The organism is Anoxybacillus sp. MB8 (genome assembly GCF_011006755.1).
In the GTDB taxonomy this organism is placed as follows: domain Bacteria; phylum Bacillota; class Bacilli; order Bacillales; family Anoxybacillaceae; genus Anoxybacillus; species Anoxybacillus gonensis.
Window position 1 is genome coordinate 1 of sequence record NZ_RXXX01000011.1, and the last position, 53,475, is coordinate 53,475.

Annotated in this window: 80 protein-coding genes, 1 tRNA gene and 2 pseudogenes (1 of these 83 only partly in view); 12 read left to right on the forward strand and 71 right to left on the reverse strand. The window is 40.5% G+C overall.

Features of this window, described 5'->3' with window-relative positions:
• Positions 1 to 69: 69 nt before the first annotated feature.
• The 4 genes and pseudogenes from EKC99_RS05775 to EKC99_RS05790 form a co-directional block, all read right to left on the reverse strand.
• The gene (locus tag EKC99_RS05775; protein ID WP_163150927.1) at positions 70 to 387 is read right to left on the reverse strand and encodes a rhodanese-like domain-containing protein; all 318 of its coding nucleotides are present in this window, start codon (positions 385 to 387) and stop codon (positions 70 to 72) included.
• 144 nt (positions 388 to 531) lie between these two features.
• Positions 532 to 687, reverse strand: a pseudogene (locus tag EKC99_RS05780) (sporulation protein YhbH); the annotation flags it as partial.
• A gap of 24 nt (positions 688 to 711) precedes the next feature.
• Positions 712 to 885, reverse strand: coding sequence for a hypothetical protein (locus EKC99_RS05785; RefSeq protein ID WP_163150929.1), 174 nt, complete (start codon positions 883 to 885; stop codon positions 712 to 714).
• A 10-nt stretch (positions 886 to 895) separates the two neighbouring features.
• Positions 896 to 1,198: a hypothetical protein gene (locus EKC99_RS05790; RefSeq protein ID WP_240468812.1), complete on the reverse strand. Its 303-nt coding sequence runs from the start codon at positions 1,196 to 1,198 to the stop codon at positions 896 to 898.
• A gap of 304 nt (positions 1,199 to 1,502) precedes the next feature.
• Between EKC99_RS05790 and EKC99_RS05795 the strand changes: the two genes are divergently transcribed.
• Positions 1,503 to 1,727 carry a helix-turn-helix domain-containing protein gene (locus tag EKC99_RS05795; protein WP_009362062.1) on the forward strand — a complete coding sequence of 75 codons (225 nt, stop codon included), beginning with the start codon at positions 1,503 to 1,505 and terminating at the stop codon, positions 1,725 to 1,727.
• Between the two features lie 238 nt (positions 1,728 to 1,965).
• The gene (locus EKC99_RS05800) at positions 1,966 to 2,667 is read left to right on the forward strand and encodes an NYN domain-containing protein (RefSeq protein ID WP_163150931.1); all 702 of its coding nucleotides are present in this window, start codon (positions 1,966 to 1,968) and stop codon (positions 2,665 to 2,667) included.
• A 230-nt stretch (positions 2,668 to 2,897) separates the two neighbouring features.
• Here EKC99_RS05800 and EKC99_RS05805 read toward each other — a convergent pair.
• The 4 genes and pseudogenes from EKC99_RS05805 to xerA form a co-directional block, all read right to left on the reverse strand.
• Positions 2,898 to 3,311: pseudogene (locus EKC99_RS05805) on the reverse strand (M15 family metallopeptidase); the annotation flags it as partial.
• On the reverse strand, positions 3,311 to 3,514 hold the full coding sequence (locus tag EKC99_RS05810) for a phage holin family protein (protein WP_163150933.1): 204 nt from the start codon (positions 3,512 to 3,514) through the stop codon (positions 3,311 to 3,313). The gene EKC99_RS05810 and the pseudogene EKC99_RS05805, both read right to left, overlap by 1 nt.
• Entirely contained in the window at positions 3,511 to 3,729 is a 219-nt protein-coding gene (locus EKC99_RS05815) for a hemolysin XhlA family protein (protein ID WP_033018147.1), read from the reverse strand. The genes EKC99_RS05810 and EKC99_RS05815 overlap by 4 nt, the downstream gene beginning before the upstream one ends.
• Before the next feature lie 47 nt (positions 3,730 to 3,776).
• Complete coding sequence (xerA, locus tag EKC99_RS05820; protein WP_163150935.1) at positions 3,777 to 4,775, reverse strand: site-specific tyrosine recombinase/integron integrase; 999 nt, start codon at positions 4,773 to 4,775, stop codon at positions 3,777 to 3,779.
• Between the two features lie 108 nt (positions 4,776 to 4,883).
• Between xerA and EKC99_RS05825 the strand changes: the two genes are divergently transcribed.
• Positions 4,884 to 5,045, forward strand: coding sequence for a ribbon-helix-helix domain-containing protein (locus EKC99_RS05825; RefSeq protein WP_163150937.1), 162 nt, complete (start codon positions 4,884 to 4,886; stop codon positions 5,043 to 5,045).
• Positions 5,046 to 5,180: 135 nt separating this feature from the next.
• On the opposite strand, the gene EKC99_RS05830 is transcribed toward EKC99_RS05825, so the two are convergent.
• From EKC99_RS05830 to EKC99_RS06085, 52 genes are all read right to left on the reverse strand, one after another.
• Positions 5,181 to 5,714 carry a hypothetical protein gene (locus tag EKC99_RS05830; RefSeq protein WP_075039455.1) on the reverse strand — a complete coding sequence of 178 codons (534 nt, stop codon included), beginning with the start codon at positions 5,712 to 5,714 and terminating at the stop codon, positions 5,181 to 5,183.
• A 144-nt stretch (positions 5,715 to 5,858) separates the two neighbouring features.
• Complete coding sequence (locus EKC99_RS05835) at positions 5,859 to 5,996, reverse strand: hypothetical protein (protein WP_163150939.1); 138 nt, start codon at positions 5,994 to 5,996, stop codon at positions 5,859 to 5,861.
• Position 5,997: 1 nt separating this feature from the next.
• Entirely contained in the window at positions 5,998 to 6,282 is a 285-nt protein-coding gene (locus EKC99_RS05840; RefSeq protein WP_042895946.1) for a hypothetical protein, read from the reverse strand.
• Between the two features lie 15 nt (positions 6,283 to 6,297).
• Positions 6,298 to 6,906 carry a hypothetical protein gene (locus EKC99_RS05845; protein ID WP_042888310.1) on the reverse strand — a complete coding sequence of 203 codons (609 nt, stop codon included), beginning with the start codon at positions 6,904 to 6,906 and terminating at the stop codon, positions 6,298 to 6,300.
• Positions 6,906 to 7,634: a hypothetical protein gene (locus EKC99_RS15840; RefSeq protein WP_205597794.1), complete on the reverse strand. Its 729-nt coding sequence runs from the start codon at positions 7,632 to 7,634 to the stop codon at positions 6,906 to 6,908. Before EKC99_RS15840 ends, EKC99_RS05845 begins: the two co-directional genes overlap by 1 nt.
• An 18-nt stretch (positions 7,635 to 7,652) precedes the next feature.
• Entirely contained in the window at positions 7,653 to 8,036 is a 384-nt protein-coding gene (locus EKC99_RS05855; protein WP_163150941.1) for a hypothetical protein, read from the reverse strand.
• 85 nt (positions 8,037 to 8,121) lie between these two features.
• Positions 8,122 to 9,174, reverse strand: coding sequence for a phage tail protein I (locus EKC99_RS05860; RefSeq protein WP_163150943.1), 1,053 nt, complete (start codon positions 9,172 to 9,174; stop codon positions 8,122 to 8,124).
• Positions 9,167 to 10,285: a baseplate assembly protein gene (locus tag EKC99_RS05865; protein WP_163150945.1), complete on the reverse strand. Its 1,119-nt coding sequence runs from the start codon at positions 10,283 to 10,285 to the stop codon at positions 9,167 to 9,169. Before EKC99_RS05865 ends, EKC99_RS05860 begins: the two co-directional genes overlap by 8 nt.
• A complete protein-coding gene (locus EKC99_RS05870) occupies positions 10,272 to 10,577 on the reverse strand; it encodes a GPW/gp25 family protein (protein ID WP_163150947.1) in 306 nt (101 codons plus the stop codon). Before EKC99_RS05870 ends, EKC99_RS05865 begins: the two co-directional genes overlap by 14 nt.
• A gap of 2 nt (positions 10,578 to 10,579) precedes the next feature.
• Positions 10,580 to 10,984 carry a phage tail protein gene (locus tag EKC99_RS05875; protein ID WP_163150949.1) on the reverse strand — a complete coding sequence of 135 codons (405 nt, stop codon included), beginning with the start codon at positions 10,982 to 10,984 and terminating at the stop codon, positions 10,580 to 10,582.
• Positions 10,985 to 10,999: 15 nt separating this feature from the next.
• Positions 11,000 to 11,473: a phage baseplate assembly protein V gene (locus tag EKC99_RS05880; RefSeq protein ID WP_205597795.1), complete on the reverse strand. Its 474-nt coding sequence runs from the start codon at positions 11,471 to 11,473 to the stop codon at positions 11,000 to 11,002.
• A gap of 1 nt (position 11,474) precedes the next feature.
• Entirely contained in the window at positions 11,475 to 12,488 is a 1,014-nt protein-coding gene (locus tag EKC99_RS05885; RefSeq protein ID WP_163150951.1) for a phage late control D family protein, read from the reverse strand.
• Positions 12,485 to 12,706 carry a tail protein X gene (locus EKC99_RS05890; protein WP_042895604.1) on the reverse strand — a complete coding sequence of 74 codons (222 nt, stop codon included), beginning with the start codon at positions 12,704 to 12,706 and terminating at the stop codon, positions 12,485 to 12,487. Before EKC99_RS05890 ends, EKC99_RS05885 begins: the two co-directional genes overlap by 4 nt.
• Positions 12,696 to 15,200, reverse strand: coding sequence for a phage tail tape measure protein (locus tag EKC99_RS05895; RefSeq protein WP_163150953.1), 2,505 nt, complete (start codon positions 15,198 to 15,200; stop codon positions 12,696 to 12,698). The genes EKC99_RS05890 and EKC99_RS05895 overlap by 11 nt, the downstream gene beginning before the upstream one ends.
• Positions 15,201 to 15,311: 111 nt before the next feature.
• Positions 15,312 to 15,617, reverse strand: a complete 306-nt coding sequence (locus EKC99_RS05900; RefSeq protein ID WP_163150955.1) for a phage tail assembly protein — start codon at positions 15,615 to 15,617, stop codon at positions 15,312 to 15,314.
• A gap of 8 nt (positions 15,618 to 15,625) precedes the next feature.
• A complete protein-coding gene (locus tag EKC99_RS05905; protein WP_163150957.1) occupies positions 15,626 to 16,153 on the reverse strand; it encodes a phage major tail tube protein in 528 nt (175 codons plus the stop codon).
• Positions 16,154 to 16,166: 13 nt separating this feature from the next.
• Positions 16,167 to 17,597 (reverse strand): phage tail sheath family protein, encoded by a 1,431-nt coding sequence (locus EKC99_RS05910; protein WP_163150959.1) that lies wholly within the window; start codon positions 17,595 to 17,597, stop codon positions 16,167 to 16,169.
• The gene (locus EKC99_RS05915; RefSeq protein ID WP_163150961.1) at positions 17,597 to 17,881 is read right to left on the reverse strand and encodes a hypothetical protein; all 285 of its coding nucleotides are present in this window, start codon (positions 17,879 to 17,881) and stop codon (positions 17,597 to 17,599) included. Before EKC99_RS05915 ends, EKC99_RS05910 begins: the two co-directional genes overlap by 1 nt.
• Positions 17,871 to 18,362, reverse strand: a complete 492-nt coding sequence (locus EKC99_RS05920; protein ID WP_163150963.1) for a hypothetical protein — start codon at positions 18,360 to 18,362, stop codon at positions 17,871 to 17,873. Before EKC99_RS05920 ends, EKC99_RS05915 begins: the two co-directional genes overlap by 11 nt.
• Entirely contained in the window at positions 18,363 to 18,950 is a 588-nt protein-coding gene (locus tag EKC99_RS05925; protein ID WP_163150965.1) for a phage tail protein, read from the reverse strand.
• Positions 18,951 to 18,958: 8 nt separating this feature from the next.
• Positions 18,959 to 19,177, reverse strand: a complete 219-nt coding sequence (locus tag EKC99_RS05930) for a hypothetical protein (RefSeq protein ID WP_240468813.1) — start codon at positions 19,175 to 19,177, stop codon at positions 18,959 to 18,961.
• Between the two features lie 88 nt (positions 19,178 to 19,265).
• Entirely contained in the window at positions 19,266 to 19,757 is a 492-nt protein-coding gene (locus EKC99_RS05935) for a hypothetical protein (RefSeq protein WP_163150969.1), read from the reverse strand.
• A gap of 13 nt (positions 19,758 to 19,770) precedes the next feature.
• A complete protein-coding gene (locus EKC99_RS05940) occupies positions 19,771 to 20,787 on the reverse strand; it encodes a major capsid protein (protein ID WP_163150971.1) in 1,017 nt (338 codons plus the stop codon).
• Between the two features lie 14 nt (positions 20,788 to 20,801).
• Positions 20,802 to 21,161, reverse strand: a complete 360-nt coding sequence (locus tag EKC99_RS05945) for a head decoration protein (RefSeq protein ID WP_163150973.1) — start codon at positions 21,159 to 21,161, stop codon at positions 20,802 to 20,804.
• Positions 21,161 to 22,222: a head maturation protease, ClpP-related gene (locus tag EKC99_RS05950; RefSeq protein ID WP_163150975.1), complete on the reverse strand. Its 1,062-nt coding sequence runs from the start codon at positions 22,220 to 22,222 to the stop codon at positions 21,161 to 21,163. Before EKC99_RS05950 ends, EKC99_RS05945 begins: the two co-directional genes overlap by 1 nt.
• Complete coding sequence (locus EKC99_RS05955) at positions 22,167 to 23,639, reverse strand: phage portal protein (protein WP_483296095.1); 1,473 nt, start codon at positions 23,637 to 23,639, stop codon at positions 22,167 to 22,169. Before EKC99_RS05955 ends, EKC99_RS05950 begins: the two co-directional genes overlap by 56 nt.
• Before the next feature lie 83 nt (positions 23,640 to 23,722).
• Positions 23,723 to 23,953, reverse strand: a complete 231-nt coding sequence (locus tag EKC99_RS05960; protein WP_042895578.1) for a DUF6148 family protein — start codon at positions 23,951 to 23,953, stop codon at positions 23,723 to 23,725.
• Positions 23,954 to 23,967: 14 nt separating this feature from the next.
• A complete protein-coding gene (locus EKC99_RS05965) occupies positions 23,968 to 25,797 on the reverse strand; it encodes a phage terminase large subunit family protein (RefSeq protein WP_163150977.1) in 1,830 nt (609 codons plus the stop codon).
• On the reverse strand, positions 25,772 to 26,398 hold the full coding sequence (locus EKC99_RS05970) for a hypothetical protein (protein WP_205597797.1): 627 nt from the start codon (positions 26,396 to 26,398) through the stop codon (positions 25,772 to 25,774). The genes EKC99_RS05965 and EKC99_RS05970 overlap by 26 nt, the downstream gene beginning before the upstream one ends.
• Before the next feature lie 348 nt (positions 26,399 to 26,746).
• Positions 26,747 to 27,154: a type II toxin-antitoxin system death-on-curing family toxin gene (locus tag EKC99_RS05975; protein ID WP_163150979.1), complete on the reverse strand. Its 408-nt coding sequence runs from the start codon at positions 27,152 to 27,154 to the stop codon at positions 26,747 to 26,749.
• Positions 27,154 to 27,306, reverse strand: a complete 153-nt coding sequence (locus tag EKC99_RS05980; protein ID WP_163150981.1) for a hypothetical protein — start codon at positions 27,304 to 27,306, stop codon at positions 27,154 to 27,156. Before EKC99_RS05980 ends, EKC99_RS05975 begins: the two co-directional genes overlap by 1 nt.
• 92 nt (positions 27,307 to 27,398) lie before the next feature.
• Entirely contained in the window at positions 27,399 to 27,695 is a 297-nt protein-coding gene (locus EKC99_RS05985) for a hypothetical protein (protein ID WP_163150983.1), read from the reverse strand.
• A 150-nt stretch (positions 27,696 to 27,845) separates the two neighbouring features.
• Positions 27,846 to 28,388 (reverse strand): site-specific integrase, encoded by a 543-nt coding sequence (locus EKC99_RS05990; protein ID WP_163150985.1) that lies wholly within the window; start codon positions 28,386 to 28,388, stop codon positions 27,846 to 27,848.
• Positions 28,385 to 28,828, reverse strand: a complete 444-nt coding sequence (locus EKC99_RS05995) for an ArpU family phage packaging/lysis transcriptional regulator (protein ID WP_021095444.1) — start codon at positions 28,826 to 28,828, stop codon at positions 28,385 to 28,387. The genes EKC99_RS05990 and EKC99_RS05995 overlap by 4 nt, the downstream gene beginning before the upstream one ends.
• A 23-nt stretch (positions 28,829 to 28,851) precedes the next feature.
• A complete protein-coding gene (locus EKC99_RS06000; RefSeq protein WP_064214180.1) occupies positions 28,852 to 29,046 on the reverse strand; it encodes a hypothetical protein in 195 nt (64 codons plus the stop codon).
• A 131-nt stretch (positions 29,047 to 29,177) separates the two neighbouring features.
• Positions 29,178 to 29,909 (reverse strand): BRO family protein, encoded by a 732-nt coding sequence (locus EKC99_RS06005; protein WP_064220529.1) that lies wholly within the window; start codon positions 29,907 to 29,909, stop codon positions 29,178 to 29,180.
• A gap of 132 nt (positions 29,910 to 30,041) precedes the next feature.
• Entirely contained in the window at positions 30,042 to 30,482 is a 441-nt protein-coding gene (locus tag EKC99_RS06010; RefSeq protein ID WP_163150987.1) for a hypothetical protein, read from the reverse strand.
• Positions 30,483 to 30,524: 42 nt separating this feature from the next.
• Entirely contained in the window at positions 30,525 to 30,752 is a 228-nt protein-coding gene (locus tag EKC99_RS06015) for a hypothetical protein (RefSeq protein WP_064214183.1), read from the reverse strand.
• Positions 30,753 to 30,973: 221 nt separating this feature from the next.
• A complete protein-coding gene (locus EKC99_RS06020) occupies positions 30,974 to 31,183 on the reverse strand; it encodes an XtrA/YqaO family protein (RefSeq protein WP_009362105.1) in 210 nt (69 codons plus the stop codon).
• A gap of 196 nt (positions 31,184 to 31,379) precedes the next feature.
• Positions 31,380 to 31,640: a hypothetical protein gene (locus tag EKC99_RS06025; protein WP_163150989.1), complete on the reverse strand. Its 261-nt coding sequence runs from the start codon at positions 31,638 to 31,640 to the stop codon at positions 31,380 to 31,382.
• A gap of 1 nt (position 31,641) precedes the next feature.
• Complete coding sequence (locus EKC99_RS06030; protein ID WP_043968047.1) at positions 31,642 to 32,124, reverse strand: dUTP diphosphatase; 483 nt, start codon at positions 32,122 to 32,124, stop codon at positions 31,642 to 31,644.
• Positions 32,124 to 32,288, reverse strand: coding sequence for a hypothetical protein (locus tag EKC99_RS06035; protein WP_163150991.1), 165 nt, complete (start codon positions 32,286 to 32,288; stop codon positions 32,124 to 32,126). The genes EKC99_RS06030 and EKC99_RS06035 overlap by 1 nt, the downstream gene beginning before the upstream one ends.
• A gap of 93 nt (positions 32,289 to 32,381) precedes the next feature.
• Positions 32,382 to 32,543, reverse strand: coding sequence for a Fur-regulated basic protein FbpA (locus EKC99_RS06040; protein WP_081957666.1), 162 nt, complete (start codon positions 32,541 to 32,543; stop codon positions 32,382 to 32,384).
• Positions 32,544 to 32,548: 5 nt separating this feature from the next.
• The gene (locus EKC99_RS06045) at positions 32,549 to 32,749 is read right to left on the reverse strand and encodes a hypothetical protein (protein WP_163150993.1); all 201 of its coding nucleotides are present in this window, start codon (positions 32,747 to 32,749) and stop codon (positions 32,549 to 32,551) included.
• Between the two features lie 9 nt (positions 32,750 to 32,758).
• Positions 32,759 to 33,730 (reverse strand): DnaD domain-containing protein, encoded by a 972-nt coding sequence (locus EKC99_RS06050; RefSeq protein WP_163150995.1) that lies wholly within the window; start codon positions 33,728 to 33,730, stop codon positions 32,759 to 32,761.
• Between the two features lie 51 nt (positions 33,731 to 33,781).
• Positions 33,782 to 33,985, reverse strand: a complete 204-nt coding sequence (locus EKC99_RS06055) for a hypothetical protein (protein ID WP_075039661.1) — start codon at positions 33,983 to 33,985, stop codon at positions 33,782 to 33,784.
• A gap of 10 nt (positions 33,986 to 33,995) precedes the next feature.
• Positions 33,996 to 34,325 (reverse strand): hypothetical protein, encoded by a 330-nt coding sequence (locus EKC99_RS06060; protein WP_075039662.1) that lies wholly within the window; start codon positions 34,323 to 34,325, stop codon positions 33,996 to 33,998.
• A gap of 4 nt (positions 34,326 to 34,329) precedes the next feature.
• Positions 34,330 to 34,584 carry a hypothetical protein gene (locus EKC99_RS06065; RefSeq protein ID WP_163150997.1) on the reverse strand — a complete coding sequence of 85 codons (255 nt, stop codon included), beginning with the start codon at positions 34,582 to 34,584 and terminating at the stop codon, positions 34,330 to 34,332.
• 272 nt (positions 34,585 to 34,856) lie between these two features.
• Positions 34,857 to 35,024: a hypothetical protein gene (locus EKC99_RS06070; protein WP_163150999.1), complete on the reverse strand. Its 168-nt coding sequence runs from the start codon at positions 35,022 to 35,024 to the stop codon at positions 34,857 to 34,859.
• A gap of 13 nt (positions 35,025 to 35,037) precedes the next feature.
• Entirely contained in the window at positions 35,038 to 35,262 is a 225-nt protein-coding gene (locus EKC99_RS06075) for a DUF3450 domain-containing protein (RefSeq protein WP_163151001.1), read from the reverse strand.
• A gap of 13 nt (positions 35,263 to 35,275) precedes the next feature.
• Positions 35,276 to 35,797, reverse strand: coding sequence for a helix-turn-helix domain-containing protein (locus EKC99_RS06080; RefSeq protein WP_163151003.1), 522 nt, complete (start codon positions 35,795 to 35,797; stop codon positions 35,276 to 35,278).
• A 54-nt stretch (positions 35,798 to 35,851) separates the two neighbouring features.
• Complete coding sequence (locus tag EKC99_RS06085; RefSeq protein ID WP_163151005.1) at positions 35,852 to 36,028, reverse strand: hypothetical protein; 177 nt, start codon at positions 36,026 to 36,028, stop codon at positions 35,852 to 35,854.
• Between the two features lie 131 nt (positions 36,029 to 36,159).
• Here EKC99_RS06085 and EKC99_RS06090 point away from each other — a divergent pair, with 131 nt between their 5' ends.
• Complete coding sequence (locus tag EKC99_RS06090) at positions 36,160 to 36,510, forward strand: hypothetical protein (RefSeq protein WP_163151007.1); 351 nt, start codon at positions 36,160 to 36,162, stop codon at positions 36,508 to 36,510.
• Here the strand turns inward: EKC99_RS06090 and EKC99_RS06095 are convergent.
• Together EKC99_RS06095 and EKC99_RS06100 are read right to left on the reverse strand one after the other, a co-directional pair.
• Positions 36,482 to 36,646: a hypothetical protein gene (locus EKC99_RS06095; RefSeq protein WP_155732450.1), complete on the reverse strand. Its 165-nt coding sequence runs from the start codon at positions 36,644 to 36,646 to the stop codon at positions 36,482 to 36,484. The genes EKC99_RS06090 and EKC99_RS06095 overlap by 29 nt on opposite strands.
• Positions 36,647 to 36,702: 56 nt before the next feature.
• Positions 36,703 to 36,933 (reverse strand): helix-turn-helix domain-containing protein, encoded by a 231-nt coding sequence (locus tag EKC99_RS06100; protein WP_136260392.1) that lies wholly within the window; start codon positions 36,931 to 36,933, stop codon positions 36,703 to 36,705.
• 160 nt (positions 36,934 to 37,093) lie between these two features.
• Between EKC99_RS06100 and EKC99_RS06105 the strand changes: the two genes are divergently transcribed.
• The 5 genes from EKC99_RS06105 to EKC99_RS06125 all read left to right on the forward strand — a co-directional run bounded on the left by EKC99_RS06105 (position 37,094) and on the right by EKC99_RS06125 (position 42,683).
• Entirely contained in the window at positions 37,094 to 37,516 is a 423-nt protein-coding gene (locus EKC99_RS06105; protein ID WP_163151009.1) for a helix-turn-helix domain-containing protein, read from the forward strand.
• A 41-nt stretch (positions 37,517 to 37,557) separates the two neighbouring features.
• Positions 37,558 to 38,478 carry a BRCT domain-containing protein gene (locus EKC99_RS06110; protein ID WP_163151011.1) on the forward strand — a complete coding sequence of 307 codons (921 nt, stop codon included), beginning with the start codon at positions 37,558 to 37,560 and terminating at the stop codon, positions 38,476 to 38,478.
• 517 nt (positions 38,479 to 38,995) lie between these two features.
• Positions 38,996 to 40,336 carry a hypothetical protein gene (locus EKC99_RS06115; RefSeq protein WP_163151014.1) on the forward strand — a complete coding sequence of 447 codons (1,341 nt, stop codon included), beginning with the start codon at positions 38,996 to 38,998 and terminating at the stop codon, positions 40,334 to 40,336.
• A gap of 252 nt (positions 40,337 to 40,588) precedes the next feature.
• Complete coding sequence (locus EKC99_RS06120) at positions 40,589 to 41,068, forward strand: ImmA/IrrE family metallo-endopeptidase (protein ID WP_136260389.1); 480 nt, start codon at positions 40,589 to 40,591, stop codon at positions 41,066 to 41,068.
• A 61-nt stretch (positions 41,069 to 41,129) separates the two neighbouring features.
• Positions 41,130 to 42,683, forward strand: coding sequence for a recombinase family protein (locus EKC99_RS06125; RefSeq protein ID WP_163151016.1), 1,554 nt, complete (start codon positions 41,130 to 41,132; stop codon positions 42,681 to 42,683).
• On the opposite strand, the gene yhbH is transcribed toward EKC99_RS06125, so the two are convergent.
• The 5 genes from yhbH to queG form a co-directional block, all read right to left on the reverse strand.
• Positions 42,680 to 43,849, reverse strand: a complete 1,170-nt coding sequence (gene yhbH / locus EKC99_RS06130) for a sporulation protein YhbH (RefSeq protein ID WP_163151018.1) — start codon at positions 43,847 to 43,849, stop codon at positions 42,680 to 42,682. The genes EKC99_RS06125 and yhbH overlap by 4 nt on opposite strands.
• Before the next feature lie 220 nt (positions 43,850 to 44,069).
• Positions 44,070 to 45,965, reverse strand: coding sequence for a PrkA family serine protein kinase (locus EKC99_RS06135; protein ID WP_075039668.1), 1,896 nt, complete (start codon positions 45,963 to 45,965; stop codon positions 44,070 to 44,072).
• Between the two features lie 281 nt (positions 45,966 to 46,246).
• Positions 46,247 to 46,720, reverse strand: coding sequence for a tRNA (uridine(34)/cytosine(34)/5-carboxymethylaminomethyluridine(34)-2'-O)-methyltransferase TrmL (trmL, locus tag EKC99_RS06140; protein WP_009373579.1), 474 nt, complete (start codon positions 46,718 to 46,720; stop codon positions 46,247 to 46,249).
• Between the two features lie 11 nt (positions 46,721 to 46,731).
• Positions 46,732 to 47,589 (reverse strand): amidase domain-containing protein, encoded by an 858-nt coding sequence (locus EKC99_RS06145; RefSeq protein WP_075039669.1) that lies wholly within the window; start codon positions 47,587 to 47,589, stop codon positions 46,732 to 46,734.
• 57 nt (positions 47,590 to 47,646) lie between these two features.
• A complete protein-coding gene (gene queG, locus EKC99_RS06150) occupies positions 47,647 to 48,783 on the reverse strand; it encodes a tRNA epoxyqueuosine(34) reductase QueG (protein ID WP_021095673.1) in 1,137 nt (378 codons plus the stop codon).
• 61 nt (positions 48,784 to 48,844) lie between these two features.
• Between queG and EKC99_RS06155 the strand changes: the two genes are divergently transcribed.
• The gene (locus tag EKC99_RS06155; RefSeq protein ID WP_205597798.1) at positions 48,845 to 49,507 is read left to right on the forward strand and encodes a B3/B4 domain-containing protein; all 663 of its coding nucleotides are present in this window, start codon (positions 48,845 to 48,847) and stop codon (positions 49,505 to 49,507) included.
• A gap of 80 nt (positions 49,508 to 49,587) precedes the next feature.
• Here EKC99_RS06155 and EKC99_RS06160 read toward each other — a convergent pair.
• Positions 49,588 to 49,661 (reverse strand) — tRNA-Gly (locus tag EKC99_RS06160).
• A gap of 431 nt (positions 49,662 to 50,092) precedes the next feature.
• Between EKC99_RS06160 and EKC99_RS06165 the strand changes: the two genes are divergently transcribed.
• Positions 50,093 to 50,509, forward strand: a complete 417-nt coding sequence (locus tag EKC99_RS06165; RefSeq protein WP_163151020.1) for an SRPBCC family protein — start codon at positions 50,093 to 50,095, stop codon at positions 50,507 to 50,509.
• Between the two features lie 3 nt (positions 50,510 to 50,512).
• A complete protein-coding gene (locus tag EKC99_RS06170; protein ID WP_035047942.1) occupies positions 50,513 to 50,833 on the forward strand; it encodes an ArsR/SmtB family transcription factor in 321 nt (106 codons plus the stop codon).
• Positions 50,834 to 50,870: 37 nt separating this feature from the next.
• On the opposite strand, the gene EKC99_RS06175 is transcribed toward EKC99_RS06170, so the two are convergent.
• The 3 genes from EKC99_RS06175 to EKC99_RS06185 all read right to left on the reverse strand — a co-directional run.
• Complete coding sequence (locus EKC99_RS06175) at positions 50,871 to 51,932, reverse strand: LacI family DNA-binding transcriptional regulator (RefSeq protein WP_163151022.1); 1,062 nt, start codon at positions 51,930 to 51,932, stop codon at positions 50,871 to 50,873.
• 68 nt (positions 51,933 to 52,000) lie between these two features.
• Positions 52,001 to 52,840: a carbohydrate ABC transporter permease gene (locus EKC99_RS06180; protein ID WP_039938763.1), complete on the reverse strand. Its 840-nt coding sequence runs from the start codon at positions 52,838 to 52,840 to the stop codon at positions 52,001 to 52,003.
• A 14-nt stretch (positions 52,841 to 52,854) separates the two neighbouring features.
• Positions 52,855 to 53,475 carry the 3' portion of a carbohydrate ABC transporter permease gene (locus EKC99_RS06185; protein ID WP_163151024.1) on the reverse strand. 306 nt of this gene lie beyond the right edge of the window, so only the last 621 of its 927 coding nucleotides appear in the window; its start codon lies off the right edge, out of view; the stop codon is at positions 52,855 to 52,857.

The following is a 53,475-nucleotide window of genomic DNA, read 5'->3' on the forward strand; positions in this document are numbered from 1 at the left end:
TTGGTCAAGGGCGAATCCAATTCCACTATCCTCTTTATTTTCCTTCAACAGGTAGACCATGATGACTTTTCATAGATTTTTTGACGCTACCCGTTCAATCTCACCTGTCCACTCAAGCATACCGCCTGTCATATTCACGACGTCATATCCGTAACTTTCTAACAACTGACAAGCCATACCGCTTCGGTTTCCTGAGCGACAAACGAGAATATGCTCTTCATTTTTATTAATTTCATTCATTCGCTCAAGCAACTGACCGAGCGGAATGTGACGTGCACCTGGAATTTTCCCTTGTGCTACTTCTTCATATTCGCGCACATCAATAATGCTCAGTGCACGCCCCTCTTTTAATTGTTGTTCGACTTCTTGCGGGGATATATGCTTCATTTTCTTCACCTCTCTATACTCATAAGGGTATATTTGATTGTAAAAAAATAAGTAATTACTATTACCTCTATGAGTATATTACAAAACCCCCACCCGTTTGTCAACTATTTTTTCGCAAAAAAAAACCTTGTATGATACAAGGATTTAAACAAACGTTTTCTGTTCTTCTTTGCGGAAAAAGTTTCTCATCGCCTGCAACACATCCGATTTTTGTTTTAAAATGTAATAGCGAAATTTTTCATCTTTAATATGTTTGTACGCTGACATGAGCGTAGAATGACGATTGTACTGATACAACTGTACACCCTATACACATTGGCTATGCTATCTATAATCCATCATATGCTCCAAAGCTTCCTCAAAAAACTCACAAGCTGTTATTATCCCTTCAACAAAAGCCTGTTCAGTAATATTTTCTGCTTTCATTTTAGCATATTCATTACGCTGGTCAGCGATAAAAGCATGAAGAATAAGCAATTTAACGATTAGGTTTTCCATAGCCCCCTCCTTAAATCGCTTTTGCGATTTCCACCAGAAGTTCCATAAGTAATGGCATCATTTGAACTAAAATGTAACCGATGGCTGAATTTTGAATCATCGTATATCCTTTTTCCTTGCTACCAATCATAATCATTAATGCCCCGCCAGACATGATGACTAACGCAATCGGATATGATAACCCTTTTACAAGTTCAACAAGTGGCATAAATGCCGCTGTTATCTTGTCATAGACAACGCCACTAACAGTTGCTGCACTAGCAAAATCCATACCGGTCAATGTTAAAAAGATAGAACCACCTCCCACTGCCAATCCTTAAATATCCGATAGGATAGTCGCTCGCGCCGAGAACATTAGTAAATAACGCTATCCGTTGATACAACGCATTTTTTCATGTCGTTCTCCGTATCTACAATCGGCAGCAAGCACGAATAACAAAAACGACTATAGCTACGACGAGTGAATGCGACAACAAATACGTCGTTTATATCGTTCTTAATCGCGTCTGATACATCGTATTTTCATATGTTTGTCCATTATTCCATATTTTTTCCCCAGGTTTAAATTCGGGATTTTTGGACAAGACTGTTATAAAAACGACTGGGAGGGAATATTGATGTTTTGGTTAGGGAAACCGAGAAGTAAATTTGGGAGATGGGTAGATAAAGTAGGACTAACACAAGAGGAGATAGCACGAAAGGCGAATGTGGGAAGGACAACAGTTTCGAATATGTGTAAAGATCCGAATTATCGACCTAGAATTTCTACATGGGTAAAAGTCGAAAAAGCTCTAAAAGCTCTAGGTCATCAAGTAAAACGCGATGATTTTTTTAGTAATTAAGAAAGTCTGTACTATAGAAAATGGTGATTGCATAAAAATATCTACTTGTCAATATATAATTGAAATCAAAAAATTATTTTTTTAGGTATTGTAATTCAAATATACATATTGTATATTTGAATTACAAATAATACATATGTGTCTTATATACTCAATAACCATTCTATTTTTATACTTCACGCCTTCTCCTAATATCTATATACTTGGAGAAGGTTTTTATATTGATGGGGGGAACTTAATGAAAAAAGTTGCTATCTTATTAGATGGTGCATTCGTTCAAAAGAGATTGAAAAACACGCTCAAGCTTCAACATAACCCTGAAGCAGAAGTAATTTACGATTTTTCTCTTAATCTAATTGACAAAAATCAAGAGGAGATCTTTAGAATTTTCTTTTATCACGGCGAACCTTTTCGTAGAACTGTGGAGAAACCCATATCTAGAGATAAATTCGATTTCAATTCAAGCCCACTAGTAGATTATTCAGAAAGGCTCTTTAGAGAACTGGGTCAGAAAAATTATATAGCGATAAGAAAAGGCGAGACAGTCTTCAGAGGTTGGAAACTAAAAGATGCTACTATCGAAAGACTAAAATCAGAACCTAAGGATAATTTTTCACCTCTTCGGGATGATGATTTTTCACCGGAACTAGATCAAAAGGGTGTAGATATCCGAATTGGATTAGATGTTGCTTGGTTAGCAAGTAAACATATAGTTGACCGTATTATTTTAGTAACTGGCGATTCTGACTTTGTGCCAACGATGAAGTTTGCAAGAAAAGAGGGAATACAGGTCGTTCTAGTTCGTGTAGGTGGAGGAAATATCAAGGATTCTTTACTCGAACATTCGGATTTAGTAAGAGGTGTTTATTTTAAAGACGGTAAATGGGAATTATCAGATTATTTTACTGCAGAAAGAGAAAATGTACATAGTTTCCATTAAAACTAAAAATCCCTGCCGATAGAGCAGGGATTAACTTATTTTATAACCAGAATTGAACCAATCCGAATCAAGCTTGGATTCGCGATATTGTTCAATTTCTGTAGCGCATCTACTGTTGTATTGTACTTCTTAGCGATCTCAGAAAGCGTGTCGCCTTTTTGGACGGTGTATGTTTGAGTTGTTTTCGTCTGTGTTTTCGGAATGGCCGAAATGTTAGTGTCTAACTTCTTATCCGTTCCATATCCCTTGTATTCGAATTGCAAATGGGGCTTATCTATGAATTTTTCATCAGTTGTCTTTCCGTCGTTGTCCCAATCTCCGCCCCAAGTGAAGCCCAACTGCTTGGCTTTGGCAATAGCCTGTTGAATTGCTGTTTTATCATAGCCATTCCAATCTGTTTTCCCGCCCACGACTGGGACGAAATCTAATGCTTGTCCAACCAAGTGGTAAGAGCGCATCGTCTGTGACTTCCCACTGGCAACGTAATATCGTTGTTTTTCTTTTGTGCGAAGCGTTTCATAGATAAGAATGTCAATGCTATTCGCAACGCACCAATTGTACCATTCCATTGCTGCTCTTTTTGTGTTAGGAGCCAGTTTTTCAAGGTTGGCCAAATTTCGTTCATGATAAGTCGGTTTGAACATTATTGATCCTCTCCTTTATCTTGATACCATTTTCCCTCTTTCGGGTTAGACACAATCCCTAGCAACACCAAAATCCCCAATATCGTCTGCACATACGCATTGAATTTTTCTGGTGTGATATTCACCCCAGCGTCTTGTAACACCATAAGAAGTAATGATGCCACAGACAGCCATAGACCGTAATTTTTAAAGCGTTTCATCATTGAACACCTCCCTTCAACGCCGCAAAAACAATGGCCACGATGCCGCCGACCACCGAAACAATAATTGCGTTTGTGATCGTACGTCGTAGCCACTTAGTATCATCTTTAATTGCTCGAATATCTTCACGCATATCTTTGATGTTTGATTCTGCGACCGCCAAGCGTGTTTTTACATCCACCATGTCTGCCTCCAGTTTTTGAATGCGTTCTTCCATCGACTCACGACCTTTCCTGCAAAAAATAAAAAGACCAGGGCGCTGGTCTATTGGACTAAATATTTCTTATGTTGTTCTCGTTTTTTCTCATCAGTCAATTGTGCATACACTTGTGTAGTGGCCGGATCTTCGTGACCAAGTAAAGCTTGAACGGCAGCTAATTCAGCCCCATTGTTCAGCGTTAATGTCGCAAATGTGTGTCGTAACGTGTGTGGACTCACTTTCTTCCCTAACCCAGCATTTTCTGCGATGAGTGCAATTTCCCTTTGAATGCCGCGTTTTGAAAGACGACGATAGGGTTTTCTTTCTGTAATAAACAGCGCTGGTTCATTGTCAGTTCTAGCCATGAGGTACTTCCGTAAATGATACATCGCTTTAAAGCTGAAATACACTTCGCGCTCTTTATTTCCTTTCCCGATTACTCTACAACTGAGCGTCTGATAGTTTATATCCGATCGGTTCAGCGCTTGTACTTCTGATAAACGACAACCTGTTGCATATAACACTTCTAAAAAAGCTCGCTGTCGTGTTGTTTTGCAAGCCTCGCGGAGCATTTCTAATTCCTCAATCGTCAACGCTTTCGGGAGCCTTTTTTCTTGTTTAGGCGGTTTTAGCTTTTTAGTCGGATCACGTTGAATGATTTCTTCAGATGCCAGCCATCCAAAGAAACTTTTCAATACAGACAATTTTTTAGCGATTGAACTAAGTTTCAGGTGACTAAAACGACCTAAAAATACCCGAATATCAGCAGCAGTAATCTCATCTGTTTTCTTTTTGACATGCTCCGCAAAAATTTTTAGATCTAATTCATAACTTTCAAGCGTAATCGGACTTAGCCCTTCTAAGCGCTTCGATGACAAAAATAGCTGGATTTTTTCATGTAAATCAGGATGCACTTCTTGTAGTTCAATTTTGGTTACATGATATTTGGAGAAGATGACCGACAATTCATTCTTAATTTCATGAGCGTTGATTGTAGGTATCAATTCGTGCAACATCGCCACAACTTCAGACATCATTTGTTCACCAGCTGTATTCGCCATCATATCATCCCCTATCTTTTAAAGTTATATAACTTATATATCTATATTACAAACAAACGTTCTTGTTGTCAATATAAGTTATATAACTTATACTTGAAACGAGGTGATATCATGGCAATTGATAAAAATAAAAATACTCAAATTTTAGTGACTTTCCCTAACGAGCTAGTTGAACAAATTGAAAAGTACTGGCATGAAAACCAGTTAAAAAACCGAAATGAAGCGATCAGAGAACTTGTTAAAATCGGATTAGAAAAGTCCTCCAAAAAGTGATGGAGGACTTTTTTTAATGGGATTTTAATCGGACATTTTATTGCGCATTATCGTCCTAATGTTCATTTGTACCTCTAAAGCACTTAGATTATAAGTTATGTTCATAAATTTTCTCTTTGTGTTCGGCAATTGTGATTAAAATAATAGAAAAACAAACACAACCCAAATAAAACACAACAAAATCCAAGGTCTAAAAAGAGCACGACATATATAATTTATATGTGCCTTACATCTATAGCGATTAAATTCTCCTATCCCATTCTTTTTGCAATAATCTCTAGCGTATTCGTTTGCATCCAATTCTTTTTTACTTACCAGATATATCATTTTATCCAGACACTCTTTGAATTTGTTACGACAAGGTTCTGACCAACAAAATTTGTCTTTTGCTTTTTTATACTGCCATACATGACGCATTTCATGCGCTAACGTCCCAATGTAATTTTTGCTTTTAATTAGAATCAAATCCTCATCCACCGACCATGGATATATTCCTCTAGTGTTTTTCGATTTTAAATACATATCTTCTAAACATTTCGCGTGAGATGGATTTTTCTCTCTAATACTTTCGATATAATCTCTTGCTCCATCCTCTCCACACACAATCTGTAGATTGGAGTCAATTCCTAACTCTTTTTTTATATTTTCAACATGTTCCTCAAAAGTCATTTAGTTCTCCCTTTCCTTTGTTTTTGAATCTAAGTAATAATTATTCAAAAACACACAAATTCCTCTTTATTTCGACAAAAAAATTTTGGGATTGAATATGGTCGGAAGGGCATAGCATCTTCCTTACTACAAAACCATTTATTTTTAATTTACAATCAAATCCTCTCTACCTTTAGAAATTAAATAAGCATCAATCCCTTCTTTTAAATCAGGACGACGCTGGATGACAAATTCGTATGTGTACGCTCCGTCGATGATTCTTTGCGCGAGATAAGCCGCCATATCACATTCCTCCTAACAGTAAATCGTCTAGCGCTTGCTGAATAATTTGTTGACGTTGTTTTAATTCCGTGTTTTCTTGTTTTAACTTTTCGAATTCACTTAATTGTATAGCTGCCGCGTCGGGCAAATATTTTTCTAGTGACCAATTTCCATTCTCGAATTTACGGAATAAAAAATCAGGATTCGCTTCATCAATCGGAATGAGGTTTGTGCTTGTCATGACATCTTTAACCGTTTTTACACCAATACATATATTTTCGTGATTCAATTCAGCATAATGATACATAATAAAATCCCTCCATTAATTAAATTCTAGGACTTGCCATCTATAGTACTGTGTATAGTTTTGAGCATTAGATACAAGGATTTGTAATGTCGTGTTATTTAGCAAATAAATACCGTTCATAGCTGACCAATAGGTGCCCGCGTTATTCCCATATTCTTCAGTTGATTTATATGTTAAAGCGACTATACACTTTGAAGGGTTTACCGAACTAATGTAAACATTCTGATAATGATAAGCTCCAGCATCTAAAGTAGCTGACGGAACAATTGATACAACTCCCTCTTGTTTTGACTTCACATTAGTGAACTCTATAACCATCCATGAGACCGCCACCTCATAAAAACTATAACTAACATTGTAGTCATAAGGGCGAGAGTGTCTATCTAATCGTAAATTAGTCGCACTTGTTAAATAGGCTTGAAATGCGTTGTATTTTTGTCCGTAACTGGTATCACTTACACACCAAGCAAACACCAAACATTTATTAGGGTCTACATTACTAATTGTTACATCTAAAGTGTATTTATCATAAGATACAATAGAAAGACCTCTTTGAATAGACTTAATCCCACCACCAATTCCAGCATATTTTCCTCCGTGTGTACGTATATCAATAATAGGCATTAATTTTTCACCTCGCCGATTAACTCACCATTCGTATCATAGGTTAACGCGTAAGTATCGGTTCGTAATACGGTTGTTCCGTCTGTTCCGTAATAAGTAATTGTCCGAGTTGTATATTGTGGGCTTGTTCCACCGCTCAATACAGATCGCGCGTACAGCGTTCCATTTGATCGTTTGTATTCAACAGTGGTAAAAATTCCATTACTGTCCTTTCCACTTTTGTAAACATTGAAGTTTGCTAGATTCCTCTGCATGGCTTCTGGCGCGGTATCCGTATATGCTTTTGCGTTTGCTTCTGCGCTATTCCAAGCCGCTCTTTCTGCGGCTGTTACGTGCTTCACATTATCAGCCGAATGCGCAGCAATCGCTGCATCTATTTTTGCTTGTGCCCCTGATGGTGTTTCTGCTCCAATGTCACTTGCTCTTGTTCCATGCGGATTACGCTCGTTAATATGGGCGTTTAGAATATCCTCCGTAACAATCCGCCCCATAGAACTTGGTAACTCAATGTTCGCAAGTGGAATTTTAGGTCCGTCACCATCAATTCCGCTATGCGTATGTCCATTTACCGATAAAAGCCCTTCAATGAAAGCTTTTAAATATGCGTCGTTATTAATGAGTCTTTCGAAAAGTGGGTTAAATGTATCCGCATGTGCAGGATCCGTTGTTACAAGTTTTCTGAGCACTTCACTAAAATTTTTTGTTTCATAAATTTGATGATTGGCCACGTACTCCACGCTCCCTGGTTAAAATTGTTCATCCCAGTCAATTTCTAGTGTTGTTTCTTCATCCATGGGTTTTGGCTTGAAAGTTTTCCAGGCAACTAAGTCCCCCTCTGCATCATATAATCCACAACATGATATTTCATTTTCCCCACTTTCTGAAAAAAGCAAATCTACGAAAACTCTCAATGTTGTCGGAATTGGAAACTCAAATCCTTTTATCTCTTTCCTCATTATTTCTCCTGGTATTACATTTACGTCAGCTGTTGGCATGATTGGCATACGTGTATCCGGATCATGACCTCCATTTCCCCACCCGACATGAGTGATTGGAGGCAACGGGGCAATACCTGCATGAGCCTTAGCAAATTTTTCTCTAGCTTTTATTGTTGTTACTGTGTTCGCCATTTTTCTCACCTGCTTTCTCTATTTCAATCACTTTTCCGTTTTTAATTAATCGAATGTTCGATTTTACAGATATTTTATTTATCAACTAAACAGCTACCTCCTCTACAACTGCATTTTGTTTTTTAACACGAAACAGGCCTTTGTTGTTAAGTAAAGTCTGATTGAGTGAAATGTTCCCATTCAAATTTTGTCCACCATTTAACGTATATACGCCAGACACGTTTCGACTCATGCTCGTCACTTGCACTCGTTGTGTTACATCGTTACTCGCTACAATTCGCTGACGCTGTTTCGTTTTCGCTTCTTGCTTCACTGTTATTCGCGCTGTTTGTAAATCATGCTGTAAGAGCAATTCGCCATTTAACATGTACACTCCGTCAAGAACAGGGACTATGCTAACTTCGTGCACGCCAAAATCATGTGCAACTTTCATTATTAACCTAGCAGTAGTTAAACATTGAGGTTCATCTGTTTGGATGTAGCTATTTAAGAAAGCCTCTCCGTCTAACTTATAATTGCCATCAAGATAGACATTTTCTAGTCCGATATCCGTGCCTAATCCAGCTAAAACCCATGGATTCAATTTTGTATATATTCGAATCCGTTCATCTACTTTATTGCTAGTTGACCTCTTTGTAGATACTTTTGTTTGAAAAAGTATCTTTTCTAGTTGCGATCTTTTATTTTTTGTCGCATCAAGCAATCTTTTTAAACGCGGTTTATCAAAAGATAAAAAATCATCATCTAAGTCAAGTTGTATTAAAAACTTGTAAGGATCACCTCCGTATTCAAACCACTCAATCGTTTTTGCTCTTGGAAATATAACCGATATAACTTGCTCAACAGCCCAGGGTGTTCCTTTTTTTCTATGCCACGCAACAGACTGACGCACGAGATTCATCTTCTGCGTAAACGGAATATTTGAGTCATAAAAATCCACATGTTTTTCATACGCAATGTGATCTAAAAGCTGCTCCGGAATTTTATCCAAATCATAAAAATTTGATAAAATTTCAGCCTCACGATACATTTCTTTCATTTCCGTTTCAAAAGCTTCGCCAAGCGCAACGACAAAAGCATCCTTCCGTAAACTATCAGGTAGCAACAAGGGAATAGAATAATCCCTCAAACTATTCATCGGTGAGTCCTCCAAACGAAAAGTTCACAATGTTTTCTTTCGCAACTTGGTGCTTCTCAATTTTTTTATACATCGGGGAATTGACAGTCACTCTGTATGCTCCTGCTTTTTTGAGACGTGCGATTAACTCCGATAAATCTACATCGCGTCCAAGCTTCTCTTTTTGCCAACGCAAATACCCTTGAAATGCTTCATTCACATTTTGTTGAATGGAATTAGCCATGCCGGCATTCGAATATAAAATGTAGTACTCAACGTCTATGTCATATGTGACAATCTCCGGCTGATTGACAATCACGTAATCAGTCAACGGTCGTACCTTTTTGTCTGAACACGCAAATAAAACTTGTTCTAAAATTTCTTCCGATGGCAATTCTCCGTTTGCTAACAAGACGCGAATATCAACAACGCCAGGCGATGGGTTGAGAACAACTACATCAACAATTTCTTGATGCGCTGTTTTTGCCCAGTATTCATATGCTCCTTCTGGTCCTGCGACTGAGAAAGACTCAGGCGCTATATGAATTCTATGAGCATATGAATCATCATCTTCAACTTCTGCCCCACCATCGCTCGTTGTAATATTCCGAACTTCTTTCACCCACGGGATAGGATCAACTAATGTTGTGATTTCTCCTGGTAAATATCCGTTACCGACTTTTCCATTTTCTAAGCATGTTGCCCCGATGTGTACAGTATGTTGGCCTTTAGGAACAATACACGTTTCATCTGTTGCAAAAAATGTGCTTTCACCAACTAAAAAACGCGTCCCTTTAGGAATCACTAAAGTATCGACGCGCTCTTCTTCAAGAATGAATTCCATCATAGTTTTTGCCGGTTTAGCTTTCAAACGATGTACTTGAAAATCTTCTCCCTTATGATCTAGAAACTCACCATCAGCATATGATAGTAGATTTTGCTTCAATGCATAGTCTAAGTTGTTTCTTTCTTGAACAATGTACAGTACTAAAGCTTGAAGAAACTTTCTTCTCGGGTCAGCATTTGAAAGTTTTATTCCTGTCTTTTTCTCTATATACGACAACATGTCTCTTTCAATATCTTCAGGGCTTTTTTTCAAAAAATGAATATCTGGCAAATTAAATCGATTCATGTACAGACACCCTTACTATCGGTTTTAGCACTCCGTTCATGTGATCTTCCTCGAAAAAAAATTCTTCTACGATTGCCCTTGGTTCGTTTTCTTGAATTGCCTGAACAATCTTAGATGCGCTCATTGCTTTTGCAACATCGATGGGTAAATCTAAATCTGGATTCCAACCAAATCCCCGATCCATAGGGCAACTGTACATCATTGTCGAGAGAATAAATGCGACATTTTGCAACACTTCTTGCACTCCTGTCGCATCAAAAATTATTTCATGAACAGGTCTTATTTCATACATGTTCACATCACTCCAGACCTAACATATTCTTTTAATTCTAACTCTACTTCCGCAACAATGATATTTCCTCTGTTGTCTACAATTTTGTATTCTTCGCTCATTTTTTGAATTGAAAAATAATGCTTAGAAATAGGTTTGCCTCCTAAAATGAACGGGGCCGCTTTTCCTTGATCACGCATATTCCTCAGCTTCTCAAGCTGTTTCGTTGGATTTATTCCAAATTCCGCTTTCAAAAGCACTACGAACGTAATTTCGTCTAGTCCTGGACCATTGAATTCTGACTTTGGTTTCCCTCCAATGATGTCGTGATCGTGCCATCTTGCCTCTCCAGCCCGTTTAAAATCATAAAAAGTCTGTATTTTTTTATCTGTCACTTCAAATACAACGTCACCGAAAGCGCCAATCATGATATCACCCTGCCTTTATCTATTCGGAGGTGAAGTTGAGCCATGAGGACATGAATGTATATGATTCTTTAACGAAATTCCGTCTGCAATTACATCTCCACTTACATATATATTCCCAGTCACATGCACGTGACCCGTGGCTTTTATTTTAATCGGTCCTACACAATTAATATCTAATGTCTTCGATTTTGAATCGTACTCGATTGTTGTGCCGTCCTCAAACTGCATGTGTCGCTTATACTCAACATTTACAGGAGGCGGTGACTGCTTTGAATAGATAGACCCAACGATATATCCACTTTTTTGTTTTGTAAAAATACATAGTACGTGTTCACCGACTTTCGGCATCCAATAGTCCTTATTATTTAATGACCCTCTTACAACCACTTGTAGCTCTGCGGAAATTAAATCATCTGCATCTTCAAATTTTACCCTAGCTGTGCATTTATTCGGATATATTGAAGTCACAATACCGATTTTTTCAAACATTTCAATACCCCTCTAAACATTTTCGGAGTGACAAATCTACCCCATCTTGTGAGTATACAGCTTTCGTAATAATGTATTTGCCGTCAAATTTCCCGAAGTCTTTTAAGGACAATGTCATCCCTGCATCTAAATGTATATCTGTAACAATGTGCAAATTGACAGTTGTTGCTTCTTTATTTGCCTCCCTTAGCTTTTTCTTCGCTAGACGCAATGCCTCAGCAACAGATTTTACTTCTTCTGTAACAACCAGAGTGCGGCCTACCTTTGGTACTTTCGGCGGCGTAAAAGTTACTTTTATCGTTTTTTTCTTTTTTGAGTCGTGGTACTGCACACGACACGCCTTATATGTTCCGCTCAACGTTGTTTTTGCCGACCAACTCTTCACAAATATTTTCTCATCCCCAAATCGTTTAATCGTTGCAAATGCCGCCTTCTTTTCATAGGCCACTTCATCTAAGATAACAATTGAACGATTAGAGATTTTTAAACACAATCCTTCATCTCTACATAAGCGATATAAAAACATTAAATCTGTTTCATTTTCCTGTTCATATCTATCCTTCTTAGGATTGTCGCTCGCTTCAAAATATAGCTTCAATTTATTTGCTTTCGCGATATCACCCGCTACCATCTTTAGCGTTGTTTTTTCCCACGCCTTCGACTTATATTCCCCACGTATCGACGATGATTCGGGTACCGCCAACGCTTTGATTGTCACTTGCGATGGACTTCCGCTTACTTCAATCTCATCCACCTCAAACTTTCCTAGCTTTGTTTTTACTATTTGTTTATTCCAATTCTTTCTACAAATCGTCACCTCTATAATGGATCCTTTACTCGGAAACCAATCACTCAGCCATTTATTTTCAATATCTTCTAAAACTATTTGTACATCGTCAACTTCACCGCTTAAATTATCTGTGTACGTCCAATCCACCAAATGTGTCTCCAATTGAGAAGTGATATTTTGTTTATTGTATAAAATTTCTAAATATGTTTTTCTAGCATCAATCATAATTCATCATCCTCGCCAAGCCACGCTGGTCTTTTTGTCATAATTGACGTAGTGATATCTGGGATATTTATTTTCAATCCGCTCGGAAAAATCACGATATGTCTGTATTTTTTATTTGCCTCTAATAAAAAAGGGAGCGAATACTCACTCCCGAGTGTTTCATATGCAATTTTATCCCAAGTATCACCTTGAACAGTTATATACGTTCTACCCATCATAACTCACCCTTCTATTTCTCGTCTCCGGAAGCTTGATGTTATTGATGCGCGCTTCGAGCTTATTGAGCGCTGATATGACGCGTTGCCCAGCTGTCTGAATGCCATTTAGTGAAGCCATCCATCCACAAGCTTGACCTGTATACATAGTTAAAAGCGAAAAATTATTAGAGGCTTTTTTAATATTGTTAGATAATTCGAATGATGCACCTGCTATTTTACCGCTCGCCATCCCAGCATATTGAGTAAGCAAAGAAAAGTTATGCGATGCTCGATTAATATGCATAGCCATTTCTTGTGTAGCTTTAGATAAATAAGCTGTATTGTTCTGATTAGCAACATGATGTGCTCTAGCAGTACTGGAATTTCGTACGGCATCTACCCCTTTTCCGCCTAACCATCGTCCTGCCGCATATCCAACTAATCCACCAAGTACTCCTCCTACAGCTGTTCCGATACCCGGAGCAATAGCAGTACCAATTGCTGCGCCAAGTTTAGCGCCACCTATACTGCCAGCAATTCCAGTTCCCGATTGAACAATTGCTTTTGTTTTATCTTGCGCTTTATAAATGCTGTAGGCTTCTGCAGCAACAGTTAACGGGAGAGCAGCTTTACTTAACACCTTTCCGGTTGTCGCAAGTGCTTTAGACATTTTACCAACGCTTTTCGCTCGGGCAGCAACAGGAGCGTTTGACACTAACGATAAGTTATTCGCCTTCGCTCTTTCGGCTAGTGATATGACATTTGACGACTTAGATACCTCTTTCGCTACTTTTGTTGTTGTCGTTGTGCTGCTTGGCGGCGAACTTTTTGCCTTCGCTCTTTCGGCTAGTGATATGACATTTGACGACTTAGATGCTTCTTTCGCTACTTTTGCTGTTGTCGTTGTGCTGGTTGGCGAACTTTTCGCCTTCGCTCTTTCGGCTAGTGATATGACATTCTTATTCCTTTGCGCGTTCGTTATAAGCGCTTGTGTATTTTTCATCGCCTGTTGAGCTTGAAAGACAGCCGCGTTTCCTTTCATTTTGCTGAAAAACTTCGCGCCACCAGCAAGTGAAAGGCGAGCACTATCAATAACAAATTTCAATCCCAGCCATCCCATACGCGCAGCAATTAATCCTGTGGCTGACGTAACTACCAATTTTGTTACATTAGGATATTGCTTGGCGAACTCAGATGCACTTCGAGATATATCAGCCATACTTTTGAATATCTCATTTAACGTCGGTAATACAGTATCTCCAACATTTACTGCAAACTCATTCATTGAATTTTTTAATTTTTGTAACTCAGCATACGATGTTTTGTTCCTTGCCTCAAATTCACGGTCAGAAGAGCCTTTTGCCGCTTCATCATTAACAAGCTTTAATTGTTTTCTATATTCCTTTATTCCGTTTGCTAAAGTTGCTATGTCATCGCCGTATTCTTTCCCGAAAATTCCTACAGTTACAGCCGTTTTTTCCTCTGGACTAAGTTTGTTGATTCGATCTAATACATCAAGGATAGTACCTTGCGCGTCCTTAGCCATCCCTTTAGTAACTTGTTTTGTAGTTAAGCCTAATTTTTTTAAAGCTTTACTATATCGTTCTGGTTGTTCTTCGGCTAATGCAAGTTCACGCATGAGCGCTACCGCAGCTGTACCAGCAACTTCTTCTGATTTACCCAATGATAAAAACGTACTCGCTAAGGCTGCTAATTGTTTCTCGGTTAAATGAACATCTTTTGCTTGGCCACCGGCGCGCATCATGACGTCAATAATGCCACGTCCACTCGCTAGTGTCTTATCATCTAAATAGTTAATGACATCTCCAAGCTTTCCGATTTCCTTATAAGGTATTTTAAAGATATTGGCTAGTTTCCCCATCGAAGTTCCAATCTCTTCTGGGGCCATTTCAAATGCTTCTCCAAGCTTAGCTACTTCTTTTGTAAAAAGAACTAGTTCCTCTCTCGGTACACCCATCTTTGCTGAAAAAGCCATTAGTTGAGCAAGCTCCGCATTTGGAACGCCCATTTCTCTACCCATTTTGAAAATTTCTTCACGCATCTCATAGTACACTTTTGTCAAGTTCCCAGCATGATCACGCGCACCATCAACTTGCTTAGCAACACCAAGCATAGATTGTTCAAAATCCATTGCAGCTTTTGTCGCAACGACAATTGGGGTAGCCATAGCTGCTGTATCTAACATTTGCATCCGTGTATCAGCCATATTCCGCTGCAACTCTTGATATCTTCTCTGTGCTTGTGATAGTTGTTCTTGGGCGTTCTTCACTTTTTCAAGTTGACTAGACAGGCGAGATTGAGCTACACGAAACTGGTCAGTTGAAAGAATTGCATTTCTATGATGTTTATCTAATTCCTTTAATGCTGACTTTAATTCAGATGTTTTATCTCGCAATCTGTCTAGCTGCGATCCTGCCGTTCCAAAAGATGATCGGAAGGAGCTCCCGACCTTACCAGATATATGAAAAATCATTTCTAATTGCTTTCTAGACACCGTTCGCCCCCTCCTCTGTAGGAACATCTTTAATCCATTGATCCAGCTCATCGATAGTGAGGTTTATCCAAAAATCCACAGGGGTAAAAAAAGCACTGGCGAGTTGCAGTGCTACTTTTCGGATTTCTCGCGCGCTTTCGAATCTATATTTAGTAAAAAAAGTGTTACCTTACTCGTAATCTCTAAAAAATCAGGGGCTTGCATCTTCTCTAACTCATCTGGAATAATCCCTGACAATCTTGATACTATTAACAGCTGTGATTCAATGTCATAAACACTGAATTGGCTATTTCGAGAGCGTAACTCTTTATCAATCGCTAAAATATCTCGTCCTGTTAAGTTTTCTAAATTCAATTCAAGCGAATCAATCAATTTCCCATCAATATCAATTGGCTTAGTTAGTTTAAAGTTCATCATTGTCCCTCCTACATTCCTAAAGCTTTTCTAACATCGGCGAGATAATCAGTTCCATTCACTACATACTTGTAATTTAGCTTATCAAGTTCAACAACATTTCGTCCGTCAATATCGATTTTTATATATGTTGCCTCAATTTCTGTCGAAGCTTCATACGGACTGCCTTTTTCAAGCTTACCTGGTTCAACCTTTGTTGGTGTCCCTTGAATAAGCACTCGTACAGCTTCCATTACATATTTCCCTGTAGCAGCATCAAGTTTTTGAGTAGCGCCGCGACAATCAATTTTTCTTGAAACAGGGGCAAGAAGTTGGGATAAATCATAGTTAAATACTCGCCAATTCAGCGTAATCTTCATGCTTTGAAAATGTCCGATGTTTGGCGATTCGTATTCCCCCGCAATACCTGCACCCTTCACGCTCTCCGTCATGTGTTCAAATGAGGGGAGGGTAATATCGACAACCCCTTTTAAATCGCTCGTTCCGTCCATATATACCCGAAAATCATTTAGCTTTTCAAAAACAACATTAACTGACACAAGCGCTCACCACCTATTCAAATAACGTATTTAAGTAGTTCACATCAAATTCAAGCATGAACACTATATCCTCTGCCGGTACAGGAGGGGTCAAACAAACGTGAAAGCGAACAATACCGTTTAATAAGTCTGTAACAGGGTTTTTATCTTTCCGAAATTCTACGCGTCCGCCAAGTAATGCTCCTCTTGCTGTGAGACCATTCAGCCAAATGTTTACGCTGTCAACAACTGTATCGATTAATCTTTTATTTGTTGGGTCATCAACTTTTTGCCAGAACGTCAGAATAATTGTGTTTCCGATCCAATTAAACATACGACGGACGGGGATAAAAGTATCTTTAACATCCGTCACACCTGGATATGCCGCTGTTCGGTTACCCCATAATTTCCATCCACCGATAAAATTTAACGCAGTAACGATCCCCTCTCCATTTAGGTATGCTGCTTGATCTGGTCCTAATGCAACTTCTTTTCCATCATCAGTTACTGCTCCGGTTGCCTGTATATTTTTGTTTGATGGGCTTACATATGGTAAGTCATCGTATTGTGCATCGACTTTACAAATTAGCCCAGCTGCCTGTGTTGACAAATGATATACTTCTTCGCCCAGTTTCACCTTTGGCCAAAAAACAAGCTGCAAGGAATCTGTATAGTTGTTGTTATTTTTCCATGCTGGCACTTCAGAATAGTTATCTGCCTCTTTACTGTCGACATCTACTAAAGAAATAGCTTTAAACAAGCCATTGATGTTTGCTGACTTTGCCTTCATTACAGCTGCAACAGCAGGATCGTGACTCCAACCTGGCGCAAGAATTTGACCAGGAATTAAACGGAATAAAGGAAATACACGATTAATAAGTTCCAATCCTGTGTATTCACCAGTAGTCGCATTTACACCGCCGATGATGTCGTATTTCGTAACCATGGTTGGATCAAGATAATCATAGTTAACAAATAGATTATTACTTACGACACTATTCATAAGAGTGATTAATACACGACCGTTCTCGTCATAGTTGACGATATAATCCCTATTTTGTTGTAAATTATCACCATCAGGTGTTAATTTAATGCTCAATGTACTCAATAAAACTCCATCTTGTTCAATACGCGCAACATTCCCGATCGTGTCAATAGTTTCTGTTTTGCTTCTTTTATGCTTGTTTGGATCCAGAACATTTATAAATACGACCGGCGCGACACTGAAAAGTTGAAAATGTGATTTCATAAATTCACAAAGAGTATATTTTTTCCAATCCTTTGCGTATCCAAGTGATTGGGCAGCTTCTTGATAGTTATAGGCTAAAACAGGCTTATTCACACACGTCATATCCGCTAAATGGATCGGTGCAGTGCCAATAACAACAGGTAGCCCAGCTGCCGCCCTAACCGGAGGAACGACAGAAGTAGGAACCTCTAAAATTCTAACTCCATGTCTATACATTAGTTACCAACCCCTTTGTTATATTCCAAAACTTGTTGAAACCAAACATTTTCAGGAGTGCCAGTCGTTTTTATTGCTTCAAGCGTATCATTTAGTTTTTCGACGGGAACGATCAATTGCTGTATAATCGGACACGCTTTTAAATGTTTATCCAGATGCTTAGGCAAACCGTTCTGAAAAACGGTAAATTGATTTAGCATGGCTTTTGGGATATTAGGACCACAATAAATGACAGGTGTGTCCACAACTTTTTTTGCTTTTTCTTTTTTTAAATCAGTAGACATGTTGTAACCCCTCCTCACTTTGTATAGATGGTGTCCGATATTTGACGATTGAATATGCAACCCACTCTGGAAATGGTTGCTCTTCCGGAAAAATGGTTCGATAGCTGTCTTTGATCAATTCAAATGAGCTTAGCAACGGCTTTTTACACAATTCCACTTTTATTCTTGTTAAAACATTCACCACGTCACGCCAACAAACTTGAGGGTCATATCCATATGTTCCTGCAATGATATGAATTTCAACGATGTTTTGTCCCTGTTCAACTTTTTCTTCAACAAACCGAACAATAACGTGTGGAAAATCCGGATCATCTTGCTCCAACTTTCTTTTTTTTTCGGGTAAATACTGTGTTGTAACTTGGGGTGATTTTTGTCTTCCTTCTATGTTGCAATTCAGCGAGAATTCACTCACAATTTTTTCAACCTCTTCTTTCAACATATCGACTAAGTCAATAGAAGTTGTCATTATTCCTATCATCATCTACACTTCCTCTAACGCCCTTTTTATTTCATGTTCCAATCTTTTATCTAGCGTTTCTTGTACTTTTTCTTCCACAACAGTAATAACCTCTTCATTGCCAATCATTTGAGGAACAGATGGCCCATACTTAATATGCAGTGGATATCTACCTTTATCCACTCTTCGTAAAACATGCAATTTTCCAGCGCGCGACCCGATCCCCACAAAAGCATTAGGGAAATCTTTAAGACCTCCCGTTTTTTTCACTGCAACCCTTAACACTTTAGGCTTTGATTCCTTGCTTAGACGGTGTATTGGAATTCTTGGCTCAACACGGAAATTTACTAATTCACGTCTTCGTCCCTTTACAATTACAGTAGCTGTTAAATCGTTTGAATTAGCTGGATATATTTTTATCGCATCTTGTACATCGCCGTATCTGATGTAATATCTTTTTCTCGCTTCCCGTGACATTTCAGTTTTCGCCTTATCCGCTGCACGGTTCAGGGCGCGAAGAGCCACGATTGGAACTTTTTCAGGAACGCGTTCCAATGCGTGCTCTAACCGAGCCATATCTTCCACCTTTATATCAAAGCTAAATCTACCCATAAGCCCACCTACGTTTCGTTTGCTGTTGCTGAAATTTTTAATACACCTGCATCTTCCGAGACAGATGTGACATAATAATTTTCTTGATCGACAGTAATTCTTTGTCCAATGACTGGTTTTCTATAGTCAGTTGATTTCACGTATATTGTTATTGTCGAATGAAAAATGCTGTTTCCGACAAGATCTCTTGGGCGCTCAACGAATTGGTCAACGTCAATAACTGACAAAACGTTTTCACCGTCTATAACGTGATATTCAGCAAATTCACTGATGTTAAAGAACGTTCCCAAATCACTATTCATAAAAGACTTTAGATTACTCATTGTCGTATTCTCCAAGTTTTCTATCAATCGTTTTAATTAACTGTTCGCGATCCATTTCGCTAGAGACCTGACAGTTTAATTCTAGTGCAAGGAACATGAGAGATTGTTCATCTAGCAACTCAATGTCAACCCCATTTTCTTTAGCATCCTCAAAAAGCAGGTCGCAAATTTCTGAGTTCTTCATTCTCGTATCTATTGCAACATCGACTTTTTTTGCATATGAAATTAATTCTGACCGTTTCATCGCTTCTAACGTTTTTCTGAATGCCCCCATTTGATCAATGCTTCCCGTGTTCTGTTTATCTTCTTTGGAGACGGTATGGCTCATATTTACAACTACCTTCTCTTCATGAAATACAGGTGAAATTTCAATCGCTTTCATCGACAGAAGTTCTTTTGCTTGAACATCAGAAAGCCCGGTGATGATGTCACCAGGCTCATAAATTCGATTATCCATTTTAATTCGCCAAACCGATCTGTACATCTTCACTTCCCCCTTACAGCACTGTTGCGACGTAAATACTGTCTACATGTTGCGGAACAGGGAGTGGTCGCGAAATCAATTGTACCCATCGTGTTGACGGATCTTTTTCTACCCATGAACGAGGGATACGAGGTAAATCCATCGTTCCCATCTCCATATCGATATATGCTCCATAAAGCATGTCAAATCGCGCTCTACTACTAGCAATTGTCACTGTTTTCTCTGGTACCATCGGCTTTTCTGTGCCATCATCGTCAATGTACCACTCGTCGTATGAGTAGATATTCAAACCTAATTCAGCAATACGACCGATATATGTCACTCCGTTTGGCAATGCTTGAGGGTCAATCTGCCCTGTTTCCACTAAGCGTAAATCAAGCATTTTTTGTACTTGTTCATTCCATAGGAACGCATCAACAACTTCACTAGAAAAAATCGCGATATCCGGAGTAATACCGGAGGCTTTAATAACATGCAATCGCCAACGTTTTAGATCAGCTAAAGGATTAGATGTTGATTCATTCCACTTGGCTCCTGATAGCAATGCCTCTTTATTCGTCAAATTGAAATCAATGACCTCATCCACTCCATCGCCTTTGACATGAATTTGACCCGTAAATAAGGCTTGTGCACACATCCATTCCTCACGACGAGTGATCATATCATCAAGCTCAGCTAAATCTTTTCCCAGTTGCTCAGCCGCACGTTCATCAGGTGAGACGCCAGAATAAAGTGGCTCACCTGCCAAACGCTTTTGCAAATGCTCTGCTGTTGTTGGCATTTTAGGGTTGATTAATGGTGCTTTATACGTATTTGTGCGGTATCCTTCACGCTCTACAACTTTTCCTGAACGACGAGGATGAACAAACGGTGCCATACGACGACGACCTTTCACGATGTCTACATCAACATATTCTGTATCGAATGTCCGTTGATTGTTGAAAAACGTGTCTTTCAGGAACGTTTTCGGCGGCTGCATCTGGCGAACTGCTTCAAGCATGGTACGAGTATTGTATAAATCAATCGGCATACTTTACTACCTCCCTATACACTTAAAGTCGACTTAATAAAAATACCGACGGCGCGCGCAGATGCTTTATGATCCGCTACGGTATCACCCTCGGCTACAGTCAATGCATTTTCGTTAAACTCTCCAGTTAAATAAACAGGTGCTAATACATCCCCATTGGTCGTATCAACATTTTCAGCAAGAACTGCATAAACCTTTTCGCTGCCGTCACTAGCCGACTTAGATACGACTTTCGCCTTTCCTGTTGCTGTTACCAATCCTAAAAGAGTTCCCCTTGCTAACACCCCTTGACCGGATGCAACTACCAAGGAATCATCCACCTTAGGCATGATGTGGCCTCCAAAAAGATTATCAGGAATATAAACTTCGCTCATTATTTAACACCTCTCTTTTTGTTTGCAGCTTGTGCCATTGCGCTAATGACTTTGTTCGTCTCATCATCATTAACTTGTATTACAGGCTGATAATCAATTTGATTTAATGGAGCTGCATCTTGCATGGCGGCCACTAGGCGATTGGTTCCTGACGATTTCAATACATTGACGACCTTAATGGCCACTTGTTCTGCTGTTTCGCCTGTTTCGTACCGCGCTTGATTCAAAATCTCTTCGCATCCAGGCGCTTCAAGCTCCTGCAAGGCTTTGAAGCGTTCCCGCTCCGCCTTCACACCATCATTATATCCTTCTTGCTTCACGGCATTATAAATATCGGGATACTGTTTCGCTAAAATTTCTACCGTCAACTCCACCTGCTGATTCACCTCCTTTCCTGCGTTTGTTGTATCGATGATCTTAGGCGCATTTTTAAAACTCGTTATGTCAAACGCCACTCCGTTCATCACCAACATTCCTCCTTTCATGGACGCCGCAACTGATTTTCGCTCGTCAATTTCATCAATCAATCCGTATTCCAGCGCTTCTTCCGCCGTCAACCATGTCTCTGCATCAAGCAATTCAATGAGCTTTTCACGTTCAATGTTTGACTTCTCTTGATACGCTGCGATAATCGACTCTCTAATTTTGTCTAAATCGTCAGCGATTCGTCGGAAATCGTTCGCATTCCCCCAGCCAATGGTCCACGGGTTGTGAATCATCATCATGGCATTGCGAGGCATAACAACTGTATCCCCAGCCATAGCAATAACGGACGCGATACTAGCTGCCAACCCATCGACATAAACTGTCACTTTTGCCTGATGGCTTCGTAGCAAACTATGGATGGCCTGCCCTGCAAAAACATCGCCTCCGCCGCTGTTAATTCGAACAGTCAGTTCTGAAATATCACCTAAAGCTTTGAGTTCTTCAGCGAATTGTTTGGGAGTGACCTCATCTCCCCACCAGCTATCCTCGCTAATCGGACCATATAACAGCAACTCGGCACTATTCTTCGTTTTCGACGCTCTGAACTCCCAAAATTTCTTGGCTTTCTGTGTCATTAAACAACAATCCTCCTTCTCTCATCATTTTCTCTTCTTTTGTTCTTTGGCGGACGATCATTTCGAAATCCGATCCGGTTAACTCCGTTGCCTCCCTAGATCTTGTAGAGAAGCCTTCTTGAACACGGATTTTTGCTGCGTTTACTTCTTTTAGAGGGTCGATTTGCCCTTGCGACGGTCCGTACCATTCAGCATTGGAATAGGCCGCACGCATAATCGGATCATCAAAAAAGCCAGGGGCTTGAATTCGCCCTTTGGCCACTGCTTCATATAAAAATTCATTATAGATAGGTTCGCAAAATTTCGAAATGAGCCACGATCGTCGCATTCGGAACATTTTCCATGCTTCAAGCAATGCCGCACGGCTGGCTGAATATGAAGCCGTAAAATGTTTAATTAGAACCTCATATGGAATTTCTAACGCTGCGCCAATTTGACGAGTCATCGACATAATAAAACTATCAAACGCTGTGTTTGGTCGAGACGGGTTGACTTCTTTCACATCTTCCTCCTCTCCCAACGCGATAATTGCTCCATTGCCAAGCTCGTAGCTATTTTCATCAGCTGTATCAACCTGTTGCTCTAACGGAACGACTTCACCAAGTGGTGCGTCTGGTGTCTTTGATGTAATAAACACCGTAAACATTCCGCTCACAACTGCTGCCATAAGCTCAGCCTCGCTGTATCTTGTGAGTTGTTTCAACGATTCAATGACTGGAGCAAGTACTGGAACACCCCTTCTCTGCCCCGGTCGCTCAAATTCCATGAGATGTAGCACGTTTCGTCTTCCCGTTCTCTCACCAAATGCGGGCACTCGAGCCCATTTGTTTTGGGCACTTTGTTTATCAAGAGGGTGCTTTTGCGCGATATAATAAGCAATTGGCGCTCCGAATTGATCGACTTCGATTCCCCCGCGAATATTTGGATTTTTCACTCCTGGTGGATTGCATACGCGATCAGCCTCAATCACGGCAATTTTCAATGCATAAGGGTTTCCGGGACGTTCAATCATCGGCATAACGCAAAAAACGTCTCCTGACATCATCATTGATAAAAAAACAAGGGACTGCATCTCATAGAAGTCAAGCATTCGTCCAGCATCGCAATCTTTCGCCCAAAGCTGAAATTCCCTCTCAACATTCCGTTCCCACTCGTCTGCTTCTTCTTCAGTCATTCCTAAAAAATCAGCGTCAATCTGAGGATTCACACGCAAACCATAACCGACTACGTTTGTTCTTAGAGTTTTCAATGCTCCAGCAGCCAACGGACTCCCCATGTACAGGTCACGAGAGCGTTGTCGCAGTACGTCCAAGTTGTCAGTAATATCATCGTCTGGGCTTCCGCCTTTATAATTCCATCCAATTAGCGACTTTTTGGATCTGCTAGCACCATGGTTGCTATATCCAGTATTCAACACCTTTAGCGTTCGCCTTGCTGCTTCACGTCGAACTGCTCGCTCCGGTGAAACGATTTCAACAACTTTATCGAACATTTTTTGAATCATAAATCGCGCGGTACGACTCTTAACACACGAGCACCGCTTCCCCTCCCTTTTTCGAGTCGTGCTACTTCGTTGCTCCAGAACTGTATACGCTTTGCGATTTCACCTAAATCGGCTCTAGTCAGTTCTCTCGTGCCAATTCTGTATCTCTGACCTGTTGAAACAGCCAACTCTGCATCCATCCACGCTCTCAGATGCTGTCGAGCTTCTTGTAGAGTCCATGCTCCCATCGTCCATCCCTCCCCTATAAACTGACTCCTCTGCTAATAAGCCTGCGACGTCGTGACTTCATTCCACCTGTCATCGGGCTATTTTGTTTGAAATAGTCTCCCTTCTTTTGTTGTGCGAGCATTTCTAAGTTGGGATTTAAAATTTCAAGTGCAGCTGTGGCGTAGTTTCGACAATCCAGAGGTTCATTTCTCGTTCCTGGGCGCTTCAACCACTCTAGTTTCGGCCGTCCTTTGTAATACCGTATTACCCTTTTTTCCGATGTTAAGCCGTCAAAATATCTCTGATCATACCCCTTTTCCGGCTCAATCGGAAAATGACAATAGCCTGCTTCACCGGGAAACTGAACTTTTAGGCGTGACAAAATCAATTCTTTTCCTGCATCGACACCAATCGTAAATAAAGGAACCCGCCGCCGATTCGTACGGGTAGCACGGCTCACGATTGGAATGCCCTCACCACCTTGGCCTTTGATCGCAAAAATTCTCCTATGTTCGCGTGGCTTCACGAAGTCATATACCTCGGTAGTGTAGTGCCCACCGGAGTCAATACAGACACAGGCAATACCAATCCCAGCACCATTAGCATACTTCCACGTTCGACTGAGATACTCGTCAAGCTGTTGCCATACAGCTGGTTGTCCAGGGTCTCCATAGATGGCTCGGTATTCGATCCCCCATGACTCTTTTCCAACGCCCCATCCAACCACTTCTATTTCAAGACGGTCATCCTGTACGTCCACGCCAGCTGTCAGAAGCAACACGCCGTCAGGGACTTCACAATTATACCGCTCGCGCCGATTAACAAGGTCATTAGATTCAACGCCATCGCCTTGTTCTTCCCACGCCTCGCCAAGAGTGGTGTTTACCCATGCTTTCAGCCGTTCAGGCCCACCATTCTTCGCCTCTTTGAACTCAGTGATGATCGTTGACCACCTCTTCCATGGGCTTGCCAACTCATTCAGATGAAAACCTCGAACCTTAATAATTTCTGCTTTGGCTACCCATTTGCCTTGACCTGCCTTCCACGCGAACTCATCGTGACGGGAACCGCATTGAATACACTCCATTGTCACGTCTTCAAAGCGAATTTGCGCCCATGTCAACGGTTGATACTTCCCACAAGTCGGACAAGGTAGACACCACTCCTCCTGACTGCTATTTAAAAAAGCCGCTTCAATGCGGCTTACTCCCTTGATAGTTGGCGTGCTCACATACACCTTTTTACGATTGAAAAAGGTGGTCGTCCGTTTTTCCGCCAGCGTCAACGGATCTCCTTCCGCACCGGCGCTCGCTGGAAAACGGTCTACTTCATCAGCGAGAAGAATTCTGATCGAACGGCTCGCAAGGCTAGATGGCGAGTTCGCCCCGACCATGGTGATGTGTCCTCCTGGGAACGTCTTATGCAGCACAGTGTTTCCACTGTCTCGACTCCTAGCATCTGCCACTTTCCCCCGAAGCGCTGGTGTATCACGAAGCATAGGAGCTAGCCGATCCTTCGAAAACGCTTGAGCCATTTGCAACGTTGGCTGCATCACCATAATTGGTGCCGGGTCATAGTCGATGTGATATCCAATGATATTGAGAAGAATCTCTGTTTTTCCAACTTGTGCACTTGTCATGACTACAACCGTCTCAACAGCTGGGTCGTTGATTGCATCCATAATCTCGCGTTGATAGGGCGCTCGATCCGTTCTCCATTGTCCAGGTTCAGCCGATGACTCCGATGATAGACGTCTGTATAGATCAGCCCATTCGGAAACTGTCAATTCTGGAGGAGGTGCGACGACTTGGGCAATTTCTTTAAATAAATACCCAGTGTCATTTCTTCGCTTTTGTACGGCCATTGCGCCGTTTCTCCTTTTCTGTCGTGTCCTCTTCAGTACCCTCGTCGCCTTCCTCCTCCGCTTCATCCATATCAATCGCTAGCTTATCCTTGCTCTGCGCATAAAAAACGTGCGGATCATACTCGGATAGCTCTTGTAATGCCTCATATACTTCTTTTTTTATGATATCTTGCACAACAGCTAAATCCGTTTGCGCGAGAAGCCTTGGTGCTGTTTTACTCGGGATTGCCAGCACACGGGCTCGAAACGCTCCCAACATATCGTTCATTACACGCCGAACATCTTCAGAACGATGCAACTCTCCACGCATAATTTGCAATTCCAACTCCACTTTTTGGCGGTTTGCTCTTGTGAGAAGGGTTTTTTCTTTGGTTAGGTCTAGCTCTTCTTCTGTTTTTTCAGCCTGTTCTTTGATGAATGAAATGTACCTTTGTACTGATGCTTTTAGGTCGTATTTTCCTCGGCTAAGTTTCACTAGCGCCTCTTCTTTTTCTAACTGGCGGATACGCCGATCGCTCAACCCGAAAATTTCCGCAATTTCAGCCGTCGAAACCACCACTGTTTTTCCTTTCAACCCCTGTTCTGACAAGAGTTTCACCACCTTTCACGACAATCAGAGCGAATATGTTAATCGGAAACGGAAATGGACTCCGCCACCCTGTCGCTAGCCGTTTTTCGGGGCTCGCACGACCCGCACCTTAAAGTTATCCACAAGGACCCATTAGTTATCCACAAAAAAATAAAGAAGCATCCGTTTTATTTTACTCGGATGCTTCGGAGGAAGGAGGAATCGGCTTTTTCAACCATGATCACCTATGCTATTATCATATCACTAAGAAAACAAAATAGTGTGCCATGATTGTGCCAAAATTGTGCCATGGTTATGTAAACTTAATTTTGTTCAATCAAAAAAGAGTAGCCAGTTTCTTATTTCATCTTTAGAAACCGACTACTCTTCATTATCCTCTCCAATCGATACACGTGAGTTCTTTGATAACCAACTTGCCAATTCCTTCTGACATACTTCCTTTTTGGCAACTTTGATACACATTTCGAATAGTTCATCATCCGAAACAATTAACTCATAGCCATTCTTCATTAGGAAAGAATATGCTGCTATCACCGCTGTTCGTTTGTTACCATCTGAAAAGTAATGTCCTGTTGCTATAGCAATCATATAAACAGCAGCTTTCTCGAATAAGGAAGGATACTGTTCTTCTCCGAACAAAATTGTGAACGGTTTTTGACATACATATTCAATCATGCCAGGGTCTTTTTCCCCGGGTAACCCTCCATAGCGACGCAACATCTCATCATGGATGTAGCGCAACTCTTCAGGATAAAGTCTTTCTATCATCAGTTTTTAGCTAGCTTTTCTAGCGCTTTATCATAGCGCTTAATCCCTTGTTTTAAAATGGCGTCAATTTTACGTGTATCGATGTTCTTTTTCTTCTGATTCAATTCTTTCTGCAACATAGCCATCTCTTCTTCCCCCTTCCAGTCGCACATGCTATCACCACCTCTAAAATAATATACGGTAACAGCATGTCCCTAATTACTTTTAATTATAAGTTCCACTTCTATGCTTTTCAATCATTATCTCAAACGCCACGGAATTTTCCCAGCTTCCTATTCTTCCTGAACATCCGCTTGGCCATTTCATGCATTTCATCTTTCGGTTTGCTTCGAATAATGTTAGATACATCCACCGTCGTCAGCTTCCTATTCCCGATCCGATAGCCTTTTTTGTTAAGTTCCTGCACTACTTTCGTGACACTTTCCAGCTGCACATACAAATACACCGCTTCTTCTTCCATCGTTGTTGGTGTGTAGCTTTCAATCATCTGAATGTATTCTTGCAAATACTCGATTCGTTTTTTTGCTTCCTCGACCAACATCTACTTTCCCTCCAACGAGTTCACTTCAATTTACAGACTGATGCACTCGCCCTATTCATAAACCCCTTGATATTTCTAGCTTTAAGCCATTTTATAGAACGAGTGCACACCATGTTTTTTTATGTTGTGCTGATAGCCAAAAAAGAAAAATCATATCTTGTATTTCATCATCGCCTTGTCCATCGCATCTTGGTTAACGCCGATATACTTTAAGGTGATATGTGGGCTCGAATGGTTAAACAACTCCTGAAGCATCGCAACATCTTTGGTTTGCTGATAGAAGTGATAGCCGAACGTCTTTCTCAGCGTATGCGTGCCCACCTCATCTAGCGACACGTACTCAGCTGCCTCACGCAAAATACGATACGCTGTTGATCGATCAATAGGGCGGTTACCGCCTTGCCGACTCCGAAAGGCATATTCACCGTCTTTAAGTGTTTTTGCATACTCGATCAGTTCCTTTCGTATCGCTGGCGGAATCCGAATCCGTTTTTCCTTCCTTGTTTTCTTCTCCCGCAACTTCAAATGCGTCTGTAGCAAATCTTCCTTCTTTAACTGCAATATGTCCGATATGCGCAAGCCCGTATTAATTCCGATGATAAACAGGATGTAATTCCTCTTGCTTCTTTGTAGCAAATACCTTTTCATCGCCGCGATCTTTTCTGGATCACGAATCGGTTGAACAAAATTCATTGCTCGTCCCTCCTTCTTTTCCGATACACTTCTATTTCGAGGGCAAATGCCAGCTTGTAAAATGCTCTAGACTTCAAACGATAATAATTTCGATGACTCATTCCTAACTCGTTGTAAACGGCATAATCAAATATCTCTTCCTCGTTCATATATCGCCGAATAATAACCGCTCGCTCCCAGTAATCTAAACGGTTCACAGCCTCAACGATGCGCTGAATGTACTCCGCACGCTCCCGCTCGTAATCTGCATTGCGAATGGCCATTTCTTCGGTTGAGGAGTGGAACTGATTTGTTTTTGCAGGAACGAGCGAGTAATGTTGAGTCACCTTTGGCAGCTGGTCTAGTTTCAATGTCAACAAGAAAATGCGATATTTTTCGAGCGCCGCTTCAACCGCTTTTTTCGTCGCTTTTCGATCGATTTCAGGTAGCATAAAGTCCATCTTCTCAACCTCCGAAATAGTGATTATCGTTGGCGAAATGCCCCACCCTTGCCGCGTCTATAAACAGGACGACCAACGCCCATTAGTTCTTTAATATCTCGCTCCGTCAGCCGCTCCTTATCTCTTTTCTTTTTCCGCGCTTTCTTCCGTTTGTTTTGATGTTGCCGAACTTTTTTGACTTTCATCCATTTTTTCAACTCTTGCTGGATTGTTCGCATTGTTCCTCTCCCTTTCATTTTTCTAATCAAACAAAAAGGACACCAATCATACAGAAATAGCCTTGCTACTCTGTACAATCGGTGTCCTCACGCTCTCGGTCTTGGACATATTCACTTACCCATATTATACCTTATACTACAGCTTTTTGTAGTAATATTCTAAATGTTTCTCTTCCTTTCGGCGTAACGAGCGTTTGCACATCAGCTCGTCCATTTCGCTCCCATTCTTTTAATTCGAATAGAGATGGAACGTATTGAGCATATGGCTTCAATTTTCCCTTCTGGTCGCGATAAATATATTTTTTGTTCAGAAGCCAATCGATAAATGCTTTCGGTTTTACTTTCAACTCTTTGGCTGTATCACGGAAATTTGTCAGTAAGCGACGATCAACAAGCGCGTCAAAATAATCAGCTTTTGGCTGCATGATTGCAATTTGTTCGTTTTGTTTCCTAACCGTTTCTAGTGTAGCGCGGAATAATAATTTCGTTTGCTCATCTGCGTGCTTCAGATACGTTTCTACGAATAAGTCGTCATTCGCTACATAGCCGCCGGTTTTCCGTATGGTTGGAAGGACTTCCTCAGCTACCCAATCGCTGAACCTTTCCGCTTCCGGTTTATTGCTGCGAAAAACTAATTTATAAACACCTGCTTCATTGATTGCAGCCATTTCCTGAGGACCTCCAAGGGTGTCCACCTTCACCGACCCCCTTTGTCGATCGCTTAAACGGCTAATAGCATCCCTATGTTTAGTAATGCCCAGCACTTCACACACATCCTTTGCAACAAACCAGACCTCTCCATCTTTTATAATTGTTCTTACTTGACTTCCGCTGTAAGTAAACACCTTTTGTAATTGATTCATCGAAAATTCCCTCCCCATAAACTAGACCACTATCGGTTCAAGCTATAGTGGATTCGTCTTTCTCAAAAATGGGGTAAAATTTACTTACCCCATAATCTATTTATCTCTATCGCATCATCTTCGTACTGCGTATTAAGATAAATACTTTTTAACAAACTCAATTAGTTCGTCTACATCTTGTTTTGTTGCATTTTCAGTAATTAAGAAGAAATCTATCATTACATATTTGCTATACTCTCCTCCACCGTAATATTCATCTGCAACAACTACCTTTAATTGAATGTTTTCAGTAATAGGTATTAAATGTATGTCTGTTCCACTGCAAATAGGAAAATCTAAAGAATGCTTGTCAATATTATTTTCTTCAAGGTAGTCATTGATGTTATACAAAATATCTTCCCCTTCATCTTCATCCCAAACCCCTTTATAATTAGGCATTTGCTTTCTAAAATATAAACTTAATTCATCGTTTAATTCGGTGCGGTTTCTTTCTACTAGACCTGTCATGGCCACCATTAACCCCTTGTTTTCGACTTCTCTCACAATTGCCCAATCTGCTTTTTTTAGCTTCATTTAATACACCCTTTCTCATTCGCATTATGTGTCGAATGCGTATTAAAACGGCAAATCATCCTCATACGGCCATTTACTGCATGCTCCCCAATTTTTAGGATTGCTGCGCCAACGATCTTCCTCAATTTCTCGCCGCTTCTGGCGAATAAAATCAAAGAACTGTCGCATTTTTTCACTTTCAGGCTCTCCCATCTGACTGACGGCACAACTGATATACATATCAAGCTCAATTACGTCATCATCTGAGAGATTTGGCAAAGTGATATTCAATCCTCTCACCCCAAGAACTCATAAATATCTGTTTGTCCTTTCGGAACGACGAATTGCTGTGCTTTTGCTTGTATAAGCAACTCTCCAGAAGGTAATTCTCGAAGCGCCTCGTCCGTCTTACAAACCGGACATTGCATAAGGTGCTGTTCTTCAAAGTCCTGCGAAACTGCAAACACTACATCGCAACTCTTGCATTCATACACATGAACCGCTATTTTCACTTAAAACAACTCGCTTTCCTCGAATTTGATTCGTGCCGTTTTTCCCTTCGCTGTTTCAATAATCGTATATCCATGTTCAACCGCTTCCGCTACTTTTGCTTTCCCCTGCACGCCGTCAATCACAACAACAAGAACTTTACCTGGAACGATCGGATGCGAAACGGTCATATTATCTATATCAATCTGCAATTCTTGCGCTCTTTTACTCACCGGAATCCCTCCATGTGGTATAATTGGGTTGGACTGTCGGGAGAGATCCCGGCTTTTTTGTTTTATCCAATCACTTTCCATCCACGTCGAATCCTACTTTGCAACTCATACTTACGCAATGGTTCATAAACATAAACAGCATCACGATGTTCCTTGCGATATAAAAGATACCATCTGGCTTTTCGCTTACGACGCTTCATTCGTCATTCACGTCCGAATTTAGCTTCTCAAGCGCAATTAAGTGCGCAAATTTAAATTTCAGCACCTCGCAATATACGATTGCATCGATCATTTCCTGCTGCAAGTGTTCCAGCCAGCCGACCAATGTGTAGTCACTTGGATTGACGGTTGTTCCGTATTTTTCAATCCCCTTTTCGGTTTGTATTTCGAACAATTTTTGCACGTTGCGAAGTATTTGATTCTTGTTTAATTCTTCCATCCAATACTTTGCATCCATCTCAATACCCACTTTCTTGGCGGTGATGGTTGACTGCGTTTTTACGCATATACGCTGCCTCAACTTCATCCCAAGTAAATTCGAGCATTTCTCCAAGTCCGATGAAAGAACTCCAAATGTCGACATATACTGTGATATCTTCAAGTAAACGTGATGTATATTCAAACAAGCCTATAAACTGTTGAATAGTGGATTTTGCTTTATACGGTTCAATCTGTTCCCATTCTATCGTCCCGATATTTCCGCTCAATCCAATGCTCAAAATGAAATGTAAACAGTCCACATATTCTTCCAACATCCCCTCTTTCGGTTGCCGATTCGTTTTCCAATGCTTAAACCCTTGCCACTCGTTTGCGAGTTCTGCCAGCTCCACCTGTAAGGCTAATACTTTATTCGGCAAAAGATTCTGACCATCTAATCCTTTTTCTCGAACAATACGCTCATCCAGTTCCCGCTGCATCTCAAAAAGCTTGGATAAGTCCATTATTTCGCTCCCCTTTTCTTTCTGTTTTGCGGCCAACGCCAGTCAATTGCTCGGCGGTTATCTTCGTCGTAATATTTCTTGCGCGGACGGTTCCGATACGCTTCAAGCTCTTCTGGCGTTAGGTAACTGACGACAACTGGGCCATGTAGCGACCTACGACTCATCGCAAATCCTCCAATCGTTTTTGTATCTCTTTTAGCGCCATTTGTTTATATCGAATCGGACAGTGTTCATATCGCGCGATAACGTATAATTGTCTAAGCGTTGCTTTTGACCAGTTCATTACGTTCTCCCTCCGCTCGCTCGTATTCCCGTTGAATTTCTTCGATCGTCAGTTTTGATAGCGCTCGCCCGTCTGTTGCAACGAAAACGCCCTTTCGCCGTAGACGCTGAATCAATACATGTTTGAGTAAAAGCAACTGCTTCACCTCCGAAAAAAGCGATCAAGTTTTGCTGGTGAATATGATTTGCCGTTGATTTCAAGCGAAACAAGATGTTCTCTAGTAATCTCGTATCGCTCTAATACGTCACGCAACGCTGTTTCGGACTGAATGCTTCCGGTGAAACCAACGATTCGCCCAACGTCGTTTCGATACTCTAAACGAATCCAAATCGGGTACGGCATATTCATCACCTAGCGATATTTTTTCAGTCGCTCTTCTAGCTCGCGCCGCTTGCGTTCGAGCGCTTCCTGATCCGTTTCAGCTTTTTTCTCATACTGCGAATAGTCGGTGTTCAACCAGTCTGGAACAATCTCCGTTCGAACGGCTTTTTTTCCATTCGTGCTAGAGCCATTGCGTTTCTTTGCTTGCTGCTCTTTAAATGCTTTTTGCGCTGCATGCACTTGTTCGACGTTTTGATAGCCCTTGTCTGCCCAGTCGCGCAAAATGGTTTCAACGTACTTCCACGTTTTCACGCCGTTTTCTACTGCAATTTTCATCGCTTCTAAAACAAGAGCTTCGGATGTATCATCGATCCAAGTTGAAATTTTTTCGCTTATGTAGCTTCCGATTGCGCCAAAGCCGTTTTGTTCAAAAAAGGTGAACGGATTCTCTTCGCGCACGCGTGCTTCTTCTTCTACTTCTTCTTTTTTCTCTGTAGTAATCTCTGTAGTATTCTCTGGTATTGGTCTGTTCAAATTGAGCGCTTCGTCTGTCCATTTTGAACAGATGGACTGTTCATTTTGAGCAGATGGACTGTCGATTTCGTCAGTCGTCTGTTCATTTTGAGCAGTCGAGGTGTCATTTTGAACAGTCGTATTCACTTCGTAAACTGGGTTTTCAATCTCAGTCAATTTGTCATAGTCGATTCGATACCATTTCGTCTTGTCGATCTTTGAGCGATTGAAATTGCCCGCAATAATAAGCCCTTGCTTTTCAAGTTTTGTGATGATACGGCGAATCGTGCTTTCCGACCAGAACGGAAATTGCTCTTGCCATTCCTCATATGTGTTGTATACCCACTTATGCCCTTCGTGAATGTGATTGCTGCGCTCAAGCCAGTAATGCAATTGCTGCAACACGATGCTTTCATTTAAGCCGATCGTAGCCGCTAGTAACGGTAAAATCACTAACGGCTCTTCGTCCATTAGAAGTCTTGTTGCCATGTATATCCCCTTCCTCCCTTGCTTTCCATATAATGTTCTGGCATAATGAACCTAGAAGTCTGAAATAAAAACCTGTATATCACCTTTTCCTAGTTGTTTGGCTATTTCTAACGCGATTTGGCGGCACTCGGACACAGTGAGCGCGTGAATGAGTGCCGTATGGATCGTTTCGAAATAGCCGTTTTTCTTGGTTGCAAATTCTACTTCAAATAGCATATTTACGTGCATGAAGCATACAATGTAGTGATGCTTCATAACCTCCCTTCTAGCAAGGCAAAACATTCTTTTTCTCAAGCTGGCGCAACTTTGAATACACAGATAATTCACTTCGCTCCAAGCGTGCAGCAAGCTCTGAAATATCGAAAATGTCTTTATGTTGCCATAGATAAAACTCTTCCTCTTCGGTCCACTTGCCTCTTTTTATGCGAGGGCTTTCTTTCGATAACAACACAGATAGCTGTTGCATTTGCTTGCCGATCGGACAACTTATGACGCATACGCTTTGTGTACCGTTATGCCGTTCTTCACATCCTGCACACTTATCGAGCAATTGCAAGATTTGCAAACGAATTTGCTTTTTCTCTTCCCGCGTCATACCATCACCCTAGCAATCGTGATACAAAATCAATTTGAATGCCGCGCTTGCGCATATCAGCAACGATTTCAAACAGCTGCGCGCGACGTGCTTTCTTTTGCTCAATTACTTGCAGCTCATCTAACAAAAAACGCAACTCCGACATTTCGATTTTCGCTGTTTCATAGTCGCGGTTTTGAAGCGATTCCTGTATGTACTCGATGCACCGCGATGCTTTTTGTAGCAAATTAGTTTCTTGCAAAAAGAGCGTATCTTGCATGTCACTTTACCTCCTCCGAAATGAATGGCTAGACGTCTTCGCAATGGCCATCGCATGTATTTTGGCGCGGCTCCCCTTTCGGATCTTCGCCCGCTCTCGCTCGGTCTAGTGTGCATACGCACCGATTGAAGTACAAGCTCGTGGGCTGGGGGACACACCCACTTTCAAGATGGGAGATATCTTTTGCTTGTACTCCAATCGGCAAGCATGCGCTTGCCCTTCCTTTCGCGAATCGTTTATGCTAGAATATGATTAGATCAAAGGTTGATTATTTATTGAGCGATGGCTAGTGTTGGCGCACTGGCCATTTTTCTTTTGTACCATTCCTTTTTTAACTCCATTTCTAACACCAATATTGCTGGATCATTACGCAATTCTGCGCATAACTTTTTTACTTCGCTTGCTTTCATTAAACGGCTTGCTGTTAGACAAAAACTCATTGTTCTCTCCTCCTCAAATTAATTCTTTTACAGATGGACATTTATATTGCTCCACGTACTCTGGATGATAATAAGCTTTCACAAGAACATTGATTGCATCAACATATGCTTTGCATGCTTTGTAACTTGGGCAATCAGAAAGTTTTTTATATCCTCCTTTTCCGTCTTGCCATTCTTCACGCAACCACTCCAATTCGGCTGCCAAAAACGTTTTTAATCTATCGATCGCATGATCCATTTTTGTTCCTCCCCTATCTCTTAATAAATCCTTTCGCCTGCAATTTCGTACGATGCCGTTGCCACATTTTAAACCAGGAAAAACCGTAATCCATACATATAACTGCGACGTATTGCGTGAGCGCAACAATTGCATCGATCGCTTGCAAAATTGCTTCTTCAAGATGCTGTTTGTCGTATTCCCTGATCGCGCGTGGATGGTTTGCTACACATACATTTTCTATTGCCTGTAGCGCTTCGGTTAGTTCCTCTTTTGTTTTCATTGCGACACTCGCACGATGAAGATCGACCACTTCTCCATCAAGCTTGACTGGACCCCAGCCGGTGTACTCCGCAGCCGCTTCCAGTGCCACCCACGGATTGTTGTGCTTCTCGGCAAAATATTTCGATATGTTCGGCTGCACTCGATACCGTCCGTTTTCTTGCTGTGAAACTGCTTCGCGAGATTCATAGATTTCAAACGAAAGTTGTTGTTGTGTCATCCCTGTCGCCTGCCGCGCCGCTTTCACCGCATCGGCCGCTCTACCGCGTTTCATTGTTTGTTCTCCCCCTTCTACCATTTATCGCTAAAAATTCATGTTATGTTATGATTAATAGCTCGATTCTTTCGGAACGTAGCAATCCATCACCGCTTTTGCAATCTGCTTCAAGACTGGATTGCCTTTTTCCCATTCTTTCTGAAACCATTCTTTTCGTTCGTCAGCACTCATAAGTACTAACGGGGAGTGAATAATAACAGTGGTGTTCCCGTATTTGAATTCCTTCATGCCCGCATTCCCCCTTTGTTCATGTGTATGCGGGTCACGGGGATGAATTGTTGACATTTCTTCACCTCAAATCTTGTAGGAATTTCCTCCTTCGTGTCGAATGAATGCGGCAGGAAGGAGGTGATAAAACAATGTACGAGCCGAAAGCTGTCGATCATATCACATCAAACGGTAAGCTTGTTTTAATGTACGACTACTTAGACAACGCTTACTCCCTTACAATTATGCTTGCTAATGATATTGTTGTCGGTATCAATCCAGCAGCCGATGAAATTTGTTTTATGGTACCTGACAAAAATGGCATATATACAGATGTTACCGACATCGTTTCTGGTAAGCCGACACAGGGAACAGTTGAACTAATGATGCGTGCACATCATCTTTGGTCTGTTGAGAGTTACAAAAATGCTCAGCAAATTGGTAAACAACTTCTGAACAAGTCATTAACGCACATTAAGCTTTGCTATTATTCAAATCGTTAGTTTTCGCCCAAACCTCTGGGAACAGCTCTTTGTGAAGCAGATCGACCGCTTCTTTTAGGTCTGCTTCACTGAAATTATTCTGTCTTAACATAAGATGAAAATGGGCGATAATCACGTATTTGTTTAGAACACTCATCTTACTCACCTCCTTTCATGTCATGGGGATTGAGTTGTCAAAGATCAATGACTACGTCATAAAATTTCATTTTTCGCAACAACAATAGTAAAAAATTTTTCACATGGGACGTTATAAATACTAGACAACATCATTAACTCTTCTGCTGTGAATGATTGTCGTCCACTTTCTTTACGATGATAAGGGTACACAGTTTTTAAACCCAACATTTTCGCAACTTCTTCTTGTGAAAGCCCTTTTTCTTTTCGGAGTTCCTTTACTTTTTCAAGGTTCAATTTAAACAACATCTCACCTTCTTCCTGTTGCAATTTTCGCAACTTATGATTTTAGTATAAATTGCGTTTTACGCAATGTCAAACACTTTTTTTCGTTTTATGCAATTTTATTTTGCATTTTTAGCAATTATGATATGATAAATCTTAGAAATGTAAGGGAGTCACTATGCCTATGAATGTACTGGGAAATCGTTTGAAGAAGTTGCGCGAAAGGCACAACCTGACCCAAGAGAGAGCTGGAGAGATTTTCGGGCTTACAAAGTATCAAATTCACCGCTACGAATCCGGGACAAGCAATCCTGACCCAGACATTATCAACAAGTTTGCTGATTATTATGGCGTGTCAGCCGACTACCTACTCGGTCGCACGGATGATCCGAATCCGCCAGGGAGCGACAATGAGGAATTAGGAACGCTGGCAAGGATTAATCAACTCATCAAAGAATATGGCATCGAGCAAATGGGGTTCTTTGATATTGAGAAGTGGAAGCAGCTTTCTGAAGAGGAAATCGAAGAGATCGTGAAGCATTTTGAATGGGTAGTGCATAAGGCGAGAGAAAAGAATAAGTCATCAGGAAAAGACACCAGAGAATGAATAGACGAGGTGTCTTTTTTATTTTTGGAGGGGGAGAGAAAATGAGTAAATTCAAGGAAATTGAAGATTATCGGATGTTTACCTCAAAAGCCGAATTACACAAATCGATAAACTCTCTAATCGGAATTATTCAAGGCATTCGTTTCGATAATGTAACAAACGAGCACGAAATAGCTGAGCTTATTCATTGGTGCAATCTGCACAGACGTTTTCAAAAAAGCTCTCCATTTTCGGAAATTATCCCGATTATTGACTACGCATTGGAATACAACGACGGCAAACTAGATTCAGAGTCAATTGAAGATATTTTATGGCTCTGCAGTAGGATCGAGGGGAAAGCTGAATTCCAAAAATATTACGACCTTATTACATCATCTATCCAACAATTGCACGGCATTCTCCACGGTGTTTTAGCTGACAATGTTTTGAATGAAGCAGAAATCGAACAGTTATGTAGCTGGATTGATGATCATGATTTTTTAAAAGGGACATACCCTTTCGATGAAATTCATAGTTTGCTTGTTAGCGTGAAGCAAGACGGAATTATCAGCGATGATGAGAAAAACTTACTTAAAGCTTTCTTTGCTAACTTCGTGGACGTCAAGGCGTCTCACAACATACATGAATCTGAAATAAGGGTATTAAAGAGACGATACTCACTAAGTGGCATATGCGCTGTTTGCCCAGAGATTACGTTCGAAAACAAAGTTTTCTCTTTCACCGGTGCATCGACGAGAGCAACTCGCAGCGAAATCGCTAAAATCATTCAGAATCTGGGCGGAATCTTCAGCAACAACGTCACAAAAGATACAAACTATCTCATTGTCGGCGGCGACGGAAACCCTTGCTGGGCTTTTGCTTGCTACGGCCGAAAAGTCGAAAAAGCGATTGAGTTAAGGAAAAAAGGCACGCCAATTATTATCGTGCACGAAAATGATTTTTGGGATGAGGTAGTTATTTAAGGTGCATCAGCATAGACAGAATCATCTGCCCCGTCACAAAGAAATTTGTGGACGAAAATCGGGTGAATTCATGGAAAGCCTAAGTCGATAAGATACGGTAACCATGAGCCAAGCCGCAGGAATGCCGCTACTTTGTACTGCGGAAGGTGCAACGCATAGATGGTGAGGACAGGCTACCAATAACCCATCCACGAGCGCCCGACACCCTACTTCGGGTGAAGAGATATGCTGACCTTCTTGGAAACAAGAAGAAGCTCGGGATAAAAAGCCCGAGCGATAACAAAGTGAAACTAGCTGAAACAATGAGCAAGTCAACGCGATTTGAAGGTAGTGCCTTAAGCAATGCAATGGAAGAAGCGTTAAAACCACTACAAAACATGCAAAAATTGCTGGGAGGTGCTGCTCAACAATCCATGGCTTGGAATAATGAATTAGGTTTGGGTAGGGTTTAGGATTCTGTTTGCTTTTAAAATCGAACATTAAAAACTGTAAACATTATAACACAGGAGGGATATAATTGACTGCTGAAATTGCCGTACTTAATAAATTTGGTGTGGCGCTCGCTGCTGACAGCGCGGTAACTATTGGCGTGAGAAAAATTTACAATTCTGCAAACAAACTTTTTACTTTATCAAAACATCATCCAGTAGGAATAATGGTTTACGGGAATGCAGAATTTATGGGAATTCCGTGGGAAACAGTTATTAAAGTTTATAGAGACCGATTAGCCGATCAGGATTTTCCTACTTTAAAAGAATACGCTGAGCACTTTATCGATTTTATTGAATATAATACTGATTACAAAGAGCTATTATCTAAACATGAACAAGATTTAAGCAACCTTTATTTCTTCGAGATGTCCATTAGAGACATTAAAGACGAAATATTTGACAAGTTATCCCAAAGAATACAATATTCGGATGAAGAAATTGATCAACCAGATGTCGAAATGTATCTAGCCTCAATAACCGAGTCATTAATTGAAGAAGAATTGGATCGCCTTTCAAAACAGGATTACATTAATAATTTCAACGATCAAGATTACGCTGATTTAAAGGATATATACGTATTGAAGTTAGAAAGCATCATTGCGGAAATATTCGAAGACATACATTTAACACAAGATGTTATAAAAAAATTAGTAGATGTATGTATATTTAGGTTACTTAAAGACTTTTCAGATAATCAAAGTGGAATAGTCATTGCTGGTTTTGGACAAAGCGAGATATTTCCTTCTCTTTATTCTTATATCATCGATGGGAAAGTAAACAACAAGTTAAAATACAAGCAAAATCAGGTAGCTACAATAGGTGAAGATTCTTTTGGTGCAGCTATACTACCGTTTGCTCAGTCTGAAATGGTACATACTTTTATAGGTGGTATAGATCCAGAAATCGAGATGTTCTCAAATGCATACATACATGATTTGCTAAAAAATCTACCCAAAAAATATCTTGATGCAATTTTCAATGCCTTGTCATTAACAGATAGCGAATTGTATAATGATATCCTTGATCAAATGAAGGAAATTAGTAATAATTTGTTTGAAGGATATATAAACATTGTTAGAGAATATAAAAAAGAAAACAATATTGATCCCGTAATTGCAATTGTGGCAAATCTTCATAAAAATGAACTAGCTGAAATGGCTGAAGCGCTTGTGAATCTGACGTCTTTTAAGCGACGGGTTTCATCCAGTCTAGAAACTGTTGGTGGTCCAGTTGATGTCGCTGTTATTACCAAAGGTGATGGATTTATCTGGATTAGAAGAAAACACTATTTTAACGCGGAGCTCAATCATCACTTTTTCCAAAAATATATGAGGGGTGATAAAAATGAACAAATTATTAAAGAGTAGACTCGAAAAAAAATATTTTCCCAAAACGACAAAAGAAAAAAGTATGAGAAAAATTATCTCCAATCCCGAGAATTATGGTAAATTTCTAGCAGAACAAGCAATTAAAAAAATTAATATTAATTTGTCTAATTCTTAGAACTCAAAATCACGGAAATGTAGATAGACAGAAACAAAGCCCTTCTCACTAGGGCTTTTTCTTTTTCTTGCCAATACAAACATTTGTTCGTATAATCTCCTTAGGGAGGGGATTTTATGCAATTATGTCATTACTACACAACCGCACTTGAGGACTGGGTAACGAATTTTTATAAAAGACTCGGTATCTTCCATCCTTCACACATTGATATTGAATACATAGCACGACGGATGAATATTTTCTTACGTGAAAAGCCGTTTCCGTCTACACATCAAGTTTTCGGGCGATTCCGCTGCATCGTTGTCGATTCCCGATTGTCAGAAGAAGAGAAGCGCGAAGCTTTCTTTCACGAGCTTTGCCATATTCTCCGCCATGTCGGCGTGCAGAGCATGATGCCAGAGGCGTTCCGAGAACTGCAAGAACGTGATGCGAAGCTTTTCACGAAATACGCAGCCATTCCATATCATATGCTTGATTTCATCGACTGGAATGAACGATACATAATTGAGCAGATGGCTCACGTTTTTAAGGTGACACCAAAGTTATGCGAAGAACGTTTAACACAAATTCAAAATCGCATATTCGTTTATCAATAACATACATGATGTATTTGTATATGTGTACGGTTGGTTTTACAATAGTGTAGAGGTGATTTTTATGTACAGACCGACGAATCTCGATGTCTTTATTTACCTCAGAAAAAGCCGTAAAGATATCGAGGAAGAGAAAAAGGCAGCCGAATCAGGCGCATCATATGACACGCTACAACGCCATCGTGACACCCTACTTGCTGTTGTAAAGAGAGAAAAACACAACATCATCGATATTTTCGAAGAAGTCGTTTCTGGGGAGTCGATTGCTGAGCGACCGGAAATTCAAAAGTTGCTTCGGGAAGTCGAATCGGGCGTTGCCGATGCTGTGCTGGTCATGGACATTGACCGTCTTGGCCGCGGTGATATGCTCGATCAAGGGATTTTAGACCGCGCATTCCGCTACTCTGGTACAAAAATTATCACACCAACAGAGGTGTATGACCCAGAAAGCGAAACGTGGGAACTTGTTTTCGGCATTAAGTCGCTTGTTGCTCGCGAGGAACTAAAAACAATCACAAAACGCATGCAACGTGGTCGTCGTGCTTCCGCAGCTGAGGGAAAATCTATTTCAAAAAAACCGCCATATGGCTATCTTCGTGATGAAAATCTCAAGCTATACCCCGATCCAGAAACCGCATGGGTAGTCGTGAAAATATTCGAGATGATGAGAGATGGACATGGTCGCCAAGCGATTGCTGCCGAGTTGGACAAACTGGGCGTGAAGCCGCCTGATGAAAAACGAGAATTTTGGTCTCCTTCGAGCATCACAGCAATCATAAAGAACGAAGTCTACATGGGACATATCATCTGGGGCAAGGTGAAGTACGTCAAACAAAACGGAAAGTATAAACGCAAAAAGATGCCACCAGAACGCTGGCATGTGAAAGAAAATGCTCACCAGCCGCTCGTATCAAAAGAATTGTGGGAGTCAGCAAATAAAGCCCATACAGCGCGTTGGCGACCGTCTACGGTCGAAAGTAAGGTATTATCTAATCCTCTCGCCGGATTGCTCAAATGCGAGGTTTGTGGCTATACAATGTGGTATCAGCCGAAAAAAGACCGACCTAACAGCATGATTCGCTGTGCTAATCCGAAATGCAAAGGCGTTCAGAAAGGCGCTTTGCTCCCTCTTGTAGAAGAACGCATATTGCAATCGCTGACTGAATTTGTTGATCAGTTCGAAGTGCAGGAGCAAATGCTTGAGAAAAGGGAAAAGCAATCTGTTATCCCTATTAGACAAAAAGCGCTTGAGAAAAAAGAAAAAGAGCTGAGAGAACTGAATGTGCAGAAAAATAACCTTCACGATTTCTTAGAAAGAGGAATTTACACAATTGAAGTGTTCCTGGAACGGCAACAAAATATCGTAGCGCGCATGAAACAAACACAAGAGGAAATCGAGCAGCTGAAACAGGAAATTGAAAAAGAACAGCTTAAAGAGAAAAACATGAATGAATATGTGCCAACTGTCAAAAAAGTGTTAGAAGCATACCGACAGACCGATGACATTGAAAAGAAAAATCGCCTTCTCAAGTCGGTGCTTGAGAAAGCGACATATTTACGGAAACCAGAATGGACGAAAAAAGATCAATTCACAATACAAATTTATCCTAAAATTTAACGCGAGGCAACCGCCTCCTTTTTTTGTGACGAGAAGAAATGCTTCAACGCCTGGAACAGATCAGATTTTTGCTTTAAAATATAATAACTAAAGCGTTCGTCTTTAATATTTTGATACGCCCTCATAAGTGTAGAGGGTGTACGGTTGTACTGATTCACTTCTCCATATCCAAACATATTCGATACTTTCATTAACTCTTGCACAAGTTTGACGCAGCGAGCGTTATCAGATGTTAAATTATCGCCATCGGAAAAATGGAACGGATAAATATTATATTTTGTCGGTGAGTATTTTGTTTCAATCACTTCTAGCGCTTTGCGATACGCTGATGAACAAATGGTTCCACCGCTTTCTCCTTTTGTGAAAAATTCTTCTTCCGTTACGATTTTTGCCTCGGTATGATGAGCGATAAAAACAATATCGACTGTTTCATATTTCGTGCGTAAAAATCGCGTCATCCAAAAGAAGAAACTTCTAGCCATATACTTTTCCCATACGCCCATCGATCCGCTCGTATCCATCATCGCAATGACAACCGCTTTCGAATCTGGCTTAATGACTTCATTCCACGTTTTAAATTTTAAATCTTCTGGATAAATTGGATAAAAGCTTGGATTACCACTTAATGCATTTCGTTTAAACGCAGCCATCATCGTTTTTTTCTTATCAATATTCCCCATTAATCCCGTTCGACGAATATCATTAAATTCGATATGTTGAACAACATGATCTGCGTGTTGCTTTTTCTTTAAATCCGGAAGCTCCAATTGACTAAACAAAGCTTCCTCTAGCTCCATTAAAGACACTTCCGCTTCGTAATAGTCTTGCCCAGCTAGATCACCTGCTCCTTGCCCTTTGCCTGGTCCTTTTTGACCATCACCAGAACCGTCGCGCGCAATCACATCGCCAACTTGACTGTCCCCATCGCCTTGGCCGACATGTTTATTTTTGTCATAGTTATAACGAATTTTATATTCATCTAACGAACGAATCGGTATTTTTATGACATCGCGACCATTAGACATAATAATGCTTTCTTCTGTAATTAATTCACCAAGATTATTTTTAATCGCTTCTTTTACCTTTTCTTCGTGCCGTTTTTGATCATCGTGGCCTTTTCGATGGAGGGACCAATCTTCCTTTGACACAATGAAGTTTCTACTCATTTTTTCCCCTCCTACAATGTAAAATAATGATGCACACTTTCCCTTTTCCTCGCATACACTATGTTGGCTTTGAAAAATAATGAATGAATGGTTGGTTACTTTATCCTATGCAGCGATCGAAAAAAATTGACAAATGATTTCGAAAATTGCTCGAATCCTTTTCCATTGGACAAGCCTGTTTTCTAAGATGATAAAACAAAGCATGCCAAGTGCGGCATGCTTATCTGTTTAATAAACTTCCGACATAACGAAGCAGCTCATTTGCCGAAGTGGAATTATAACCGTACTCGTCAATTAAACGAGCGACAACTTCATTAATTTTCTTTAGTTGTTGTTCATCCGGTGTTTTTGTTGATGTCGTAATTTTGACGATGTCTTTTAAATCGGCAAATAGCTTTTTCTGAATCGCTTCGCGCAACCGTTCGTGTGAATTATAATCAAAACGCTGACCTTTGCGCGCATATGCCGAAATACGAATTAAAATTTCTTCACGGAACGCTTTTTTCGCATTTTCCGAAATGCCAATTTGCTCTTCAATCGATCGCATTAACTTTTCATCTGGATTCATTTCTTCTCCCGTTAGCGGATCGCGAATTTTTGCTTTGTTGCAGTATGCTTCCACATTATCTAAATAATTGTCCATTAACGTTTTCGCCGATTCTTCATACGAGTAAACGAACGCTTTTTGCACTTCACGCTTTGCAATTTCGTCATATTCTTTTCGTGCAATCGAAATGAAATTTAAATAACGTTCCCGATCTTCTTTTGAAATAGACGGGTGATGCTCTAATCCTTCCTTCAATGCTCGTAATACATCTAACGCATTAATGGACGGCACTTCTTTTCGAATAATACAAGACGAAATGCGATTAATGACATAGCGTGGATCAATACCGCTCATTCCTTCGTCTGGATGTTCTTTTTTCAATTCCTCTACATCGACTTCATTAAATCCTTCGACAAGCTCGCCGTCATACAAGCGCATTTTTTTCACAAGGTCAATATCGCCACGTTTCGGCTCTTTCAAACGCGTTAAAATTGTAAACATCGCGGCTACCCGTAACGTATGTGGGGCAATATGCACGTCGGCCACATCACTTTCACGAATCATTTTTTCATAAATACGTTCTTCTTCTGACACTTTTAAGTTATATGGAATTGGCATAACGATAATGCGCGAATGAAGCGCCTCGTTCTTTTTATTCGCAATAAATGAACGATACTCTGTTTCGTTCGTGTGAGCAACAATTAATTCATCGGCACTAATAAGCGCAAAACGTCCTGCTTTAAAGTTTCCTTCTTGCGTTAAAGAAAGCAAATGCCATAAAAACTTTTCATCGCACTTTAACATTTCTTGAAATTCCATAATGCCGCGATTTGCTTTGTTTAACTCCCCATCAAAGCGATATGCGCGCGGATCCGATTCTGACCCATATTGAGCAATCGTAGAAAAATCAATGCTTCCGGTTAAATCAGCAATGTCTTGCGACTTCGGATCGGATGGGCTAAACGTCCCAATTCCAACGCGCTTATCTTCTGAGAAAAAGATGCGTTCGACCATCACATCTTCAATGCGCCCACCATATTCTTTTTCAAGCCGCATCATATTTAATGGCGACAAATTTCCTTCGATACGAATGCCATACTCTTTATAAAACTCATCGCGCAAGTTGTGCGGAATTAAATGAAGCGGATCTTCATGCATCGGACATCCTTTAATGGCATATACGGCGCCACGATCCGTATATGAATACGCCTCAAGCCCTCGCTTTAACATCGTCACAAGCGTTGATTTTCCGCCGCTTACCGGTCCCATTAACAACAAAATGCGCTTTCGAACATCTAAACGTTTAGCAGCTGGATGAAAATATTCTTCCACAAGCCGCTCTAACGCTTCCTCAAGTCCAAACAATTGCCCGCTAAAAAAGTTATATTTTTTCTTTCCATCTATTTCTTCTATCCCTGCATCTTTAATCATATTGTAAACGCGAGAATGAGCAGACTGAGCTACCCACGGCTTTTCTTTTACGATTTCCAAGTACTCCGCAAATGTCCCTTCCCACTTCAATTTTTGTTCTTCTTCTCTATATTTTTGTATTTTTTTCAAAATGTCCATACACGGACCTCCTCCACCTTTGATGTCTAGCGTCATGATTAATACCATATGTATGCAAGGATGTCCGTAATCATTCGTGAAAGTATGACTTTCATCTCAATGTACAATTAAGCTATAATGAAAGCGTGGACATTTTATTGTCACTTCATAAGGGAGGAGATTTCATATGAAAACGCTTCTTGTTCTTGGCGTTATTTTCGCCTTCTTGGCTGCGATTTTTACAGCAGGATATAACGATAAGCCGGAAGTAAAAAATTAAGCGACTTTCATTCGAAAGTCGCTTAAAATACATTTGGAAAGTTTTGTTGTCTTAACGCCTCGTACACGAGAATGGCCGCTGTGTTCGATAAATTGAGTGAGCGAACGTATTCATTCATCGGAATGCGTAAACAACGTTCCATATTGTTTTCGATTAAGTCTTTTGGCAAGCCGCTCGTCTCGCGACCGAAAACGAAAAAGTAATCTTTCGTTTGATCACTATAGTCAAACGATGTGTAATATGTTTGACCAAACTTTGTAATAAAGAAAAATTCCCCTTCTTTATATTTATCAAAAAGCTCTTGTAATGAATCGTAATAGTGAATATCTACATATTCCCAATAATCTAATCCGGCACGCTTCAACATTTTGTCATCTGTTGAAAATCCGAGTGGACGAATTAAATGTAAAGACGTTCCTGTTGCTGCACATGTACGTGCAATATTGCCCGTATTCGCTGGAATTTCTGGTTGATATAAAACGACATGTAAAGCCACGTTCTTCACCCCTATGCATGATCAATAATATGAAAAAATTTATATTGAATATTTGGCGTATAAGCCGTGGAATCTTCATACGACCAATAACGCATGCGACTATTGGTCGTATGGGCATTCACAAGCGGCATCCCTTGTTTATCTTTGGCAACGACGATCGTCGTATGATCAAATCGCCCGTCCCCTTGAAAATCATAACAAATGACATCACCGAGAGACAACTGTTCTGGTGATTTTTTTTCAATAGCTTGAATGCCTGTTTTCGATCCGCTTAAATACCAACGAAACGCATGTGCGACCGTCCACGTATAGCTCCAATCGTTTTTGCGCGTCCACCATCCTTTTGTTTTATTTGGATAGCCCATCATCGGAATGCCGCCCGCATGCAAACATTGTGAAACAAAATTTGTACAATCAACAGGAAATGTATGAAACGCTGGATTATAATCGTTCCACCATATTTCAGCATACCGGACTGCTGCTAGTCGATCATACGTATAACGGATGCGTTCACCATCGTCTTGTTCATTTCTTTTCTCTATTTGTTCTGTTTCAATGATCGGCAAAACAAATTGATCGCTCACAAGCTCACGTTTCTCAAATATCGCTTCGCGCACCTCTTGTTGTTCCTCAACATACATCCATCCGCTTTGCCAAATGAAAAAACGAAAATGAACAACATAACGCACAAACGTATACGGAGCAAGGTGCTTTTTTTCGATGATTGTACCTTTTCCTTCACATTTCACAAGCTTTGCATTCCGCTTCGCCAACAACTTTCTTTTTCGTTCCATTTCTTCATCAGACACGTCGCTCACAAAAAAATGACGAATGCGTTCATAAAGGAGATCGTGCAGTTGTTTTCTCATTCCGTTCCCCACTTTTTCGTTTTTTATTACGTTATGTCATAAACGGACGAAAAACAACTACACGTTTTCAAGCATCGCTAACGCTTTTTCGATTTCGCGAATAACGTCTTCATCTTGTTCGCGTTGTTTCGCTTGTTGGAGCATCGGCACAACTTTACGATTTCCGATTTTTCCAAGCGCCCACGCGGCCGTTCCGCGAATGACTGGGCGTGAATCTTCTCGAAGCAACGTGAATAAATCATCAATTGCACTTTCATCTTTATAGTGGGCTAATGCAATGATCGCATTTCGTTGAATCGGTTTTTTTCCACGCCATGCGCCAGATATATGTCCAAATGTTTCTTTAAACTGACGATTGGTCATATGAAGAAGCGGTTTTAATAAAGGCTTCACAACCTCTGGATCCGGTTCCATCTCCGAATGAAAGTGAAAGTCTTTTCCTTTATTTTTCGGACAAACAAGTTGACACGTATCACATCCATACAATCGGTTTCCGATTTTATCGCGGAATTCATCAGGGATAAACGTTTTCGTTTGCGTTAAAAAGGCAATGCACCGCTGGGCATTCAACTGTCCGCCTTGTACAAGCGCTCCTGTCGGACAAGCATCAATGCAGCGCGTGCACGTCCCACATTCGTCTTCAATTGGCGTATCTGGAGGAAATGGGATATTCGTGATCATTTCACCTAAATAAACATACGAACCAAATTCATGTGTAATAATCGAACAATTTTTTCCACTCCATCCGATCCCTGCCCTTTCCGCTACCGCCCGATCCGCCAATTCCCCTGTATCAACCATTGATTTCACTTTTGCATCTGGTACGCGTTCTAAAATAAATTGCTCTAATTTTTGCAGCCGCTCGCGCAAAATGACGTGATAATCTCGTCCCCAAGATGCTCGACAAAAAATTCCCCGACGCTCTTTTTTTGTACTTCGTGGAGCATTTTTTAATTTTGACGGATATGCAAGGGCGATAGCGATAATAGAACGTGCTTCTGGAAGCAATAAAGATGGGGTTGTCCGCTTTTCAATGTCAGGTTCTTCAAATCCTGATTGATAGCCAAGTTGTTGCTGCTGACGCAACCTTTCTTTTAACTCAAAAAACGGATCAGCACTTGCAAAACCGATTTTATCAATGCCGATCGTTCGGCTATACTGAATGATTTCTTCCTTTAGTGCTTCAACGTCCATCTCCCATCCCCTCCTTTCCACTTTGTTTATGTTACAATGTAAAGAAAAAGGAGTGAACGATATGTTAACCATTTGTGACAACATTAAACAACATGTTTCTCATTTTAAAATTGGAGTGCTTACATATGAACACATCGTCGTCGGGCCATCTCCTAGCATGTTAAAAGGGAAACTTCGTCAATTTCAAGAGCTGTTATATTTTGATATGGAACAAACCCCGTTAGCTGAATGGCCGGAAGTGAAAGAATGGCGGTCTGTATTTAAACAAATAGGCACAGATCCGAGCCGATACCGTCCATCATCGGAAAGTTTGCTTCGACGCGTGCAGAGACAAACATTTATTCCATCCATTCATTCAGCAGCTGATGTCAATAACTTTTTTTCCTTATATTATAAACTACCAATCGGTATTTATGACCGAGATCATCTCATAGGAGATATCGTGATCACGATCGGTACACAAGCAGACGAATATATCGGCATCAATGATCGCACAACGAATTTTGAACGAAAACTTGTCTCAAAAGACGCCAAAGGAGCATTCGGCAGTCCCATTGTCGACTCAAAGCGAACGATGGTTACGGAACAAACAACACATGCAATTCAAATCGTGTACTTTCTCCCATCATTTACAGAAACACAATGCGAACAAATGCTACAAGCGATGAAAGAGATGTTTATCCAAATTCACGGCGGTACAGCACATGCACAACTCGTTAAATAATGTATGCGGGGCAAGCGAAATAAAAAAACGCAATGCCCCGTTCATCTTCGAAACGAAACACTGCGTTGTCCCCGTATGTATGGAGCGGGTGATGGGAATCGAACCCACGACATCAGCTTGGAAGGCTGAGGTTTTACCACTAAACTACACCCGCATAGCAACTTACTTCTTCTCTATGACTTTTCCCACGCTCAGCTATGCCTCTTCCTCTACTTGCTTATTCAACGATGATGGATGCGTCGAGGCAACTCGCTGATTACTCGACGATGTGTCGCTCGTGGCTGAGGTTTTACCACTAAACTACACCCACATGCAGAAAAAGTAGAAATTTGTCGAATCAGATGCAAAAATAAAAACAGGAATCCCTGTTTCGTAATTACGTTTTACATTATATCGACTCCCCTAGGACAAGTCAATACTCTGTTCAAAACTTTTTCAAAAACATCATTTATTTTCCCGATAAAATTTATGCATATACATTCTAGGCAATAATATGTGACGAATGAAGAAATTTGACATAACACCTAAAGGTTTCATATAATAAAAATGAAACCAAAAGGTTATATAATTCAAGGAGGATCATTGATGAGCCAAAAAGTGCAAGATATCCAACAAACGATGATCATCGAAGCGCCCATTCAAAAAGTATGGGACATTGTTTCTACATCCGAAGGAATTGCCTCATGGTTTATGCCAAATGATTTTCAGGCGATTGAAGGACATGAGTTTCACTTACAAACCCCTTTTGGACTTTCTCCATGTAAAGTGTTAAAAGTGGAGAAGCCTCATCTTCTTTCTTTTTCATGGGATAAAGACGGATGGATCGTTTCCTTCATTTTAAAAGACTTAGGAGACAAAACAGAATTTACTCTTATTCATGGAGGATGGGGAAGCGCAGACGATATCCTTCCGAAAGCAAATGAAAAACAATCTATTGTTCGTGATCGTATGGCAAACGGATGGACAGGAATTTTAGAAAAGCTTCGAAAGGTTGTGGCATAATACGTGGAGCCAACAAAAAAGCATGATGTTTTTCAAGCAATTGCGGACAAAACAAGAAGAGATGTCTTACGTTTGTTGGCAGAAAAAAAAGAATTACCGATCTCTGCGATTGCAGCGCATTTTCCAATTAGCCGTACGGCCATTACTAAACATTTAAACATTCTCGCAGAAGCAAATTTAGTCCAAAGTCGAAAATCAGGACGAGAAAAAATTTATCACCTCCATCCTGAACCGTTAACGGAATTAAAGCAATGGCTGTCATTTTATGAACGTTTTTGGGAAAATAAACTATCTATTTTAAAACATGTTGTTGAAAATGAGTAACCCCCTATGTTTGTAACGATAGGGGGCTTTTCCTTGCTTACATCTTCCCAGACATTAATCCGTACAATCGATTGCTTCCACAAGATTCACGAATAATTAATTCTGGTTCAACCATAACCGCTTTCGGCTGAAATTGGCGGTGTATAATATCTTTTAACATATATGCAGCGAGCCGTCCGATTTTCTCTTTATCTTGACGAACGGAAGTTAAGGGTGGATCGGTATAATTGCATGCGTCGATATCATCACATCCAACGATCGCAATATCCTCAGGTATTTTTAATCCGTGTTCCTTCACCGCTTTCATTGCACCAAATGCCATTAAATCTGACGCTGCAAATACCGCTTCAGGATAATGTGACGAGCGCAATATGTTTTTCATTGCCTCATAGCCACTTTCCATAAAGAAATCCCCTTGAACGAACCATTCTTCATGAATCGTTAATCCAAATTCCTTCATCGTGTTGCGAAATCCTTGTTCACGAATTTTTGTCACTTGTGCGCCTGGCAAACCACCAATGTAGCCGATATGCCGATAGCCACATAAGTAAAAATGCTCTACTACTTTCGCAGAAATTTTATAGTTATCTGTCATAATGTACGCAGAACGGTTCCCTTCAAGCGGAATATCCACCCCGATACATGGAATGTCGCTCATATCTAATCGATAAATAGATGGCTGCACTTTTTCACCGCTAATAATGATTACTCCGTCTACTTTGTAACGCATGGCACGCTCATAATAATCTTCCTCCCCTTCTTCAAATCGTTCATTTGAAAAGAAGAGGAGATCGTAACCGAACGTTCCCATTGTTTTTTTGAAAGAGTTCATCACCTCAATAAAAAACGGGTGGTTGAAATCCGCATTGATTTCTCCGGCGTAAATAACGCCAACTACTCTCGACTTATGAGCAGTATCTTTTTGAATGCGAGCAGCCACATATCCAGTCTGCTCCATAATTTCCAGCACTCTTTTTTTTGTTTCTTCACCGACATCATGATAGTTATTTAACACTTTCGATACCGTACCTGGTGACACACCCGCTAATCTCGCAATTTCCTTAATGGTAATTTTCATACGATCCCTTCTTAACTTCATAATCTTACCTTTATTATAACATAAATTTTCCCGTTAAAAATGAATGCGCTTTAGTTGCGGTGATGTCACTATTGTTTGACGGATCCTTGCGTCAAGCTCGAAATGAACAACTTATTAAACATTAAAAATACAACAACTAAAGGCAATGTTGCCCAAAATGTTCCTGATAAAATCATACCATAGTCTTTCACGTATGCGTCTTGAAGAGCGCGAATAGCAATTTGAATCGTGTAGCTTGATTCATCTCTCAACACGGTTAACGGCCATAAGAAATCGTTCCATACGAACATAAATGTTAAAATGCCAAGCGTCGCAAAAGCTGGTAAAATTGAAGGAACGACGATATTCCAATATACACGGAATATGCTACATCCATCAATTTTTGCCGCTTCAATCAATTCATCAGGAATTGCATCTTTAATATATTGACGCATCCAAAAAATACCGAACGCATTCACTAAACCTGGAACGATAATGGCTTTTAAATCGTTTAACCAACCTAACTTTGTAATAATGAAGTATTGCGGGATTAACCCTAATTGCGGTGGAATCATCATCGTAATTAAAATGACAGCAAACAGCTTTTCCCGACCTTTAAACTGCAACTTAGCAAATGCAAAACCTGCTAAAGAGCTGAAAAACAATACCCCAAGCGTCGTTAAGCTAGCAACAATAAAAGAGTTCCACATCGCCCCGAAAAAGTCGACGTTTTCTAATACGTTTCGAAAGTTTTCTACTAGCTTATCTCCCGGTACAACAGCTGGCGGTAACTTATTAATCACATGGTTCGGCTGCGTTGCCATGACAAACATCCAGTACAGCGGAAAAACCGACAGTAACGCCCCAATAATTAACAACACATGGATTGTTACTTTATTCACAAAACCTTTTTTACGTAACATCTTCATTCACCTCCATGTTTTTACTTGCCCGATTTATCTAAACGATTGGACGCAAAGAAGTTAATTGTCGTAAATACAATGATGAGTAAAAATAGCGAGACGGCTGTCGCAGATGCTGTTCCGAACGCGTTATTCGAGAACGCTTCTCTCCATAAATACAACACGATCGTCATACTTTCTTCTCTAAATCCACTTCCGAAAATAAGTGGCTCTGCAAAAATTTGTAGCGATCCGATCGTTGCCGTAAATACGACGAATACGATGATTGGCTTTAACATCGGCACAGTGATGAAAAGAAACTGCTGCCATTTTTTCGCTCCATCAATTTCGGCTGCCTCATAAAGATCTTTCGGAATGCTTTGCAATCCCGCTAAAAAAATAATTGAGTTATATCCAACCCATCTCCAGAAAATCATCGTCGCAATCGCAATTTTCGCTCCCCATTCAGACGTTTGCCAACTTACTGGCGAAATTCCAAACAAGCTAAGTGTAGCGTTTACTAATCCTGCTTCTTGTTCACTAAATAAAACGGTAAAAACAATCGCCACCGCAACAATCGATGTTACGTTTGGCACAAAGTAAGCGACGCGAAATACACTTTTAAATTTGACGATTGCTGAATTTAAAGCAACGGCTAAAAT

Bases quoted from the DNA above. Each gene is read 5' to 3' on its own strand.
- xerA (WP_163150935.1), bottom strand. From the start codon at position 4,775: ATGATGGCGAATACAGCTGGTGAACAAATGATGTCTGAAGTTGTGGCG.
- EKC99_RS06030 (WP_043968047.1), bottom strand. From the start codon at position 32,124: ATGGACTTATCCAAGCTTTTTGAGATGCAGCGGGAACTGGATGAGCGT.
- queG (WP_021095673.1), bottom strand. From the start codon at position 48,783: ATGGACGTTGAAGCACTAAAGGAAGAAATCATTCAGTATAGCCGAACG.
- EKC99_RS05945 (WP_163150973.1), bottom strand. From the start codon at position 21,161: ATGAGCGAAGTTTATATTCCTGATAATCTTTTTGGAGGCCACATCATG.
- EKC99_RS06135 (WP_075039668.1), bottom strand. From the start codon at position 45,965: ATGGACATTTTGAAAAAAATACAAAAATATAGAGAAGAAGAACAAAAA.
- EKC99_RS06075 (WP_163151001.1), bottom strand. From the start codon at position 35,262: ATGGATCATGCGATCGATAGATTAAAAACGTTTTTGGCAGCCGAATTG.
- EKC99_RS05875 (WP_163150949.1), bottom strand. From the start codon at position 10,984: ATGATTGGCGCTTTCGGTGACGTTGTATTTGAAGTGACAGATAAAAAA.
- EKC99_RS06025 (WP_163150989.1), bottom strand. From the start codon at position 31,640: ATGGATGCAAAGTATTGGATGGAAGAATTAAACAAGAATCAAATACTT.
- EKC99_RS05785 (WP_163150929.1), bottom strand. From the start codon at position 885: ATGGAAAACCTAATCGTTAAATTGCTTATTCTTCATGCTTTTATCGCT.
- EKC99_RS06035 (WP_163150991.1), bottom strand. From the start codon at position 32,288: ATGAGTCGTAGGTCGCTACATGGCCCAGTTGTCGTCAGTTACCTAACG.
- yhbH (WP_163151018.1), bottom strand. From the start codon at position 43,849: ATGAGTAGAAACTTCATTGTGTCAAAGGAAGATTGGTCCCTCCATCGA.
- EKC99_RS05885 (WP_163150951.1), bottom strand. From the start codon at position 12,488: ATGATTGATGCTAGAAAAACATATTTAGAAATTTTATACAATAAACAA.
- EKC99_RS05815 (WP_033018147.1), bottom strand. From the start codon at position 3,729: ATGGAAGAACGCATTCAAAAACTGGAGGCAGACATGGTGGATGTAAAA.
- EKC99_RS05980 (WP_163150981.1), bottom strand. From the start codon at position 27,306: ATGTGCGACTGGAAGGGGGAAGAAGAGATGGCTATGTTGCAGAAAGAA.
- EKC99_RS06005 (WP_064220529.1), bottom strand. From the start codon at position 29,909: ATGAATCAATTACAAAAGGTGTTTACTTACAGCGGAAGTCAAGTAAGA.
- EKC99_RS06065 (WP_163150997.1), bottom strand. From the start codon at position 34,584: ATGCAAGATACGCTCTTTTTGCAAGAAACTAATTTGCTACAAAAAGCA.
- EKC99_RS05870 (WP_163150947.1), bottom strand. From the start codon at position 10,577: ATGTATGAAATAAGACCTGTTCATGAAATAATTTTTGATGCGACAGGA.
- EKC99_RS06165 (WP_163151020.1), top strand. From the start codon at position 50,093: ATGAGCCAAAAAGTGCAAGATATCCAACAAACGATGATCATCGAAGCG.
- EKC99_RS06080 (WP_163151003.1), bottom strand. From the start codon at position 35,797: ATGAAACGCGGTAGAGCGGCCGATGCGGTGAAAGCGGCGCGGCAGGCG.
- EKC99_RS05890 (WP_042895604.1), bottom strand. From the start codon at position 12,706: ATGATGGGTAGAACGTATATAACTGTTCAAGGTGATACTTGGGATAAA.
- EKC99_RS05925 (WP_163150965.1), bottom strand. From the start codon at position 18,950: ATGGGTAGATTTAGCTTTGATATAAAGGTGGAAGATATGGCTCGGTTA.
- EKC99_RS05810 (WP_163150933.1), bottom strand. From the start codon at position 3,514: ATGATGAAACGCTTTAAAAATTACGGTCTATGGCTGTCTGTGGCATCA.
- EKC99_RS06100 (WP_136260392.1), bottom strand. From the start codon at position 36,933: ATGTTGTTTAAATTGAACCTTGAAAAAGTAAAGGAACTCCGAAAAGAA.
- EKC99_RS05800 (WP_163150931.1), top strand. From the start codon at position 1,966: ATGAAAAAAGTTGCTATCTTATTAGATGGTGCATTCGTTCAAAAGAGA.
- EKC99_RS05840 (WP_042895946.1), bottom strand. From the start codon at position 6,282: ATGTATCATTATGCTGAATTGAATCACGAAAATATATGTATTGGTGTA.
- EKC99_RS05825 (WP_163150937.1), top strand. From the start codon at position 4,884: ATGGCAATTGATAAAAATAAAAATACTCAAATTTTAGTGACTTTCCCT.
- EKC99_RS05910 (WP_163150959.1), bottom strand. From the start codon at position 17,597: ATGTATAGACATGGAGTTAGAATTTTAGAGGTTCCTACTTCTGTCGTT.
- EKC99_RS05880 (WP_205597795.1), bottom strand. From the start codon at position 11,473: ATGTTTGAAAAAATCGGTATTGTGACTTCAATATATCCGAATAAATGC.
- EKC99_RS06000 (WP_064214180.1), bottom strand. From the start codon at position 29,046: ATGCGAACAATCCAGCAAGAGTTGAAAAAATGGATGAAAGTCAAAAAA.
- EKC99_RS05830 (WP_075039455.1), bottom strand. From the start codon at position 5,714: ATGACTTTTGAGGAACATGTTGAAAATATAAAAAAAGAGTTAGGAATT.
- EKC99_RS05915 (WP_163150961.1), bottom strand. From the start codon at position 17,881: ATGTCTACTGATTTAAAAAAAGAAAAAGCAAAAAAAGTTGTGGACACA.
- EKC99_RS06055 (WP_075039661.1), bottom strand. From the start codon at position 33,985: ATGAAGCATCACTACATTGTATGCTTCATGCACGTAAATATGCTATTT.
- EKC99_RS05900 (WP_163150955.1), bottom strand. From the start codon at position 15,617: ATGATGAACTTTAAACTAACTAAGCCAATTGATATTGATGGGAAATTG.
- EKC99_RS06095 (WP_155732450.1), bottom strand. From the start codon at position 36,646: ATGAGTGTTCTAAACAAATACGTGATTATCGCCCATTTTCATCTTATG.
- EKC99_RS06125 (WP_163151016.1), top strand. From the start codon at position 41,130: ATGTACAGACCGACGAATCTCGATGTCTTTATTTACCTCAGAAAAAGC.
- EKC99_RS05865 (WP_163150945.1), bottom strand. From the start codon at position 10,285: ATGAATCGATTTAATTTGCCAGATATTCATTTTTTGAAAAAAAGCCCT.
- EKC99_RS06085 (WP_163151005.1), bottom strand. From the start codon at position 36,028: ATGAAGGAATTCAAATACGGGAACACCACTGTTATTATTCACTCCCCG.
- EKC99_RS06120 (WP_136260389.1), top strand. From the start codon at position 40,589: ATGCAATTATGTCATTACTACACAACCGCACTTGAGGACTGGGTAACG.
- EKC99_RS06045 (WP_163150993.1), bottom strand. From the start codon at position 32,749: ATGCCGTACCCGATTTGGATTCGTTTAGAGTATCGAAACGACGTTGGG.
- EKC99_RS06180 (WP_039938763.1), bottom strand. From the start codon at position 52,840: ATGAAGATGTTACGTAAAAAAGGTTTTGTGAATAAAGTAACAATCCAT.
- EKC99_RS05935 (WP_163150969.1), bottom strand. From the start codon at position 19,757: ATGTACAGATCGGTTTGGCGAATTAAAATGGATAATCGAATTTATGAG.
- EKC99_RS05845 (WP_042888310.1), bottom strand. From the start codon at position 6,906: ATGCCTATTATTGATATACGTACACACGGAGGAAAATATGCTGGAATT.
- EKC99_RS05965 (WP_163150977.1), bottom strand. From the start codon at position 25,797: ATGGCCGTACAAAAGCGAAGAAATGACACTGGGTATTTATTTAAAGAA.
- EKC99_RS06145 (WP_075039669.1), bottom strand. From the start codon at position 47,589: ATGAGAAAACAACTGCACGATCTCCTTTATGAACGCATTCGTCATTTT.
- EKC99_RS05860 (WP_163150943.1), bottom strand. From the start codon at position 9,174: ATGAATAGTTTGAGGGATTATTCTATTCCCTTGTTGCTACCTGATAGT.
- EKC99_RS06175 (WP_163151022.1), bottom strand. From the start codon at position 51,932: ATGAAGTTAAGAAGGGATCGTATGAAAATTACCATTAAGGAAATTGCG.
- EKC99_RS05950 (WP_163150975.1), bottom strand. From the start codon at position 22,222: ATGACACAGAAAGCCAAGAAATTTTGGGAGTTCAGAGCGTCGAAAACG.
- EKC99_RS05990 (WP_163150985.1), bottom strand. From the start codon at position 28,388: ATGAATTTTGTTCAACCGATTCGTGATCCAGAAAAGATCGCGGCGATG.
- EKC99_RS06155 (WP_205597798.1), top strand. From the start codon at position 48,845: ATGTTAACCATTTGTGACAACATTAAACAACATGTTTCTCATTTTAAA.
- EKC99_RS05940 (WP_163150971.1), bottom strand. From the start codon at position 20,787: ATGCCGATTGATTTATACAATACTCGTACCATGCTTGAAGCAGTTCGC.
- EKC99_RS05835 (WP_163150939.1), bottom strand. From the start codon at position 5,996: ATGGCGGCTTATCTCGCGCAAAGAATCATCGACGGAGCGTACACATAC.
- EKC99_RS05855 (WP_163150941.1), bottom strand. From the start codon at position 8,036: ATGGCGAACACAGTAACAACAATAAAAGCTAGAGAAAAATTTGCTAAG.
- EKC99_RS05795 (WP_009362062.1), top strand. From the start codon at position 1,503: ATGTTTTGGTTAGGGAAACCGAGAAGTAAATTTGGGAGATGGGTAGAT.
- EKC99_RS06060 (WP_075039662.1), bottom strand. From the start codon at position 34,325: ATGACGCGGGAAGAGAAAAAGCAAATTCGTTTGCAAATCTTGCAATTG.
- EKC99_RS06110 (WP_163151011.1), top strand. From the start codon at position 37,558: ATGAGTAAATTCAAGGAAATTGAAGATTATCGGATGTTTACCTCAAAA.
- EKC99_RS05995 (WP_021095444.1), bottom strand. From the start codon at position 28,828: ATGGACTTTATGCTACCTGAAATCGATCGAAAAGCGACGAAAAAAGCG.
- EKC99_RS06090 (WP_163151007.1), top strand. From the start codon at position 36,160: ATGTACGAGCCGAAAGCTGTCGATCATATCACATCAAACGGTAAGCTT.
- EKC99_RS06050 (WP_163150995.1), bottom strand. From the start codon at position 33,730: ATGGCAACAAGACTTCTAATGGACGAAGAGCCGTTAGTGATTTTACCG.
- EKC99_RS05975 (WP_163150979.1), bottom strand. From the start codon at position 27,154: ATGATAGAAAGACTTTATCCTGAAGAGTTGCGCTACATCCATGATGAG.
- EKC99_RS05985 (WP_163150983.1), bottom strand. From the start codon at position 27,695: ATGTTGGTCGAGGAAGCAAAAAAACGAATCGAGTATTTGCAAGAATAC.
- EKC99_RS05960 (WP_042895578.1), bottom strand. From the start codon at position 23,953: ATGGGAGCATGGACTCTACAAGAAGCTCGACAGCATCTGAGAGCGTGG.
- EKC99_RS05920 (WP_163150963.1), bottom strand. From the start codon at position 18,362: ATGATGATAGGAATAATGACAACTTCTATTGACTTAGTCGATATGTTG.
- EKC99_RS06105 (WP_163151009.1), top strand. From the start codon at position 37,094: ATGAATGTACTGGGAAATCGTTTGAAGAAGTTGCGCGAAAGGCACAAC.
- EKC99_RS05775 (WP_163150927.1), bottom strand. From the start codon at position 387: ATGAAGCATATATCCCCGCAAGAAGTCGAACAACAATTAAAAGAGGGG.
- EKC99_RS06070 (WP_163150999.1), bottom strand. From the start codon at position 35,024: ATGAGTTTTTGTCTAACAGCAAGCCGTTTAATGAAAGCAAGCGAAGTA.
- EKC99_RS06010 (WP_163150987.1), bottom strand. From the start codon at position 30,482: ATGAAGCTAAAAAAAGCAGATTGGGCAATTGTGAGAGAAGTCGAAAAC.